The 56,181-nt window shown below is 59.9% G+C and carries 53 protein-coding genes and 2 pseudogenes (2 of these 55 running past the window's edge); 15 read left to right on the forward strand and 40 right to left on the reverse strand.

What is annotated here, in order from left to right; genetic code table 11:
* Positions 1 to 252, reverse strand: partial view of a succinate--CoA ligase subunit alpha gene (gene sucD, locus H663_RS20720; RefSeq protein WP_053173032.1) — the 5' end (the start) only. The gene continues 645 nt to the left of window position 1, outside the view; the window shows 252 of its 897 coding nt (coding positions 1-252); its start codon is at positions 250 to 252; its stop codon lies off the left edge, out of view.
* 78 nt (positions 253 to 330) lie between these two features.
* A complete protein-coding gene (gene sucC, locus H663_RS20725) occupies positions 331 to 1,491 on the reverse strand; it encodes an ADP-forming succinate--CoA ligase subunit beta (RefSeq protein ID WP_053173034.1) in 1,161 nt (386 codons plus the stop codon).
* Positions 1,492 to 1,676: 185 nt separating this feature from the next.
* Here sucC and argC point away from each other — a divergent pair, with 185 nt between their 5' ends.
* Both argC and H663_RS20735 read left to right on the forward strand, forming a co-directional pair.
* Positions 1,677 to 2,600 (forward strand): N-acetyl-gamma-glutamyl-phosphate reductase, encoded by a 924-nt coding sequence (gene argC, locus H663_RS20730; RefSeq protein WP_053173036.1) that lies wholly within the window; start codon positions 1,677 to 1,679, stop codon positions 2,598 to 2,600.
* Positions 2,601 to 2,624: 24 nt separating this feature from the next.
* The gene (locus tag H663_RS20735) at positions 2,625 to 3,518 is read left to right on the forward strand and encodes a LysR substrate-binding domain-containing protein (protein ID WP_053173038.1); all 894 of its coding nucleotides are present in this window, start codon (positions 2,625 to 2,627) and stop codon (positions 3,516 to 3,518) included.
* Positions 3,519 to 3,720: 202 nt separating this feature from the next.
* On the opposite strand, the gene H663_RS20740 is transcribed toward H663_RS20735, so the two are convergent.
* The 14 genes from H663_RS20740 to fae form a co-directional block, all read right to left on the reverse strand.
* A complete protein-coding gene (locus H663_RS20740) occupies positions 3,721 to 5,232 on the reverse strand; it encodes an aldehyde dehydrogenase family protein (protein WP_053173040.1) in 1,512 nt (503 codons plus the stop codon).
* A gap of 6 nt (positions 5,233 to 5,238) precedes the next feature.
* A complete protein-coding gene (locus H663_RS20745) occupies positions 5,239 to 6,171 on the reverse strand; it encodes an NAD(P)-dependent oxidoreductase (protein WP_053173042.1) in 933 nt (310 codons plus the stop codon).
* Positions 6,172 to 6,224: 53 nt separating this feature from the next.
* Positions 6,225 to 7,040 (reverse strand): enoyl-CoA hydratase/isomerase family protein, encoded by an 816-nt coding sequence (locus H663_RS20750; protein WP_053173044.1) that lies wholly within the window; start codon positions 7,038 to 7,040, stop codon positions 6,225 to 6,227.
* A complete protein-coding gene (locus H663_RS20755) occupies positions 7,037 to 9,136 on the reverse strand; it encodes an acetate--CoA ligase family protein (RefSeq protein ID WP_165803832.1) in 2,100 nt (699 codons plus the stop codon). The genes H663_RS20750 and H663_RS20755 overlap by 4 nt, the downstream gene beginning before the upstream one ends.
* A gap of 16 nt (positions 9,137 to 9,152) precedes the next feature.
* Positions 9,153 to 10,142, reverse strand: a complete 990-nt coding sequence (locus H663_RS20760; protein ID WP_053173048.1) for an MDR family oxidoreductase — start codon at positions 10,140 to 10,142, stop codon at positions 9,153 to 9,155.
* Between the two features lie 162 nt (positions 10,143 to 10,304).
* On the reverse strand, positions 10,305 to 11,933 hold the full coding sequence (locus H663_RS20765; protein ID WP_053173050.1) for a GMC family oxidoreductase: 1,629 nt from the start codon (positions 11,931 to 11,933) through the stop codon (positions 10,305 to 10,307).
* A gap of 2 nt (positions 11,934 to 11,935) precedes the next feature.
* Entirely contained in the window at positions 11,936 to 13,180 is a 1,245-nt protein-coding gene (locus H663_RS20770; protein WP_053173052.1) for a mandelate racemase/muconate lactonizing enzyme family protein, read from the reverse strand.
* Between the two features lie 23 nt (positions 13,181 to 13,203).
* Entirely contained in the window at positions 13,204 to 14,628 is a 1,425-nt protein-coding gene (locus H663_RS20775) for an aldehyde dehydrogenase family protein (RefSeq protein WP_240620286.1), read from the reverse strand.
* 76 nt (positions 14,629 to 14,704) lie between these two features.
* Complete coding sequence (locus H663_RS20780; RefSeq protein WP_053173056.1) at positions 14,705 to 15,712, reverse strand: porin; 1,008 nt, start codon at positions 15,710 to 15,712, stop codon at positions 14,705 to 14,707.
* Between the two features lie 118 nt (positions 15,713 to 15,830).
* On the reverse strand, positions 15,831 to 16,673 hold the full coding sequence (locus tag H663_RS20785) for a quaternary amine ABC transporter ATP-binding protein (protein WP_053173057.1): 843 nt from the start codon (positions 16,671 to 16,673) through the stop codon (positions 15,831 to 15,833).
* Entirely contained in the window at positions 16,670 to 17,554 is an 885-nt protein-coding gene (locus tag H663_RS20790; RefSeq protein WP_053173059.1) for an ABC transporter permease, read from the reverse strand. The genes H663_RS20785 and H663_RS20790 overlap by 4 nt, the downstream gene beginning before the upstream one ends.
* Positions 17,555 to 17,658: 104 nt before the next feature.
* On the reverse strand, positions 17,659 to 18,690 hold the full coding sequence (locus tag H663_RS20795; protein WP_053173061.1) for an ABC transporter substrate-binding protein: 1,032 nt from the start codon (positions 18,688 to 18,690) through the stop codon (positions 17,659 to 17,661).
* Between the two features lie 62 nt (positions 18,691 to 18,752).
* Complete coding sequence (locus H663_RS20800) at positions 18,753 to 19,742, reverse strand: aldo/keto reductase (RefSeq protein ID WP_053173062.1); 990 nt, start codon at positions 19,740 to 19,742, stop codon at positions 18,753 to 18,755.
* A gap of 10 nt (positions 19,743 to 19,752) precedes the next feature.
* A complete protein-coding gene (gene fae / locus H663_RS20805) occupies positions 19,753 to 20,250 on the reverse strand; it encodes a formaldehyde-activating enzyme (protein ID WP_053173064.1) in 498 nt (165 codons plus the stop codon).
* Between the two features lie 283 nt (positions 20,251 to 20,533).
* On the opposite strand from fae, the gene H663_RS20810 reads away from it, so the two are divergent.
* Positions 20,534 to 21,997 (forward strand): NAD-dependent succinate-semialdehyde dehydrogenase, encoded by a 1,464-nt coding sequence (locus H663_RS20810; protein ID WP_053173066.1) that lies wholly within the window; start codon positions 20,534 to 20,536, stop codon positions 21,995 to 21,997.
* Between the two features lie 6 nt (positions 21,998 to 22,003).
* The gene (locus H663_RS20815) at positions 22,004 to 22,306 is read left to right on the forward strand and encodes a hypothetical protein (RefSeq protein WP_053173068.1); all 303 of its coding nucleotides are present in this window, start codon (positions 22,004 to 22,006) and stop codon (positions 22,304 to 22,306) included.
* Here H663_RS20815 and recX read toward each other — a convergent pair.
* Together recX and recA are read right to left on the reverse strand one after the other, a co-directional pair.
* The gene (gene recX, locus H663_RS20820; protein ID WP_053173070.1) at positions 22,298 to 22,807 is read right to left on the reverse strand and encodes a recombination regulator RecX; all 510 of its coding nucleotides are present in this window, start codon (positions 22,805 to 22,807) and stop codon (positions 22,298 to 22,300) included. The two genes, H663_RS20815 and recX, sit on opposite strands and share 9 nt — an antisense overlap.
* 38 nt (positions 22,808 to 22,845) lie before the next feature.
* A complete protein-coding gene (gene recA / locus H663_RS20825) occupies positions 22,846 to 23,964 on the reverse strand; it encodes a recombinase RecA (RefSeq protein WP_053173072.1) in 1,119 nt (372 codons plus the stop codon).
* A gap of 141 nt (positions 23,965 to 24,105) precedes the next feature.
* On the opposite strand from recA, the gene H663_RS20830 reads away from it, so the two are divergent.
* From H663_RS20830 to H663_RS20840, 3 genes are all read left to right on the forward strand, one after another.
* Entirely contained in the window at positions 24,106 to 24,609 is a 504-nt protein-coding gene (locus H663_RS20830; RefSeq protein ID WP_053173074.1) for a MarR family winged helix-turn-helix transcriptional regulator, read from the forward strand.
* Positions 24,610 to 26,224: 1,615 nt separating this feature from the next.
* Complete coding sequence (locus H663_RS20835; RefSeq protein ID WP_053173076.1) at positions 26,225 to 26,899, forward strand: response regulator; 675 nt, start codon at positions 26,225 to 26,227, stop codon at positions 26,897 to 26,899.
* 70 nt (positions 26,900 to 26,969) lie between these two features.
* On the forward strand, positions 26,970 to 28,412 hold the full coding sequence (locus tag H663_RS20840) for a sensor histidine kinase (protein ID WP_053173078.1): 1,443 nt from the start codon (positions 26,970 to 26,972) through the stop codon (positions 28,410 to 28,412).
* Positions 28,413 to 29,588: 1,176 nt separating this feature from the next.
* On the opposite strand, the gene H663_RS20845 is transcribed toward H663_RS20840, so the two are convergent.
* The 11 genes and pseudogenes from H663_RS20845 to H663_RS20895 all read right to left on the reverse strand — a co-directional run bounded on the left by H663_RS20845 (position 29,589) and on the right by H663_RS20895 (position 38,983).
* On the reverse strand, positions 29,589 to 29,933 hold the full coding sequence (locus H663_RS20845; RefSeq protein WP_053173080.1) for a RidA family protein: 345 nt from the start codon (positions 29,931 to 29,933) through the stop codon (positions 29,589 to 29,591).
* Between the two features lie 134 nt (positions 29,934 to 30,067).
* Positions 30,068 to 30,886 carry an enoyl-CoA hydratase/isomerase family protein gene (locus H663_RS20850; RefSeq protein ID WP_053173082.1) on the reverse strand — a complete coding sequence of 273 codons (819 nt, stop codon included), beginning with the start codon at positions 30,884 to 30,886 and terminating at the stop codon, positions 30,068 to 30,070.
* A 205-nt stretch (positions 30,887 to 31,091) separates the two neighbouring features.
* Positions 31,092 to 31,877, reverse strand: a complete 786-nt coding sequence (locus tag H663_RS20855; protein ID WP_053173084.1) for an SDR family oxidoreductase — start codon at positions 31,875 to 31,877, stop codon at positions 31,092 to 31,094.
* A gap of 238 nt (positions 31,878 to 32,115) precedes the next feature.
* A complete protein-coding gene (locus H663_RS20860) occupies positions 32,116 to 33,819 on the reverse strand; it encodes a long-chain-fatty-acid--CoA ligase (protein ID WP_053173086.1) in 1,704 nt (567 codons plus the stop codon).
* Between the two features lie 45 nt (positions 33,820 to 33,864).
* Positions 33,865 to 35,016, reverse strand: coding sequence for an acyl-CoA dehydrogenase family protein (locus tag H663_RS20865; RefSeq protein WP_053173088.1), 1,152 nt, complete (start codon positions 35,014 to 35,016; stop codon positions 33,865 to 33,867).
* Between the two features lie 7 nt (positions 35,017 to 35,023).
* The gene (locus H663_RS20870; RefSeq protein ID WP_053173090.1) at positions 35,024 to 35,851 is read right to left on the reverse strand and encodes an SDR family NAD(P)-dependent oxidoreductase; all 828 of its coding nucleotides are present in this window, start codon (positions 35,849 to 35,851) and stop codon (positions 35,024 to 35,026) included.
* 174 nt (positions 35,852 to 36,025) lie between these two features.
* Positions 36,026 to 36,211, reverse strand: a pseudogene (locus H663_RS20875) (SDR family NAD(P)-dependent oxidoreductase); the annotation flags it as partial.
* A 174-nt stretch (positions 36,212 to 36,385) separates the two neighbouring features.
* Positions 36,386 to 36,571, reverse strand: a pseudogene (locus H663_RS42125) (SDR family NAD(P)-dependent oxidoreductase); the annotation flags it as partial.
* Positions 36,572 to 36,851: 280 nt separating this feature from the next.
* Positions 36,852 to 37,277, reverse strand: coding sequence for a MaoC family dehydratase (locus H663_RS20885; protein WP_053173095.1), 426 nt, complete (start codon positions 37,275 to 37,277; stop codon positions 36,852 to 36,854).
* A gap of 10 nt (positions 37,278 to 37,287) precedes the next feature.
* Complete coding sequence (locus H663_RS20890) at positions 37,288 to 37,731, reverse strand: MaoC family dehydratase N-terminal domain-containing protein (RefSeq protein WP_053173097.1); 444 nt, start codon at positions 37,729 to 37,731, stop codon at positions 37,288 to 37,290.
* A 58-nt stretch (positions 37,732 to 37,789) separates the two neighbouring features.
* Positions 37,790 to 38,983, reverse strand: coding sequence for a lipid-transfer protein (locus H663_RS20895; RefSeq protein WP_053173099.1), 1,194 nt, complete (start codon positions 38,981 to 38,983; stop codon positions 37,790 to 37,792).
* Positions 38,984 to 39,346: 363 nt separating this feature from the next.
* Between H663_RS20895 and H663_RS20900 the strand changes: the two genes are divergently transcribed.
* Entirely contained in the window at positions 39,347 to 39,661 is a 315-nt protein-coding gene (locus H663_RS20900) for a hypothetical protein (RefSeq protein ID WP_053173100.1), read from the forward strand.
* 3 nt (positions 39,662 to 39,664) lie between these two features.
* Positions 39,665 to 39,967, forward strand: a complete 303-nt coding sequence (locus tag H663_RS20905; protein WP_053173103.1) for a hypothetical protein — start codon at positions 39,665 to 39,667, stop codon at positions 39,965 to 39,967.
* 64 nt (positions 39,968 to 40,031) lie between these two features.
* Here the strand turns inward: H663_RS20905 and H663_RS20910 are convergent, their stop codons facing one another.
* Positions 40,032 to 40,364 carry a type II toxin-antitoxin system RelE/ParE family toxin gene (locus H663_RS20910; RefSeq protein ID WP_053173105.1) on the reverse strand — a complete coding sequence of 111 codons (333 nt, stop codon included), beginning with the start codon at positions 40,362 to 40,364 and terminating at the stop codon, positions 40,032 to 40,034.
* Entirely contained in the window at positions 40,361 to 40,627 is a 267-nt protein-coding gene (locus H663_RS20915; protein ID WP_053173107.1) for a type II toxin-antitoxin system Phd/YefM family antitoxin, read from the reverse strand. Before H663_RS20915 ends, H663_RS20910 begins: the two co-directional genes overlap by 4 nt.
* Before the next feature lie 72 nt (positions 40,628 to 40,699).
* On the opposite strand from H663_RS20915, the gene H663_RS41485 reads away from it, so the two are divergent.
* Positions 40,700 to 40,858, forward strand: coding sequence for a hypothetical protein (locus H663_RS41485; RefSeq protein WP_165803833.1), 159 nt, complete (start codon positions 40,700 to 40,702; stop codon positions 40,856 to 40,858).
* A 23-nt stretch (positions 40,859 to 40,881) separates the two neighbouring features.
* Here the strand turns inward: H663_RS41485 and H663_RS20920 are convergent, their stop codons facing one another.
* The 4 genes from H663_RS20920 to H663_RS20935 all read right to left on the reverse strand — a co-directional run bounded on the left by H663_RS20920 (position 40,882) and on the right by H663_RS20935 (position 45,371).
* Entirely contained in the window at positions 40,882 to 41,271 is a 390-nt protein-coding gene (locus tag H663_RS20920) for a hypothetical protein (RefSeq protein WP_053173109.1), read from the reverse strand.
* A 68-nt stretch (positions 41,272 to 41,339) separates the two neighbouring features.
* Positions 41,340 to 42,404 (reverse strand): AraC family transcriptional regulator, encoded by a 1,065-nt coding sequence (locus tag H663_RS20925; RefSeq protein ID WP_053173111.1) that lies wholly within the window; start codon positions 42,402 to 42,404, stop codon positions 41,340 to 41,342.
* 241 nt (positions 42,405 to 42,645) lie between these two features.
* Positions 42,646 to 43,830 carry a CaiB/BaiF CoA transferase family protein gene (locus H663_RS20930; protein ID WP_053173114.1) on the reverse strand — a complete coding sequence of 395 codons (1,185 nt, stop codon included), beginning with the start codon at positions 43,828 to 43,830 and terminating at the stop codon, positions 42,646 to 42,648.
* The gene (locus tag H663_RS20935) at positions 43,827 to 45,371 is read right to left on the reverse strand and encodes a long-chain-fatty-acid--CoA ligase (protein ID WP_053173116.1); all 1,545 of its coding nucleotides are present in this window, start codon (positions 45,369 to 45,371) and stop codon (positions 43,827 to 43,829) included. Before H663_RS20935 ends, H663_RS20930 begins: the two co-directional genes overlap by 4 nt.
* Positions 45,372 to 45,533: 162 nt before the next feature.
* Between H663_RS20935 and H663_RS20940 the strand changes: the two genes are divergently transcribed.
* The 3 genes from H663_RS20940 to dapD all read left to right on the forward strand — a co-directional run bounded on the left by H663_RS20940 (position 45,534) and on the right by dapD (position 47,193).
* Entirely contained in the window at positions 45,534 to 45,857 is a 324-nt protein-coding gene (locus H663_RS20940) for a BrnT family toxin (protein ID WP_338067164.1), read from the forward strand.
* Positions 45,858 to 45,873: 16 nt separating this feature from the next.
* Positions 45,874 to 46,137 (forward strand): BrnA antitoxin family protein, encoded by a 264-nt coding sequence (locus H663_RS20945; protein WP_240620280.1) that lies wholly within the window; start codon positions 45,874 to 45,876, stop codon positions 46,135 to 46,137.
* A gap of 78 nt (positions 46,138 to 46,215) precedes the next feature.
* The gene (dapD, locus tag H663_RS20950; RefSeq protein ID WP_053173121.1) at positions 46,216 to 47,193 is read left to right on the forward strand and encodes a 2,3,4,5-tetrahydropyridine-2,6-dicarboxylate N-succinyltransferase; all 978 of its coding nucleotides are present in this window, start codon (positions 46,216 to 46,218) and stop codon (positions 47,191 to 47,193) included.
* Between the two features lie 138 nt (positions 47,194 to 47,331).
* Here the strand turns inward: dapD and yjjJ are convergent, their stop codons facing one another.
* The 4 genes from yjjJ to H663_RS20970 all read right to left on the reverse strand — a co-directional run bounded on the left by yjjJ (position 47,332) and on the right by H663_RS20970 (position 51,865).
* On the reverse strand, positions 47,332 to 48,663 hold the full coding sequence (gene yjjJ / locus H663_RS20955; RefSeq protein ID WP_053173122.1) for a type II toxin-antitoxin system HipA family toxin YjjJ: 1,332 nt from the start codon (positions 48,661 to 48,663) through the stop codon (positions 47,332 to 47,334).
* A 135-nt stretch (positions 48,664 to 48,798) separates the two neighbouring features.
* Positions 48,799 to 50,895 (reverse strand): acetoacetate--CoA ligase, encoded by a 2,097-nt coding sequence (locus H663_RS20960; protein ID WP_205872657.1) that lies wholly within the window; start codon positions 50,893 to 50,895, stop codon positions 48,799 to 48,801.
* Between the two features lie 74 nt (positions 50,896 to 50,969).
* Positions 50,970 to 51,299 (reverse strand): hypothetical protein, encoded by a 330-nt coding sequence (locus H663_RS20965; RefSeq protein WP_053173125.1) that lies wholly within the window; start codon positions 51,297 to 51,299, stop codon positions 50,970 to 50,972.
* Positions 51,296 to 51,865, reverse strand: coding sequence for a cob(I)yrinic acid a,c-diamide adenosyltransferase (locus H663_RS20970; RefSeq protein ID WP_053173620.1), 570 nt, complete (start codon positions 51,863 to 51,865; stop codon positions 51,296 to 51,298). The genes H663_RS20965 and H663_RS20970 overlap by 4 nt, the downstream gene beginning before the upstream one ends.
* Before the next feature lie 150 nt (positions 51,866 to 52,015).
* Between H663_RS20970 and H663_RS20975 the strand changes: the two genes are divergently transcribed.
* Both H663_RS20975 and iaaH read left to right on the forward strand, forming a co-directional pair.
* Positions 52,016 to 53,443 (forward strand): FAD-binding oxidoreductase, encoded by a 1,428-nt coding sequence (locus H663_RS20975; protein ID WP_053173127.1) that lies wholly within the window; start codon positions 52,016 to 52,018, stop codon positions 53,441 to 53,443.
* Positions 53,444 to 54,115: 672 nt separating this feature from the next.
* Entirely contained in the window at positions 54,116 to 55,525 is a 1,410-nt protein-coding gene (gene iaaH / locus H663_RS20980; protein ID WP_053173129.1) for an indoleacetamide hydrolase, read from the forward strand.
* Here iaaH and H663_RS20985 read toward each other — a convergent pair.
* Positions 55,516 to 56,181, reverse strand: partial view of a helix-turn-helix transcriptional regulator gene (locus H663_RS20985; RefSeq protein ID WP_053173131.1) — the 3' portion only. Its footprint extends 114 nt past the window's final position; 666 of the gene's 780 nt are visible here — the last part of the coding sequence; its start codon lies beyond the right edge, outside the window — the gene reads right to left on this strand; it ends in the stop codon at positions 55,516 to 55,518. The two genes, iaaH and H663_RS20985, sit on opposite strands and share 10 nt — an antisense overlap.

A 56,181-nucleotide genomic window follows, 5' to 3' on the forward strand; every position in this document is an offset into this window, starting at 1 on the left:
GGCAGCGGCTGCGCCTGCTGGGGGCACGTAGATCACGGACACGGTCGCGCCAGTTTGTGTGGCGGCTTCTTTGACCGATGCGTAGATCGGGATGTTGAAGATGGACTCGCCCGCCTTCTTGGGGTTCACACCCGCGACGAAGCAGTTCTTGCCGTTCGCGTATTCCTGACACTTTTCAGTGTGGAACTGGCCGGTCTTGCCGGTGATGCCTTGGGTGATGACTTTGGTGTCTTTGTTGATGTAGATGGACATGTAGGTTCCTTGGTTGAGCGTTGGGCGTTCTGCGTTGGGCGTGAAATCACGCTCTGCGCTGAACGCTCAACCTTGAATTCACTTGACGGCTGCGACGATGGCGGTCGCGGCTTCGGCCATGGTGTCGGCGGAGATGATCGGCAGACCGGATTCGGCCAGCATCTTCTTGCCCAGCTCGTCGTTGGTGCCCTTCATGCGCACGACCAGTGGCACGGACAGGTTCACGGCCTTGCAAGCGGTGATCACGCCGGTGGCGATGGTGTCGCACTTCATGATGCCGCCGAAGATGTTGACCAAAATGCCTTTGACATTCTTGTTGGCCAGCATGATCTTGAAGGCTTCAGTGACCTTCTCGGCTGTCGCGCCGCCGCCCACGTCCAGGAAGTTGGCAGGCTCGCCGCCGAACAACTTGATGGTGTCCATGGTGGCCATGGCCAGGCCAGCGCCGTTGACCAGGCAGCCGATGTTGCCGTCCAGGCTGATGTAGGCCAGGTCGAACTTGGAAGCTTCCACTTCAGCAGGATCTTCTTCGTCCAGATCGCGGTAAGCCACGATTTCGGGGTGACGGAACAAGGCGTTGGCGTCGAAGTTGAACTTCGCGTCCAGTGCCATGACGTTGCCTTTGCTGTCGCGGTTCAGGGGGTTGATTTCCACCAACGAAGCGTCAGTTTCCATGTAGCACTGGTACAGCTTCTTGAAGATGTCCACGGCTTGCGCGGTGGAGTCTGCTGGCATGCCGATGGCGTCAGCGATCTTCTTGGCTTGTTCGTCGCCCAAACCGGTCAAAGGATCGATGAACTCGGTGATGATTTTCTCGGGGGTGGAATGGGCCACTTCCTCGATGTCCATGCCGCCTTCGCTGGACGCGATGAAAGCGATCTTTTGGGTGGCGCGGTCGGTGACCACAGACACGTAGTACTCTTTGTTGATGTCAGCGCCGTCTTCGATGTACAGGCGTCGGACCTTTTGGCCTTCAGGGCCGGTCTGGTGGGTCTTGAGCTGCATGCCCAGGATTTCTTCCGCCAAACGCTTGACGTCATCAATGGTCTTGGCCACTTTGACGCCGCCGCCTTTGCCGCGTCCACCTGCGTGGATTTGGGCCTTGACCACCCAAACCGGGCCACCCAGTTTTTGAGCGGCTTCAACGGCCTCTTGAACGGTGAAAGCTGGGATGCCACGGGGAACGGGCACACCGAATTGACGCAAGATTTCCTTGCCTTGGTACTCGTGAATCTTCATGAGGTCTTCTCTCAGAGGGGTGGAAATTCGACCAGTCCGACGGGGTCCCTGAATGGGGTAAGCCAGCCAGCTCGGTCTGCACACTGCAGCCTTCGACTGTATCATGCTGCAATGCACCATTGCTGATTTTCGCGTTTGACATCGACATGACGCTGGGAGTCATCTTTCACAAGGAAGTAATTCTTATGGCCAAAATATTCATCGACGGCGAAGCTGGAACGACCGGTTTGCAGATCCGTGAGCGACTGGCTTTGATGCCCGCCATCCAGGTCTTGAGCATCGATCCGGCACGCCGCAAGGACCCGCAAGCGAAACTGGCATTGATGGCTGAGGCTGACCTGGTGGTGCTGTGCCTGCACGACGATGCCGCCATCGAGTCGGTGGCCATGATCGACACCCTGACAGGGCGCAAACCCCGCATCGTGGACGCATCCACCGCCCACCGCTGCCACCCTGAATGGGTCTATGGTTTTCCTGAATTGGCCGTCGATCAACGCGCCGCCGTGCAGTCTGCCCAGCGCGTGGCCAACCCCGGCTGCTATGCCACAGGCGCGATTGCGCTGTTGCGGCCCTTGGTGGATGCAGGGCTGGTGCCTGCTGATTTTCCGGTGTGCCTGCCTTCGGTGTCGGGTTATTCCGGCGGTGGCCGCAGCATGATCGAAGACTACGAAGCGGGCAAAGCGCCCTTGTATGAAGCCTACGCACTGGGCCTCAAGCACAAACACATTCCCGAAATCATGCAGTTCAGCGGCCTGCGCCGCCGTCCCTTGTTTGTGCCTGCTGTGGGCAACTTCCGCCAGGGCATGCTGGTGCAGCTGCCCCTTCACCTGGATGAGCTGCCCGGCCAGCCCAAAGCCGCCGACCTGCACGATGCCCTGCGCGCCCACTATGGTGCCAGCCAGGCAGCAGGCGGCTGGGTCAGCGTGGAGAGCGCCACCGACAACGGCAAGCTCGACGCCCTGGCGCTCAACGACAGCAACAAGCTCGAAATCCGCGTGTTCGCCAATGAAGACGCCCGCCAGGCGGTGGTGATCGCCCGCTTGGACAACCTGGGCAAAGGGGCCAGCGGCGCGGCGGTGCAAAATATCCAGCTGATGTTGGGTCTCTAAGAATCGCCACTGCAAGCCACACTTATGAAAAGACTGCCCCCCCTGAATGCCCTACGCGCTTTCCATGTGGTCGCTCAGCTGGGCAGTCTGACAAAAGCGGGCGCAGCCTTGCACGTCACGCAAGGGGCCGTGAGCCGCCAGGTCAAGCTGCTCGAAGAGTCTTTGGGTCGGCCTTTGTTTTTTCGCGTGCACCAAGGCATCCAACTGACCGAAACGGGTCGTCTGCTGTCACAAGGGTTACAAAACACCTTTGGGGGACTGGAGCAGCTGATCGAACACATCACCCAAGATCAACGTCGCCAGCACATCTCGATCAACGTTCCGCCGACTTTTGCCACACGTTGGCTGGCCCCACGCCTTTCCAAGTTTTGCCACAGCTACCCCTATGTGGATCTGCACATCACCACCGATTGGGTTCAGTCTTTGCGCGAAGGCCAAGGCTATGACTGCTTGGTGGTGTTCGACACCACGGCTTGGCCGAAAGTGGATTGCGAACACCTGATGAACGAAAAACATGTGATGGTCAGCCATCCCAGTTTGTGGGGGCATGATGTCCCCCCCACTTTGAGTCAGCAAACCTTGCTGCACATCCTCAATGGCACCGAACGTTTACCCGTGTGGGAGCGGTGGATCGGACTGCATAAATTGGCGCACATTGACCCCAAACCCGGTTTGAATTTCAGCACCTTGGACCAGGTGATCAACGCCACCCTGAGCGGCACAGGCGTGGCCATTGTGGATGAGCACATGATCAGACCTGAATTGGGCTCAGGCGCTTTGCGCCAGTTCAATGACTTGCACATGGACGGTCCCCATGGCTATTGGTTTGTGGATGTCGCCAAAGACGATGAGCACAAAGCCGTGGTCAGGTTGATTCGCGATTGGTTGAGGCAGGAAATGGCATCCGACAGCCACTGATGTCGTGCCAAGGCTTTGGCCCCGCGATTGCTTTCAAACTCCAATCACCCATCGCTTACAGGGCGCGGCTCCTGCAGGGCCTTGCAGGAGCAGCACCCCGAGCGCGGTTTCACGCCAACCACCCATACCCATTGCGCTAGGGCTGCGGCGTCAACACCCAAGTTGACGCCGCAGTGCATGCCCCAAGTGCCACGCCAACCCATCAACGCTGCAAATTGAACCAGCTGGATTTGATTTGCATATATGAAGTCAGGCTCGATGCGTGTTTGTCGCGCGAGTTGCCGCTGAGCTTGTAGCCGCCAAAAGGCTGCGACATGTCACCATCGCCAAAGCAGTTCACCCAGGTCACCCCAGCCTCCAATGCCGACACCATGCGGTGCGCGGTGTTCAAATCTGATGTCCACACCGAAGCCGCCAAGCCAAACTGACAGTCATTGGCCAACATCAGCGCCTCTTGCTCGGTGTCAAATGCCTGCACCGTGGCCACAGGCCCAAACACTTCTTCTTGAACAATCGCCATGCGGTTGTGCGCGCCCACAAACAAGGCAGGCGCGCAAAAAGCGCCCGGTCCTGTGAATGCGGGTGTAGGCAAGACCTGCGTGGCACCATCGGCCAGTGCTTGATCCATGCGCCGCTGCACATTGCCCAGATGGGCATGGCTGGCCAAAGGCCCCAGGGTGGTGGCCGGGTCCAGGGGATCTCCCGGTTGGTACAACTCGCGGGTGCGGGTCACGAAGCGGTCGACAAATTGGTCGTGCAAAGACCGGTGCACCAGCAAACGCGAGCCCGCGTTGCACACCTGGCCCGCATTGTCAAAAATGCCCCCCACAGCGCGGTCCACGGCGGCGTCCAAATCATACAAATCGGGCATGAAAATTTGCGGGCTCTTTCCGCCCGTCTCCAAGGCCACCCGTTTCATGTTGGACTGGCCTGAATACCCCATCAACAGCTTGCCCACTGCGGTGGAGCCGGTGAAGGTGATTTTGGCCACATCATGGTGCAAGGCCAGCGCACGCCCTGCTTCCTGACCGGTCCCGTTGACCACATTGAACACCCCGGCAGGTCCGCCCGCCTGCACAAACAATTGCGCCAAGCGGGTGCACGACAAAGGCGCTTGTTCAGCGGGTTTGAGCACCACGCAATTGCCGGCCGCCAAAATTGGCGCGAGCTTCCAGACCGCCATCAGCAAAGGGTAGTTCCACGGCGTGATGGCACCCACCACACCCAAAGGCTCATGCACGATGGTGTGCAGGGCGTTTGCGGCGGTGTGGGTCACAGCCCCTTCCAATTTGTCGATGCATTCCGCGAAAAAGCGGATGGTGCGCAGCACATCTGGCAGGTCGATGTTGAGCACGTCCGTGATCGGCTTGCCCATGTCCAGGCATTCCAACAAGGCCAACTCATCACCATGCTGTTCAACCAAGTTGGCCCAGTTGAACATCACGTCCATGCGTTGGCGCGGTGCCAGCTTGTGCCAGCGCCCATCGCGCCAGGCCACTTGTGCGTTGGCCACGGCCGCATCCACGTCGCAGGCTTCACCCAGCGCCATCATGGCCAGGGTCTGGCCCGTGGCAGGGTTCACGCTGGCAAAACTGCCTTGACGTTTGGCCGATTGGTAGTGGCCATCGATGAAAAGACCCGTTTGAATGTTCAGGCCTGCGGCCATGGCCTGCCAATCACTCAGGCTGCGGTTTGTATTAGCCAGCGTGCTCATACGTCCTCACTCAGCGACGAGTTCAGTGGGGTAGCCGTCGGCGCGCAGTTCCAGGCCGCAGGCCTTTTCCAACATGCGCACGACTTCGGGTGACTGGGCTTGGCCACCGTAGAGGCCCTGAGCACGTCGGAAGATTTGCTGTGTCATGCTGCCCAACTCCAAAGGCACGCCCAACTTTTCTGCAATCGAATTGACCAGCCCCAGGTCTTTGCAAGCCAGGTCCATGGTGAATTTCACGTTGTAGCTGCCGCTCAAAATGAGCATGGACTCGGTCTCGTGCACAAAACTGTTGCCCGAGCTGGCGCGAATGGCGCGGTAGGTTGCATCCGGGTCCACGCCATATTTGGCGGGCAACATCATGGCTTCACCCGCTGCCACCAGGTGGATGAAGGCGAGCATGTTGGTGACCACCTTGACCACCGAGGCGCATCCCATCTTGCCCATGTAGATGATTTCACCGCCCATCGTTTGCAGCACGGATTCGACGCGCTGAAACACCTCTTGCTCGCCACCCACCAACACGGTGATTTCACCTGAATTGGCCAGATGCACACCGCCTGTGACGGGGCACTCCAGCACCGAAATACCGCGCTCGGCGGCTTTGGCCGACAGGCGCTTGAGGTCTTCCAAATCGGTGGTGCTCATTTCGATCCACACACCGCCATGGCGCAAGTGGGCCAACACGCCGTCAACACCCTCCACCACTTTGCGAGAAATGGCGGGCGATGGCAGCACCGTGATCACCACATCCGCGTTGGCACACACGCCTTTGACATCGTCTGACCACACCGCGCCTGCGGCGATCAAGCGGTCGGCGTTGGCGCGTTTGAGGTCGGTCACGGCCACGGGGAAACCGGCCTTGACCAAGCTGTTGCACAGGCCTTCGCCCAAGCTGCCAAGGCCAATGAATCCGATAGAGAGTTTGTTGTTGAGGGTCATGATGAAAGAATCAAAAAATGGAGGGTTAAATCGTTGAGATCAAGGAACTGCGCTCAATGCGCGCCATCGCGCCAAGCCAGCGCAGCCTTCATGCCTTGGGTGGTGCGAATGCGTTCAAACTCCGCGTTTTCAGGGCGGGCATTGGCCTCGATCAAGGTGGCGGTGTCCACCGCTGCCAACAGGGCTTCACGCATGCCTGCGATGTCCAGGCTGCGGTTGATGGCACGTTTGGTCATTTGCACCGACACCGGGGAATAAGAGGCCATGGCTTGTGCCAACTCAATGGCGCGTGCCACATGGCTGCCGCCTTGTGTCACTTCATTGACCAGGCCCAATTCGTAAGCACGTTGCGCAGTGATTTGATCGCTGGCTGTCAGCAACAATTCTTTGGCTTGCTTGGGGCCAATCAGCCAGGGCAAGACCAGCGCGGCAATGCTGGAGCCGAATTTCATTTCGGGCTCGCCCATGCGGGTGTCCACGTCGGCCACGGTCAGATCGCAAGACACCGCCAGCTCCATGCCGCCGCCAATGCAAGGCCCATGAATGGCCGCCACGGTGGGTTTGGGGCAATCCCAAAACTGGATCACGAAGTCAAAGTCCTCACGCAGCACCTGTGCCCAGCCTTGAGCAGTGGTGATGCCTTGTTCAGCCAATTCCTTGAGGTCAAAACCGGCACTGAAGGCGCGGCCTTCGCCTGCCAAAACGATGGCACCAATGGAGTCATCGGCGACGAATGCTTTGAGCGCTTGTGTCACTTCGGTCATGAGTTGACCGTTGATGGCGTTGAGCTTTTTGGGGCGATTGAGGCGAATCACGCCCACGCGACCCACGGTCTCCAGTTGAATGCATTCGGGGTTCAAAGTCGTCATGGTGTTTCTTTCTTGGGAATGACCAGCAGATCGACCGCGACCATGCGCGCGCCATCCACCAGCAAAGGGTTGATTTCCATTTCTTGCACATGCGTGCTCAAAGCCATGCCCATGGCCATGAATCTTTGGACAACTTGAACCAGTTGGCTCAAGTCGGTCGCTGCGCGGCCGCGCGCGCCATTGAGCAGGGGATAAGTTTTGAGCTTTTGCAATTGAGCGCCAATGCGTTCGGCGCTGTCGCTGGGCAGCAAGGTGACAAAGTCTTTGAAAATTTCTACAAAAATGCCGCCAAAACCCACCGTGAACACCGGGCCGAACTGGGCATCTTGCTGCATCCCCAAAATCAGCTCTGTGCCACGCACTTGTTGCTGCAACAGCACAGGGCCAGGTGCGACGGCTTGCAGGCGTGCATAAGCGAGTTGGAGCCCATCGTCGTTTTGGATGTTCAAAATCACACCGCCCACGTCCGACTTGTGCGCAATGTCGGGCGACTCGATTTTGGCCACCAAGGGGTAACCAATATCGTGTGCAAATTGGATGGCGCTGTCGCTGTCATGAACAATGCGGCTGGTGGCCACAGGCAGGCCAAAATCGGTCAGCATGCCCATGCTTTGCAAGGACTGGCCTTGCCGGGCCGATTGCACCAATTGCTGCTGCCAGTGACCCACGCGCTCGGGGTCAAAGCGGTTCAAGGACTCACTTGCCTGCTCTGCCTGAAGTGATGGCGTTTGGTACTGCGCATAGTGCTTGAGTGCGCGCAGCGCCGTCTCCGTGCCCATCAGCACGGGGATGCCCCAAGACCGGTAGCGCTGGCACTCGGCAGGCGACATGGTGTTGGCCACGTTGCCCATGAGCACCACGGGCTTGGTGGTGGATTCCCAAACCGTTTGCAAGGCGCGTGTGCACACATTCGTGAAATCTTGCCCATCCGGGATGTTGGTGGCCATGACCAAGGTGCCCACCTGGGGCTCTTCGGCCAATGCCAGCAAAGCGGGTGCGATCACGTCCTTGCCATCGCCCCAATAGTCCAAAGGGTTGGTGGCTTCAATGCCTTCGTCCAGCAAGGCTTCCAAGCGGGTCACGGTTTCGGTTGACAAGGGGGCAAAGGGCAGTTGCAGCGGTTCCGACAAATCTGCAATCAGCTGGCGCTCGCCGCCTGAATCGCAGCCCAGACCGATCCATCCGTTGTGCGGACGCCTTTCTGCTGCAAACAGCTCAGCCGTGTCCATCAGTTCGTCGAGCGACCTGACGTTGATGACACCGTTGCGCTCAAAGATGGCGTCGTACACATCGGCACTGCCCGACATGGCACCGCTGTGCGACTGGGCAAAAATTTGCCCTTGCACACTGCGGCCGAGTTTGAGCGCAATGACCACAATGCCGCGCGCTGTGGCGCGCTGCAGTGCCGCCAAAAACGCCTCGGGCTGGCGCACGGTTTCCAGCACCAAACAAATCACGCGGGTAGAAGGCTGCGCGACCAGAAAGTCGATGTACTCGGCCACGCCCGTGGCCAGCTCTTGTCCGGCAGAAATGGCGTAGTTAAAGCGCAGTTGGCGCAAGTTGCCCACGATGCCCGACCAGGTCGAGCCGCTGTGCGAGATCAGGGCCACCTTGCCCGGCTCTTTGAGCGTCGAGAACGGAAAACCCGTCATCTGCAGCTTGTCTTCCAAATTGACAAAGCCCATGCAGTTGGCACCGCACAGCTGCATGTCGCCTTCGCGCGCAATGCGTGCCAAGGCGTTCATCAAGGTTTCACCGCTGTCGGTGTGCCCATGGGCGCGGCCAAAAAGCACGGCAGAGCCTGCCTTGGCTTGCGCAGCCAAAGCCAGTTGCTGGGGCAGCGAGGCATCAGCCACCGCCATGGCCACACAGTCCACCGGCTGCGGCAAAGCGGCCAAATGGGGATAGGCGGGGCGGCCGTTGATCTCGGTGTACTTGGGGTTGATGAGGAAAATCTCGCCCTCATAACCCAGGGACTCGATGGAGGTCAGCAACTGCTGCCCAAAGCCATCAGCGCGTGCACTCGCGCCCACAATGGCGATCGAGCGTGGGCGCAGCAGGGCGTTCAGCTTGTGGTTCATTCGCTGTGAATTCATGTTCAACGCTCCCATTTCAACGGTTGACATCGACCACCACACGGCCATGGGCTTTGCCGGCCATCATCTCGGCGGCCAAGGTGGGCACTTCGCTCAAAGCGATGACACGTTGCATTTCTGCTTGAGAACTGTTGGCGGTGTGCTGCGCCAGTTGCGCCCAAGCTTGGGTGCGACGCTGCGCCGGGCACATGACCGAGTCCACCCCGAGCAAACGCACGCCACGCAAAATAAAGGGCATCACGGTGGTGTGCAGTGCCACGTCACTGGCCAATCCACACGCGGCCACGGCACCGCCGTAATGGGTTTCGCTCAACATGCGGGCCAAGGCGTTGCCCCCCAGCACATCGACAGCACCATGCCATTGTTGTTTGGCCAAAGGAGCAGGCGGCTCATTCCACTGCGGGCCACCGACCACGTCTGCGGCGCCCAGCTTGCGCAGATAGTCACCCGATGTTTCGGGGCGTTGTGTCAAGGCGGTCACGCGGTAACCCGCCTGCGCCAACAACTGTATGGCCACGCTGCCCACGCCGCCGCTGGCACCTGAGACCAGCACATCACCCGACGTCACGCCCGCGTCTTGCAAGGCCATGACACACAGCATGGCCGTGAGACCTGCGGTGCCCAAAGTCATGGCGGTCAAGCTGTCCATGCCTTCGGGCATGGGCGTCAACCACTCGGCTTTGACCCGTTGGCGCTGGCTGTAGCCGCCCCAAAAACGCTCACCCACGCTCCAACCCGTCAAGATCACACGGTCACCGGCCTGGTACTCAGGGCTGGTCGACTCCAGCACCGTACCGGCCAAATCAATGCCGGGCACCATGGGAAATTGGCGCACGATTTTGCCCGTGCCGGTGACGGCCATCGCGTCTTTGTAATTGAGGCTGGAGTAATCCACCTGCACCAGCACATCGCCTGCAGGCAAGTCTTGGTTGCCAAGGTGCTGCACCGAAGCCCTTGTTTGACCCTCTTGCTGCTCCAGAAGCAATGCCTGAAAAGTTGTTGTCATTGAAGTCGCCTTTCATAAAAATTTCAATGTTTGATGCGGCACGCCTTGTGCCATGCCACGGTCTGAATGGGCCCCTCTGGAAACCCGATGCCCGTTTTTTTAAAGCCATGGTCCTCAGCAGGCCCATGACCACTCACTCGTTTCAATATGTCCATGTTGCGTTCATGCTGCTGATGTGCTCAAGACCAAATCTGCCCCTTTTTCGGCCACCATCATGGTGGGTGCATTGATGTTGCCGGACGTGATGTTGGGAAACACCGAGGCATCGATCACGCGCAAGCCTTGAACACCATGCACACGCAGCTGCGCATCCACGACGCTGGTTTGCGCATCGCTGCCCATGGCACAAGTGCCGCACAGGTGGTAGATGGAGCCGCAGTTGTCTTTGTAGTACTGCAGCATTTGCGCGTCACTTTGGATGTCGACACCCGGTGTGACCTCAGCCTCCATCAAGGCACGCAAAGGAGCCGTGTCCGTGAGTCGGCGAATCAAGCGCACCGCTTGCAAGACCTCTTCTTGGTCACGCGCCGTGCTCAAATAATTGGGGTCAATGGCGGGGGCTTGACGGGCATCCGACGCATCAATGCGCACTTCGCCCGTGCTGGTAGGTCGGCATGCATTGAAGGCCATCAAGAAACCCGAATACGGTTCGGGCTTGAGGCTTGCCTTGGGGTTTGGGGGAATCGTGTATGACAAGGGGTTGAAATACAGCTGCAGATTGGCTTGCGCTTCTTGTGCACTGCCTTTGAAAAAGCCACCCGCTTGGTTGACCGACAGGGACAGCGGCCCCTGACGGGTGAGCAGGTACTGAAGCCCTGCTCGCATCTGTCCCCACAAGGAATTGAACTCGTCATTCAAGGTGGGTCGTGTGGCACGGTAATAAAAAGAAGCGCACAAATGGTCTTGCAAATTCTTGCCCACCTGAGGCAAGTGGTGTTTGACCTGAATGCCCAAACGACGCAATGCTTGTTCTTCACCGATGCCAGAGCATTGCAAGAGCTGAGGTGAACCGACCGCACCAGCGGCCACAATCACTTCTTTGCGCGCATGCACATTGAATTCGTGGTCCTTGTGGCAGACCCGCACACCCGTGACCTGAGGGGACGCACCGTCGGCAAACAACAAGCGCAGGGCTTGCGTGTGCGTCATCACCGTGAGCTTGTCACGCTTTCGGGCGGGTGTTAAATACTCCGCTCCACTGGACGATCGTTGGCCGCGTCGGATGTTGGTTTCATAAATCCCTGCACCCTCAAATTGCGCGCCATTGAAATCTGGGGTGTGCGGCAAACCCAGGGCTTCGCAGGCGGCCAGATAGTCATCGCAAATCGGATGTGCCAAGCCCTTCATGGGCGTGATGCCAATCAGGCCTTGATCGCCGCGCCAGGCGTCTGCGCCGTTGGGGTGTGTCTCCAGCTTGCGAAAGTAGGGCAGCACCTCGTCAAAGCCCCAGCCTGGGTTGCCTGCGTCACGCCAATCGTCGAAGTCTTGGCGCTGACCGCGCACATAAATCATGGCATTGATGGCCCCAGAGCCGCCCAACACTTTGCCGCGCGGCGCGTACAAACGGCGTCCACCCAAATGTGTTTGCGGCGTGCTGGAGAACATCCAGTTGGTTTTGGGATTGAAGTACGACTTGATGTAGCCAACGGGCAATTTGAACCAAAAACTGTTGGCCTCTCCCCCCGCCTCGATCAACAGCACGCGGTGCTCACCGCTTTGAGTCAGTCGATGGGCCAAGATGGCACCGGCTGAGCCAGCGCCCACAATGATGTAGTCGTACAGCGTGTCCATGCTCACAGCGCCTTGTCATGGTTCCAGCGCTTGCGCCAGGTCTGGTCATCGCCGCGCACGTCATAGGGCTTGGGGTCCATGAGCAAATGCATGCGCTCACCGGTGTAGGGCGAGTGGGCTTTGACGACCTCCATGTTCAGTTCAACCCCCAAGCCTGGCTCGGTGGGGGGCACGATGAAACCGTCTTCCCAACGGATGGGTTTTTTGAGGATGTCTGCGTAAAAACCCGACCAGTCGAGCATGCTTTCTTGAATCAGAAAGTTGGGCGATGCCGTGGCCAGTTGAATGCTGGCAGCAGCGCCAATCGGCCCGTTGTAGAGGTGCGGCGCGATTTGCACGTAAAACGCTTCGGCCATCGATGCGATTTTTTTGGCTTCGAGCAATCCGCCCACGCGTCCCAAGTTCATTTGCAAAATGCTGGCCGATTTCTTTTGCAGGATCTCCAAGAACTCATACTTGGTGGTCAGGCGTTCGCCCGTGGCCACGGGTATGGAGGTCTTGGCGGCCACCTCCGCCATGGCATCGGCCTGCCCTGGCGGCACGGGCTCTTCGAACCACAAGGGGTCGTACTTTTCCAAACGTTTGGCCAAGCGAATGGCCGAGGCAGGCGTCATCTGGCCGTGCGTGCCAAACAGCAAATCGCAACGGTTGCCAACGGCTTCGCGGATCTTGCGGCAAAAGGTTTCACAGATTTCCATCTGCTCCAGAGAGATGTGGTGTCCGGAATAGATGGAATACGGCCCGGCTGGATCGAACTTCAAGGCGGTGAAGCCTTTGTCTGCGTATTGGGCAGCGCATTCGGCGGCCAAGTCGGGGTTGTCGTAATCGTATTGGCCTTGGGCATTGACCGGGTAGAGGTAGGTGTAGCTGCGCAAACGCTCATGCACCTTGCCACCCAACAGTTGGTAGACCGGCTGGCCTGCGGCTTTGCCAATGATGTCCCAGCAGGCCATCTCCAGGCCACTGACCACGCCCATCATGGTCAAGTCAGGGCGCTGAGTGAAACCGCTGGAGTAAGCGCTGCGAAACAAACGCTCGACCTGATGCGGGTCGTGGTCTTCCAGGCAACGCTGAAACACGTCTTCGATCGCCAGCGTCATCACGCGGGGATGAAAACTGGCGGCATACACCTCGCCCACGCCTTCGATACCGCAGGCGGTGCGCAGCTTGACAAAGATCCAATACATACCGCCCACATGAGGCGGGGGAACGGCCACGACGTGCGTTTCGAGCGCTGTGATTTTCATGGGTGTCGGGTTTCAGCTGTTGCTCAATATGGCATCACCACCAAGCGGGTTTGCGTGAATTCCAGCATGCCGTGCTTGCCGTCGTCGCCGCCCAAACCCGAACGTTTCCAGCCTGCGTGGAAGCCCTGGTAAGGGTCTGCTGGCGTTCGGTTCACGTACAACTCGCCCGCTTCAATTTCATTGGCAAACAATCGAACCGTGGGGTGGTGGTGGGTGAACAGCACCGAGGCCAAGCCGTATTGGTGGTCGTTCGCACATGCCAATGCATGGGCCATGTCATCGCAGGCCATGACGGCCAGCACGGGGCCGAAAACTTCTTCTTGAATGATCTCCATGTCTTGCTGGCAGCCGCTCAGCAAGGTGGGGGGGTAATAAAAACCAGGGCCGTCGGGCATGAAGCCGCCCAACTCCAAAGTTGCCCCCTGTGCCACGGCTTTTTGCACCATGGCGTGCACGTTTTGCCGTGCTTTCTCGCTGGCCTGCGGGCCCATGTGGGCAGCATCGTCGCGGCGATTGCCCCAGCTGCGCTTGGCCATCAAGTCCTTGATGCGGTGCAAAAGGGCGTCGTGCACAGAGCGCTCCACCAGCACACGTTCTACGGCTGTGCACAGCTGACCGCAATGGGTCAAGCGAGAGTTCACAATGGCTTGGGCTGCCAAATCCAGATCGGCATCAGCCGCCACAATGGCTGGGGTTTTGCCACCCAATTCCAGTGATGTTTTCGCAATATTGGTTTGCGCATAGGCCATGATCTGGCGACCCGCGCCGACGCTGCCTGTGAGTGTGATCATGCCCACACCAGGCATTTGGCACATGGCTGCGCACACCTCATGGTCCATGGCCATGATGTTGACCACGCCGTCAGGCAATTGAGCGGCTTGCACCGCGCGTGCCAAAGCCAAGGCCGAGCTGGGTGTGGTGTTACTGGGTCGCACCACCACGGTGTTGCCCGCAATCAGTGCGGGTGCAATTTTGCGCAGCAGTGTGTAAATCGGAAAATTAAAAGGGATCAGGCAGGCCACCACGCCAATTGATTCGCGGTGCAAAAACAGCTGTTCGCGTGCGTTGTCTGAGGGGATGATTTCGCCTTCAATGCGCCGCGCCCATTCCGCGTGGTAGCGCACGATCTCCGCGCCGTAACCGACTTCGGCACAGGCATCGGCCAAGCTCTTGCCAGACTCGAGCGCCAAGGCCGCACCGATGGTGTCGCACTGCGCCAATAAGGCATCGGCCAAACGCTGCAATCCCTGTGCACGTTCAATGCCGGGCAGTCTGCGCCATGCGGTATGTGCCTGTTGTGCTGCTTTGACGGCGGTGGTCACCAACGCCAGACTGGCCAATGGCACATTGGCCACAGGTTCACCGGTGGAAGGGTCAATGACCGCGTGCAAGCTTGAAACGTCTTCGTCAACGAAAAGATTGCTGACAAAGTTTTGGTAGGTGTTCACGCTGATAGTCCAGCTCATTCAAACATTAAAAATGGGGGCCGACATGCGGCCCCCAAACCTTGGAGAACGATCCTGATTAGAAGGAGTAGTTCACGCCCACGCCGATGGCGTCGGCGCTTGGCTGTGGAACACCATTTTTATCCACGACAAATCCCTTGGCTTTCTTGCCATAGCTCACATAAATGTTTGTGTTGGGCTTGTAGGCATACGTGGCACCCAGGCCGAAGAAATTGGCCTTCTGATTGTCCATTTGACGCCCAAAACCAGCCAAGTAAGTCATCTTGCCATCAGCCAATTGCGCAGAAACGGCGGTGGAGCGGTTCTTCTTGCCGTCTGCATGCGTGTTGTCGTCATAAGCGCCCATCACCGTCAACGCACCAAACTTGTATTTGGTACCAATGAAGTTGGTGGTCGCGCCCATTGGATTCTTTTCAGATGCCAGCATGGCATTCAAAGGACCCTGCTCGTATTTCAAAGCCACAGAGGTGCTGTTGTTCTTGTCGCCCGTTTGCTTTTTCAATCCGACAGAAGCGTCTACAGAAAAACCACCTGCGAACTTGGGTGAAGCATAGAACAAGCCATTGTTCAAACGAGCCCAGCTGGCACCCGCTTGAGACGCATTTGGGTCTGCTGCATTGCCGGCGTGCCACATTTGCCATGCTGGGGAAGCAATTTGGTCGTAGTTGTACCAAGCGTCATAGGCCCAGTCGTTTTGCCACAATGCGGTCAGTGCACGGCCCACGCGCACATGACCAAAGTCACCTTTCAAGCCCGCGGTGGCTTCGCCTGCGAACATGTACTTGGTGTCTTCGTTGACCAGATGGTCACCAGTTTTGGGGTCGCGCAAGAAGAAACGTGTGTTGAGTTTGACGGTACCGGCCATGCCGTTGCCCAAATTTTTCAGGCCATCAAACGCCACGTTGCTGCGGCTGATGCTGCCTGTTTTGTTTTTGTCGTCATAGTCGCGGTAGTAGCCCATGTCGAGCGTGCCCGAGAACTTGTAGCTGTCTTCAGCGGCATGGGCCACACCTGTCACGGCCAAAGCCATGCCCAGAGCGGCATTCAAACGGGTGAGTTTTTTCATGTCAGTCTCCTGATAAAAAGGTCAAATGAAATGCGTCCATCCTTAGACGCGGGGTTTTTTGGCAAAAGTTTCACCTGGCAGTCCGAAGACTGGCCATGGTTTTTCTTTACCAAGGGGATCAGTGCGGTGGGGTGTTGGCGCCCTGGCTGCGTTTTTCTACAAATCGCCGAACGTAATCGTCAGCGGGTTGGTTCAAAATTTGCTCAGGCGTTCCTGTCTGGACCAATTCACCATCTCGCAAGATGGCGATGTGCGCGCCGATTCTCAGCGCCTCATCCAAATCATGCGTGATGAACACAATCGTCTTTTGCAAAGTGGTCTGCAGTTCCAGCAGCAAGGTTTGCATGTCATGGCGAATCAGCGGGTCGAGCGCACTGAAGGCCTCATCCATCAACAATATCTGCGGGTCCATGACCAAGGCTCGGGCCAATCCCACCCGTTGGCGCATGCCCCCTGAGAGCTCATCGGGATAGCTGTGCTCGTAACCTTTGAGGCCCACACGGTCAATCCAGTGCTGGATGCGTTCGGCCACTTCAGCCTTTTTTTCACCCCGCAAGGACAAGCCATAGCCCACGTTGTCGCTCACGGTTTTGTGTGGCAACAAGCCAAAGCTTTGGAACACCATGCTCATGGTTTTGCGACGCAATTCGCGCAGGCCACTGGGTGCGAGCTTGAGCACATTTTGGCCATTGACCAAGATCTCGCCCGCGCTGGGTTCAATCAATCGATTGAAATGCCGCACCAGGGTGGACTTGCCAGAGCCTGACAAGCCCATGATGACGAAGATTTTTCCAGCTGGAATGTTCAAGGACACATTGTTCAGGCCCACATTGCAGCCCACTTTGGCCAGCACTTCTTGTTTGCTGGCGCCTGCCTTGAGCATGCTCAAGGCGGTGTCTGAACCGTTGCCAAAAATTTTGTAGATCTGCTTGATCTCGATGCTGCCTTGCGTATCGTTCATGCCTGACCTCCTTTTCTTTTCTGGCGCAATGCTTGCCGCTCGCGTCGCCCTTTGCCATACGCTTGTGTGATCCGATCGATCACCACCGCCAAAATCACAATCGAAAATCCACCTTGCAAACCGCGTCCCATGTCCATGTTGTTGATGCCTGAAAGCACGTCTTCACCCAAACCACGCGAACCAATCATGGAGGCAATCACCACCATGGCCAGTGCCATCATCACCGCCTGGTTCAGGCCAGCCATGATGCTCGGGCGCGCCAAGGGTAAATTGACATTGATCAGCAACTGCCAGGGGGTCGAACCAAATGAACGCGATGCTTCCACCACTTCTTTATCCACTTGACGGATGCCCAAATCTGTCAAACGGACAAGGGGGGGCAATGCATAAATCACAGTGGCCAATACGGCTGGGACCTTGCCCAAACCAAACAGCATGAGCACGGGAACCAGATACACGAAGGTGGGCAGTGTTTGCATCACATCCAGCACTGGCTCCAAGACCTTGCGTAATCGCGGGCTGGCCGACATCCAAATGCCCATCGGCAATCCGATGGCAATGGTCAGTGTGGTGGACACCAGCATCAAAGCCAGCGTCTGCATGAGCTTGTCCCACAAGCCAAAGCAACCTATCAGGTACAGGCCCGCCACCAGGGCCACCACGGTGGTCCAACGGCGCAAGGCATGCCAGGCTAAAACACCGATGCCCAGCAGCACGACGACTGGCGATAGACCTATCAGAAATTTTTCTAAAGGCACCAAAAAGTGGATCAGCAAAATTCGCGTGATGTCATGAAAAAAATCTCCGTGCTGTGCGACCAAGCGAATCACAGCGGAGTTGATCTGATCTACAAAACTCAGATCGAAAAATATGGAATTCATTGATGATGCCTTTGCATTCACACCCACCGCACACGCAGATTGTTGTTCTGCATGTGCTTGATGGGGATGTGCCCTGAACCTCAGGGCCCATCCCCCTACTGGGCTTACTTCAGAGCCGCGTTGATTTTGTTGGCAGCGTCAGCGCTGACCCATTTTTGCCAGACTGCGGGGTTGGCTTTCATGAACTCACGCGCCACCACATCGCTGCTGGCCTTGCGGTCAGTCATTTGCACCACAGCACCGTTGATTTGGTCAGCATTGAGTTGCAGTTTTTCCATCACGGCCACAGCACCTGGATTGCTGGTTGCAAACGGTGTAGAGACACCCACGGTCAATTTGTTTTTAGGCGATGCCGATGGGCAAACGTCTTTGACCTTGATGTCTTTCAGCGTGTCCCAGCACTTCTCGTTGTAGGTGGGTTCTTGCAACTGAACCAGTTTGTACTTGCCCATCAGGCTAGCAGGCGACCAGTAGTAAAACAAGATTGGCTTGCCGCGCTCGATGGCAGAAGTGATCGCTGCATCCAGAGCCGCACCAGTGCCAGCACGGAAGTTGGTGTAATCGCCTTCCAGTTTGTAGGCTTTGAGTTTTTGCGTGTTGATTTTTTCGCAATCCCAGCCCACTGGGCATGACAGCAAACGGCCTTTACCGGGTTCTTCGTCGTCCTTGAACAAGGCTTTGTACTTGGGCAGATCGCTCACGCTTTTCAGATCAGGCGCAGAGGCTTTGATGCCACGCTTGGCGTCGCCCTTGACCACGTAGTCAGGCACAAAAAAGCCTTCAATGGCACCACCGCCCGACAGCAGGTCACCGACCAGTCGGATCTTGCCCATTTCCTGACCTTTTTTGACGATATCGGTGCGGTTCCACTGTTCCACCCACACTTGCAAGTCGTTGCCCACCAGTGCTGTCTCAGTGGCTGCAGAGCTGCCTGTGACCACTTCCGTTTTGCAGCCGTAGCCCATTTCCAACAGGTTGCGAATCAGACTGGTGTACAGCTGACCGGATTCCCAGGTGATGCCTGCAAACTTGATGGTTTGATCGGGGCTGCACACATTGCTTTGCGCAAAGGCTGCCGGGGTTGCCAAACTGGCCCCCAGGGCCAGTGCGCATGTTAATTTTTTCATCAGTTTCATTTTTAGTCTCCAGTTAAAAAATTGCCACCTTTAAAGGTTTGAGGCGGCAGGTTAGAAAAACTTCATCGCGGTACACGTGCAATTCGTGCAGTGTTGTAGTCGTTGATCACATCGCAAGGGGTGTACCAACGATCAATTTCGTGCAACTCTTGTGGGCTGAGCTGTATGTCCAAGGTGGCAATGTTTTCATCCAGTTGGGCCACTGTTTCAACACCGATCAAGGTGGAGGTGACACCGGCACGGCTGTTGACCCAGGCCAGTGCGACTTGCGAGGACTTCAGGCCGCGCTCTTGCGCCACACGCGCCACAGCCAGAGCGATATTTCGGCTGGTTTCATCGCCGTATTGATCTGTTGTGAAGTTGTCTGTTTTATTGCGCAGCGATTCCACTTGACCTGTCAGCAATCCACGCGCCAATGGCGAAAATGGTGTCACTGCGATGCCTTCACTGATGCAGTAAGGAATCATCTCTCGCTCTTCTTCACGGTATGCGGCGTTGAGTTGGCACTGCATCGACACGAAGGGGCTCAAACCCGCTTGCTTGGCCACTTCGTTCATTTTCACGAACTGCCAGGCATACATGGTTGACGCGCCGATGTATCGGATTTTTCCAACTTTGATCAGATCATTGAGCGCTCTCATGGTTTCTTCCATGGGTGTCATGGGATCAAAAGCATGGATGACAAACAAGTCCAGATAGTCGGTGCCCAGTCGCTTGAGTGATGCATCCACCGAATCCATGATGTGCTTGCGTGACAGACCTTGGTCGTTCACGTCATCACTCATGGCGTAAAAGCATTTGCTGGCCAGCACGAGCTTGTGGCGCGGCGTGCCTTGGATGGCACGGCCGACCACTTCTTCAGACACGCCCATTGAATAGAAGTTTGCCAAATCAATGAAGTTGATGCCGCGCTCAATGGCCGCCTGAATCACAGGCGTAGAAGCCGCTTCATCCAACACCCATGGACGCCATTTTGGCGTGCCGTAAGTCATCGTTCCCAAACACAGGCGCGACACCTTCATGCCGGTTCGACCCAAATTGACGTATTGCATCTCGCGTCTTTCAGTTCTTGGGGGTGTAAAAAGGATTGCTGACAGCGGCTGCAGCGGCTGTCACGGTGGCCAAGGAGGGCTCTTGCTTCAGAGCGGCCGTCACAGCACCTTTGGCTGCGGCGTAGTTGTTGGCAAACACTTCGTCGGCATCATTGGCTGACCAATTGACCCACACGGCTGCAATCACGCACCAGTCGTTTTCTGCTTCGGCAGGCAGCACGCCTTCGAGCAAACATTCCTGCACGCCTTTGGCCACACCGGCTTGTGCGGGGCCCCAAGTCATGGTTTCGTGTTGATCGCCACGCAAGTCAGCTTTGTTGATGAATGCCGTCATGGGTTTAACGGGCACGCCGGGTTGCAACACCACCATATAGGGCAAATGTCCTTTGGTCGGCGAGGACAGTGCACCTGCCCATGCATTGCCTACCGGCCCAGTTTTGGGGCCAACCATGACGTTGATGTGTGCAGCATTCGGGCCGCTTCCGATGAATGATTCGCCAATGAACATGTCTAATTTCCAGAAAACTATTTAGCAACTTGAGAATTTGTAATCCTCATGAGCCTGTGTCTTTCACCTTGTCGATGCGCGGGTGAACTCACAGTGCCGGTCAGTAATGTCGTTTCATTCAATCTGATTTACAAACGATAGTTGTTTAGTTCTTTTATGAGTTTTTGTAATTTCCTGCTGGTTTACCATAGTATTAGTTTTTCTCATGTAAGATGATTGCAAAAATCGTTTGATTTTGTAAATTCCTTACCTAAAGTAGCTTTCACTTTTTACAGGTTCACTCATGCTCGAAAAACTGTCCCACCCCCATTTGTTGCAGACCGGCGCGCTCATTCAAGGCCAATGGTTGTCCGCCCCCGATCTTTACCCTGTCCACAATCCTGCAAGCGGCGAAACCTTGGCCCAGGTCGCCAAGGCAGGTGCCGATTTGGCCGAGCAAGCAGTCGCTGCAGCCAGTCAAGCGTTTGTGTCGTGGCGTGCGACCACCGCCAAACACCGCGCTGGCATTCTTCGTCGCTGGGCAGATTTGATGATGCAGCACCAAGAAGACCTGGCACAGTTGTTGACGGCTGAGCAAGGCAAGCCCTTGAGTGAAGCGCGTGGTGAAGTGGCGTATGCGGCCAGTTTTCTGGAGTGGTTTGCCGAAGAGGGCAAGCGTGCCTATGGCGATGTCATTCCCACGCACAAACCCGATTCACGCATCTTGGTGCTCAAAGAGCCTGTGGGCGTTGTGGCGGCCATCACGCCTTGGAACTTTCCCTTGGCCATGGTCACGCGCAAATTGGGCCCGGCTTTGGCCGCAGGCTGCACCGTCGTGCTCAAGCCTTCTGAAGAAACGCCTTTGTCGGCGCATGCATTGGCTGTGTTGGGCCATGAAGCCGGTTTGCCCCCTGGCACGATCAACGTGGTGTCCGGTGATGCCGCGGCCATTGGCGGTGCATGGATGGCCAGTGATGCCGTGCGCAAAGTGTCTTTCACAGGCTCGACCCGCGTGGGCAAGTTGTTGATGCGTCAGGCTTCGGACACGCTGAAAAAAGTCTCTCTGGAATTAGGCGGCAACGCGCCGTTCATTGTGTTTGATGACGCAGACATCGATGCTGCCGTGGTCGGCGCTATGGCCTCCAAATTCCGCAACACAGGACAAACCTGTGTCTGCGTGAACCGGTTTTTTGTGCAGGATGGCGTGTATGAAGCCTTCACCACCAAACTGGCCGAAGCTGTGCGTGCATTGAAAGTGGGCAATGGCCGTGAACCTGGCATGACCCAAGGGCCCTTGATCAACCAGGCGGCCTTGAGCAAAGTGCAGCGCCATGTCGAGGATGCCCTGAGCAAGGGCGCTCAGGCGCTTTGTGGTGCTCAGCCCGATGCTTTGGGTGGCACTTTCTACCAGCCCACGGTGTTGATCAACGCCAACGATCAGATGGAGATGGCGCACGAAGAAACTTTCGGCCCCGTCGCGGCCTGCTACCGTTTCAGCAGCGAGGAAGAAGTGATCCGCTTGGCCAATGCCACAGCGTTTGGCTTATCGGCCTACTTTTACAGCCGTGACTTGGCGCGCGTTTGGAGCGTTGCCGAGAAACTGGAGGTGGGGATTGTCGGCATCAACGAAGGCATTATTTCTACGGAAAACGCGCCCTTTGGTGGTGTCAAAGAGTCAGGCATGGGCCGTGAAGGCTCCCATTACGGCCTGGCCGATTACATGGAAATCAAATACTTGCTGATGGGTGGCTTGCGAAAGCCTGGTTGAGTTTCGATGAGCCTTCTGACGCAAAGTGTCGAGTATTTGTATGCCATCTCCGGCCCCTTGGCTTTTTTGGCTTACTTTCCGCAAATACTGACCTTGCTCCACAACAAGGATGGTGCCCACAGCACCTCCTTGTTGACGTGGCTCATGTGGGTCGTCTCCCTGGGCATCAACACCGCTTATGCGGGTTTGATCAATGGCGATCTTTATTTTTTGATCTCGTCAGCCAGCGGGTTCGCGGGCTCTGTCCTGGTGTTCGTGATCGCCTGTTACAAGCGCTCGCGCTTTGCCCAAGCGCAGTCGTCAATCTGAATGCTCAGTGGGTTGGCTGATGATGCGACGCACCGTATCGGACGCAAAACCGCGACTGAGCAAATAGCGCATTTGCTGGGCCCGCTCTTTCGCATCTTGGGGGGGCTGGCCAAACTTTTTGCGCCAAACATCCCGCGCACGTTCGGTTTCAGTCGCGCGCAAGCCATTCAGGGTTTCGGCCATTACATGGTCATCCAGCCCCTTTGAGCGCAGCTCTTGTTGGATGCGCGCCGCGCCCATTTTGCTGGCGCGTCGGTTGACCACCGATTCGACCACCCGCTGATCGTTGATGAAGTCCTTGGCCTGCAAGAAATCCAGCGCTTGTGCAAGCTCACCCGGAATTTCCTCATAGGGCTTCAATTTTTGTTCCAGCTCCTGGCGCGAATGTTCGCGCTGGCTCAAAAGCCGCAGGGCGCGGCCTTTGAGCGAGGGCTGAAATCCCAAGGCCTTGCTGGCCTTGGGCTTGTCTTGGGCCTGCTCATCGACATCTTCAACAGACATGTCGTGTGCGCTCACAAGGCTGGCTGGTGTGAAGGGCCTCAAGCCACCACGCCGCTGACGTCAGCGCCTTTGGCTTCTTTAGGCTCTTTGGCGGCTTTGGCCGCTTTGGGAGCTTTTTCTTCTTTCACGGCGGGGGCATTGGCGTCTGCCGCGAGCAGGGGAATGCCCAAGGATTCACGCACTTTGTTTTCGATCTCAAAGGCCAGGCTGGGGTTTTCGCGCAGGAATTCGCGGGCGTTGTCGCGGCCTTGGCCGATTTTTTCGCCCTGATAGGCGTACCAGGCACCGGCTTTTTCGATGATTTTGGCGGTCACCCCCATGTCGATGATTTCGCCGTGGCGGCTGATGCCCTCGCCAAACAAAATGTCAAATTCTGCTGTCTTGAAGGGCGGCGCGACTTTGTTCTTGACCACTTTGACCTTGGTCTCGTTGCCGATCGCGTCGTCACCCTTCTTGATGGTGCCGGTGCGGCGGATATCGAGACGCACCGAGGCGTAGAACTTGAGCGCGTTACCACCCGTGGTGGTTTCAGGGCTGCCGAACATGACGCCGATCTTCATGCGGATTTGGTTGATGAAGATGACCGTGCAGTTGGTCTTTTTGATGGTGGCGGTCAGCTTGCGCAGGGCCTGGCTCATCAAGCGCGCTTGCAGGCCGGGCAGGCTGTCGCCCATATCGCCTTCGATTTCGGCCTTGGGCGTGAGGGCAGCGACCGAGTCCACCACCACCAGGTCCACCGCGCCAGAGCGCACCAGGCTGTCAACGATTTCCAGGGCTTGCTCGCCGGTGTCGGGCTGGCTGATCAGCAGGTCTTGCAGGTTGACACCGAGGTTTTGGGCGTATTGCACGTCCAGGGCGTGTTCGGCGTCCACAAAAGCGCAGGTGCCGCCCAGGCGCTGCATTTCAGAGATGACTTGCAGGGTCAGCGTGGTTTTGCCAGACGATTCAGGGCCGTAGATTTCGATCACGCGGCCACGGGGCAGGCCACCCACGCCCAGCGCGATGTCCAGACCCAAGGAGCCGGTGGAGACGACCTGGATGTCCTGGATCACCTCGCCTTCGCCCAGACGCATGATGGTGCCTTTGCCAAATTGTTTTTCAATCTGGGCCAGGGCGGCTTGCAGGGCTTTGGCTTTTTCGGTGTTGGCTTCGCTCATGGAAATCTCCTTGAATATCAATGGGTTGGGGCATTCAGCTGCGCCTGAATTGGCTGTTTACTGGATGCGTGAACAGTACTGTAAACGAGCTGTATAAAGCTGTAAACACTATTTTTGGTCAGTTTGCCTTACTATATAAGCATGTCCATCACACACCGCGCCCACCCCAGTGATCCAACAAATCTGGCCGATGAGCGCTGGCGCGAAACCCATCTGGGCCGTTTGCTGGGGCATGCCATGCGTCGCTTTGACGAGCGCGTGCTGAACCTGATGGCGGGCAACGAGGGCGTGCCGCTGGCGCTGGCCAATTTGGCCTCACGCGACCAAATCAGCGCAGCGCATGTGCACATCACCCGGCATCTGGCGCTGGAGGGCTCGCGTTTGACGGATTTGTGCAAAGCCGCAGGCATGAGCAAACAGGCCATGGGCGATCTGGTGGACCAATGCGCCGCCTGGGGCTTGGTGGAACGCTTGCCCGACGCGCTGGATGCACGCGCCAAGCGCGTGGCCTTCACCCCCGTGGGCCTGGCTTGGCTGCAGGCGTTTAAAGATGCGGTGTCGCAAGCCGAAACCGAATTCAAAGAAGCCGTGGGGGAAGACGTGGCCACGGTAGTGGCCCTGGGGCTGGAAGCGTATGCGCATTGAGGCAGGATGCAGGTCGCAAATCGGCTGCTTCAGCCACGATAGGGGTCCGCGCCAAACCCCATGATGTCGGACTCTGCGAGTGCCGACCTACAAGACCACCCATGCCTTCGTAGGTCGGTGGTCGAAGACCCCGACGTTTGGCCTGATCGACCAACTTCACCTGAAGCCAGCGCTTTGCGTCAATGGTGCAACGTCGGACTCTGCGAGTACCGACCTACAAGGGCCATGTATTCGTAGGTCGGTGGTCGAAGACCCCGACGTTTGGCCTGATCGACCACCTCCGCCTGAAGCCAGCGCTTTGAGTCAATCGTGCAACGTCGGACTCTGCGAGTACCGACCTACAAGGGCCAATGCCTTCGCAGGTCGGTGGTCGAAGACGCCGACGTTTGGCCTGATGGACCACCTTCGCCTGAAGCCAGCGCATTGTCGCAAGCGTGCAGCGTCGGAATCTGCGAGTACCGACCTACAAGGGCCAATGCCTTCGTAGGTCGGTGGTCGAAGACCCCGACGTCAGGCCTGATGGACCACCTTCGCCTGAAGCCAGCGCTTTGAGTCAATCGTGCAGCGTCGGACTCTGCGAGTACCGACCTACAAGGGCCAATGCCTTCGTAGGTCGGTGGTCGAAGACCCCGACGTTTGGCCTGATCGACCACCTCCGCCTGAAGCCAGCGCTTTGTGTCAAGCGTGCAGCGTCGGACTCTGCGAGTACCGACCTACAAGGGCCAATGCCTTCGTAGGTCGGTGGTCGAAGACCCCGACGTTTGGCCTGATCGACCACCTCCGCCTGAAGCCAGCGCTTTGTCTCAAGCGTGCAGCGTCGGACTCTGCGAGTACCGACCTACAAGGGCCAATGCCTTCGTTGGTCGGTGGTCGAAGACCCCGACGTTTGGCCTGATCGACCACCTCCGCCTGAAGCCAGCGCTTTGAGTCAATCGTGCAGCGTCGGACTCTTCGAGTACCGACCTACAAGGGCCATGTATTCGTAGGTCGGTGGTCGAAGACCCCGACGTTTGGCCTGATCGACCACCTCCGCCTGAAGCCAGCGCATTGCGTCAAGCGTGCAGCGTCGGACTCTGCGAGTACCGACCTACAAGGGCCAATGCCTTCGTAGGTCGGTGGTCGAAGACCCCGACGTTTGGCCTGATCGACCAACTTCACCTGAAGCCAGCGCTTTGAGTCAATCGTGCAGCGACGGACTCTTCGAGTACCGACCTACAAGACCGCCAATGCCTTCGTAGGTCGGTGGTCGAAGACCCCGACGTCAGGCCTGATGGACCAGCTTCGCCTAAAGCCAGCGCTTTGAGTCAATCGTACAGCGTCGGACTCTGCGAGTACCGACCTACAAGACCGCCAATGCCTTCGTAGGTCGGTGGTCGAAGACCCCGACGTCAGGCCTGATGGACCACCTCCGCCTGAAGCCAGCGCATTGCGTCAATCGTGCAGCGTCGGACTCTGCGAGTACCGACCTACGGGAAGCCCTTGTCGTTATCGATCAATGCGCGGCTGACTGCATCTGCATACCAGCCCATCAACAGCTTCTCCAGACACTGAGAATCACACTCAGCCTGACACCCCCCATTTGGGTAGCACCACTGAACAACAACAGGAGACAACCATGCGAATTCTCATTGCTGAAGATGACCAGGTGCTGGCCGACGGCCTGTTGCGCACTTTGCGCAACGCCGGGGCGGCGGTTGACCATGTGGCCAGCGGCAGCGAAGCCGATGCGGCGCTGATGACCAACAACGAGTTCGACCTGCTGATTCTGGATCTGGGCTTGCCTCGCATGCATGGCCTGGAAGTGCTCAAGCGCCTGCGCTCACGCGGCTCCACATTGCCTGTGCTGATCTTGACGGCTGCCGACAGCGTGGAAGAACGCGTCAAGGGCCTGGACTTGGGTGCCGACGATTACATGGCCAAACCTTTCAGCCTGCAGGAACTCGAAGCCCGCGTGCGCGCCCTGACGCGCCGGGGCATGGGCGGGGCCACCTCGCAAATCAAACACGGTCCATTGCTGTACGACCAATCGGGCCGCGTGGCCACGATTGACGGCAAGATGGTCGAGCTGTCAGCGCGCGAGCTGGGCCTGCTGGAAGTGCTGCTGCAACGCGCCGGTCGCCTGGTCAGCAAGGACCAGCTGGTCGAGCGCCTGTGCGAATGGGGTGAAGAGGTCAGCAACAACGCCATCGAGGTCTACATCCACCGCCTGCGCAAGAAGATCGAAAAAGGCCCCATCCGCATCGCCACCGTGCGCGGTCTGGGCTACTGCCTCGAAAAAATTCCAGGCTGAGGCAGCCGTGCCTTGCCTCTCGCATGCAGCCGCCTGAGCGCCCCACAGGCATGACGTCACGGACCGGAATGTGAGGCTTTTCAAACGCGAACAACGCTCACTGTTCGGGGAAATCCTGGACTGGATGCTCACGCCGCTGCTGCTGCTGTGGCCCATCAGCCTGGCCTTGACGTGGCTGGTGGCCCAGGGCCTGGCCAACAAACCTTTTGACCGGGCCTTGATCTACAACGTGCAAGCGCTGGCCCAGCAAGTGAAGTTGGGGACCGACCAACGCGTGCAATTCAGCCTGCCACAACCGGCCAGCGAGCTGCTGCGGGCCGACGAAACCGATCTGGTCTATTACCAGGTGCGCGGCACGCTCAACGAACACCTGAGCGGCGAACGCGATTTGCCCCTGCCCCCTGCTGAAGAAGACAAAGGAAGCAGCTACGAAGTGCACATCCGCGACGATGAAATGCGCGGGCTGGAGGTGCGGGTGGCCTACACCTGGATTCGTCTGAACCCCGATGGCAAACACCCCGCCCTGGTGCAGGTGGCCGAAACCCGGGAAAAGCGCTCGGTGCTGGCCGCTGAAATCATCAAGGGCGTGATGCTGCCCCAATTTGCCCTCTTGCCGCTGGCGGTGCTGCTGGTGTGGCTGGCTCTGGTGCGCGGCATCAAGCCGCTGTCCGAGCTGGAAGAGCGCATCCGCGCCCGCCAACCCGATGACCTGAGCCCGCTGGACGACAAGGCCGTGCCCATGGAAGTGGCCCCGCTGGTGGTGTCTGTGAACGATTTGCTGGAACGCCTGAAGGATTCCATCGTCACCCAAAAACGCTTTTTGGCCGATGCGGCGCACCAGCTCAAGACCCCGCTGGCCGGGCTGCGCATGCAGGCCGACCTGGCGCAACGCTCAGACTCGAGCGAAGAAGACCTGAAAAAGTCCTTGCAACAAATTGGCCGCGCCAGCGTGCAAGCCACGCGCACGGTGAACCAGCTGCTGTCTTTGGCCCGTGCCGAAGGAGGCGGCACCAACCTCACGCGGCAAGCCTGCGACATGGTGCGCCTGACCAGCGAGGTGCTGCATGACTGCCTGCCCAGCGCCATGGACAAGGGCATGGACCTGGGCTATGAAGGTGTCGAAGCAGACACGCCAGGCGTCAGCGTCTTGGGCAACCCCATCTTGCTCAAGGAAATGGTGCGCAATTTGGTGGAAAACGCCATGCACTACACCCACAGCAGCCCTGAACGCACAGGCGTGATCACCGTGCGCGTGCTGGTCGATCCTTACAGCAAAGCCCTGGTCATTCAAGTGGAGGACAACGGGCCGGGCATTCCTGAGTCTGAACGTGAGTTGGTGTTCCAACCCTTTTACCGCGTGCTCGGCACGAATGTGGATGGCTCCGGGCTGGGCCTGCCCATCGTGCGCGAGATTGCCCAACAACATGACGCCACCATCACCATCGACGCCGCAAACCCCACCCAAAACCCACCGGGCACCTGCTTCACCTTGCGCTTTCAGGCGCCTGCTTGAAGTTGTCAATGCACCAAGAAGTGGTTGATTGGCAGTCGAGAACTCCGACAGGGGCCGAATGAAGCCCGCCAAAGTTGAATCAAGTTCAGCGCCGAAGCTGGCAAACGTCGGACTCTTCGAGTGCCGACCTACGGGAGCCATGTATTTGTTGGTCGGTGGTCGAAGACCCCAACAGGGGCTGCTGTCGCCCGCCAAAGTTGAATCAGGATCAGTGCCCAAGCTCACAAACGTCGGACTCTTCGAGTGCCGACCTACAGGAGCCGTGACTTCGTAGGTCGGCGGTCGAAGACTCCGACATGGGGCCTGCTGGAGCCCGCCAAAGGTGATTCAGGATCAGCGCCCAAGCTCCCAAACGTCGGACTCTGCGAGTGCCGACCTACAGGAGCCATGAATTGGTAGGTCGGTGGTCGAAGACCCCGACATGGGGCTGCTGAAGCCCGCCAAAGTTGAATCGGGTTCAGCGCCTAAGCGGGCAAACGTCGGACTCTTCGAGTGCCGACCTACGGGGGCCATGTATTTGTTGGTCGGTGGTTGAAGACCTCGACATGGAGCTTGCTGAAGCCCGCCAAAGTTGAATCAGGTTCAGCGCCCAAGCGGGCAAACGTCGGACTCTGCGAGTGCCGACCTACGGGAGCCATGTCTTCGTAGGTCGGTGGTCGAAGACCCCGACAGGGGGCTGCTGACGCCCGCCAAAGTTGAATCAGGATCAGCGCCCAAGCTCACAGACGTCGGACTCTGCGAGTGCCGACCTACGGGAGCGATGACTTTGTAGGTCGGTGGTCGAAGACCCCGACAGGGGGCTGCTGACGCCCGCCAAAGGTGATTCAGGATCAGCGCCGAAGCACACAGACGTCGGACTCTGCGAGTGCCGACCTACGGGAGCCTTGACTTCGTAGGTCGGCGGTCGAAGACCCCGACAGGGGCCTCCTGAAGCCCGCAAAGTTGAATCAGGTTCAGCGCCCAAGCGCGCAGACGTCGGACTCTGCGAGTGCCGACCTACGGGAGCCATGTATTTGTTGGTCGTTGGTCGAAGACCTCGACATGGAGCTTGCTGAAGCCCGCCAAAGTTGAATCAGGTTCAGCGCCCAAGCGCGCAGACGTCGGACTCTGCGATTGCCGACCTACGGGAGTCATGACGCACACATTGGGGCTGAATGCGTGCCAGCCATGTCATGCTTAAACCGCCGCCGTGACCACGATTTCGAGCTTCCATTCGGGCTTGGCCAAGTGGGCCTGAACGGTGGCGCGTGGCGGGGTGTGGCCGGGCACGACCCAGGCGTCCCACACGCTGTTCATGCCGGGAAAGTCGTTCAGGTCCGTCAAAAAAATCTGCGCCATCAGGATTTTGGATTTGTCCGATCCGGCCCTGGCCAGCAAGGTGTCTATTGCAGCCAACACCTGACGGGTTTGCCCGGCAATGTCTTGGCTGGCGTCATCGGGAATCTGACCGGCCAGATAAACCGTGCCGTTGTGGATGGCCGCTTCGGACAGGCGGGCGCCGACATCAATGCGTTGGATCATGGGAATGTGCTCAGAAGTTGAAAAGGCACCATCGTACCGTTCGCGTCCTGGGCAATGTGCACACCAATGCATGTTTCGCGGCCATCGCGACCCAGGACCAGTCCTGCAACTGCGGCCTGATCACCCATGGCGTGTCAGACCTTGCCCTGCTCGGGCCAGGCAAACAAGGGCGGCTGCTTGTTCAGAAACAGGCCCACGGCTTCGCGGTGCTCGGCGGTGCCTGCGGCCAAGGCCTGGGCTTGCGCTTCGGTGCTCAGCATGTCTTGCAGGCCGCCGCCCAAGGCGCTGTTCAGGCTGCGCTTGATGAGCGCCACAGCGGCGGGGGAAGCGCCCACAAAGCTGCGGGCCAGGGTTTGCGCACGGGGCAGCAGCTGGTCCGGCGCGTGCAACTCCATCACCAGCCCCAAGCGCAGGGCCTCTTGCGCGTCGATGTCGCGGGCAGAGAGCATGATTTCTTTGGCGCGCTGCACGCCCACCACGCGGGGCAAGGTGTAGAGCGCGCCCACATCAGGCACCAGCCCCACCTTGAGGAAGGACATGTTGAACCAGGTGCGTGGCGTGGCCAGCACGAAGTCGGCCGACAGCGCCAGGCTGAAGCCCGCACCAGCGGCCGCGCCATCGACGGCGGCGATCACCGGGCGGTCGAGCGTCAGCAGCACTTGCACCCACTCGTGCAGGGTCTGCATGCGCCCAAGCCAGCCGCCGTTGTCCAGATTAGCGGCCGCGATGTTTTTCAGGTCACCGCCCGAACAGAAGTGCCCGCCCGCCCCCGTGAGTATCACGGCGCGGATGGACTTGTCGTGCTGGATGTGTTGCAAAGCCAGCGACAGCTCGTCGCGCATGGCGGGCTCGAGCGCATTGCGTTTGCTGGGGCTGTCAAAGGTGATGGTGGCGACCTGGTCGGTCACGTCGAATTGCAGCAAAGAAGGCGAACTTTTTGAAGGGATGATCATGAGAGGCTCCTCAGCCTAAGGACAGGGGTTGGCTGCTTGTTGATCGCAGCAATTGTTGTAGGTCGGTGGTCGAAGACCCCGACATGGGAGCTTGTGCGGCGCGGCTTGTCTTGAAGCAAACGGTGCAAACGGCAGATGTCGGACTCTGCGAGTGGCGACCTACGAGATCACTTGGCGCACCCATTTCAAACTTCGAAATGCCGGATCAATAGGCCGAGTAATCGCGGCCACCGGCCAGGGAACTGCCACCGTCCACCGCCATGATGGCACCGGTGACGAATGCGGCGTGTGGCGACGCCAAAAACAGCGCCATGTCTGCGATCTCTTCCACCCGGCCCATGCGCTGCAGGGGTACGGACTGCGTCATTCGTTGCAGGGCTTCGGGCGTGGGCGCCAGGCGGCGAATGCCTTCGGTGTCGGCAATTGGGCCGGGCACGATGGAGTTCACGCGCACGCCCTCTGGCCCCCACTCCATGGCCAGCACCCGCGTGAGCATGTCCACGCCCGCCTTGGCCGCGCACACATGGGCTTGCAGCTTGGTGGGGTTGAAGGCCTGCGGTGCCGAGATGTTGATGACACAGGCACCCGGGCGGCGCAAGTGTTCGAAGCCTGCACGCATCACATGGAAGGTGCCGTTCAGGTCAATGTCCACCACGGTCTTGAAGCCGTTGGCCGACATGCCCAAAGCGGGTGCCAAAAAGTTGCCCGCCGCGCCAGAGACCAACACATCAAACGGGCCGATGGCGTCACGCGCCTGTTGCAGCACAGCGGCAATGCCGGGGGCGTCGCGCACGTCGGCGCTGTAACCTTCAATCTGCGTGCCGTGTTGGCGCAGCTGCTCAACGGCTTGGGCCACGCGCTCGGCGTTGCGGCTGGCAATGGCCACGTTCGCCCCGGCCTGCGCAAACGCGGTGGCGATGCCCAAGTTGATGCCGCTGCTGCCACCGGCCACAAACACCGACTGGCCTTTGAAACTCAAGGGGATGCGCATGGGGTCTCCTGTTGGAAAAAGTGAGATTTGCAAATGGATGCTTTGGCGTGGGCTCCTGCAGGTAAGCCGTCTGGCCCTCGTAGGTCGGTGGCTTTAGCCCCGACATGCAGCCTGAGCCGAAGCCCGCCATGTCGGACCTGAAGGTACCGACCTACAACTGCAAGCGATAGCTTGCGGGCCACGGGCACCCCATCGCCAGCAGGGTCGGCTCCTACACAACAAGCGGGGTGCGGGTGGGTCATGGGGTCGCCTGTGAAGGGGCTGCAGCCAGGCGCGCGCGTTCTTGCTCTTGCAGCTGTCGCCAGAGGATCTTGCCGGTGCCCGACTTGGGCAGGGTGTCCACAAATCGCACGATGCGCGGGGTTTTGTAGGCGGCCATGTGCTCGCGGCTCCAGTCGATGAGGTCTTGCTCGGTGACTTGACCTTGGAAGGCAGGCTTGAGCACCAAGAGCGCCATCACGTTTTCGCCGCGCTTGTCGTCGGGCACCGCGATCACGCAGGCTTCGTGCACCGCCGGGTGTTCGTACAAGGTGTTTTCCACCTCGGCGGGCCAGACCTTGAAGCCTGAGACGTTGACCATGCGCTTGAGGCGGTCGCGCATGAAGAAGTAACCCTCTTCGTCCACACTGGCCAAGTCGCCTGTGCGAAAAAACGTTTGGCCGTCCAGCTCAAAAAATGAGGTCTGGTTGGCCTGCTCGTTTTGCCAATAGCCGAGCATCAGTTGCGCGCCACGCGTGACCAGCTCACCCACCTCGCCCACGGGCAACTCGCGCAGAGTTTCTGGGTCCACGATGCGCGCGTCCACGCCGGGCGTGATGACGCCCAAACACTGGCGCTTGCCGCGTGCCGGTGGGTTGCCCAACAAAAATGAGGCGGTCTCGGTCATGCCGTAGGCCTCGTTGTAGGCGATGCCAAAACGCGTTTGCAGCAAGTTCGCCACCGTCTCCGGCATGGCCGCGCCGCCTCCCGCCAAAGCCGACAAGCTGCTCAGGTCGCGCTGCGCGGCGGCCGGGTTGGCAAAGAAGTCGATCAGCATGGCGGGGGGTGCAGACCAGGTCGTGACGCGGTGCTTCTCGATCAATCGCGCCGCTGACGCCGCATGCCAGCGCGGCAGCATGACCACGGTGGCCCCCAGCGTGATCGGAACATTGAGGCCGCCCTGCATGCCCAGCATGTGGAACAAAGGCGCGACAGCCAAAAACACCGAGTCCATGTGCATCCCGCGCCAAACCTGCGCAGCCATGTTGGACGCCAGCACCGTGGCGTGGGTGTGCATGCAGCCCTTGGGGTGGCCGGTGGTGCCCGAGGTGTAGGGCAGCACACACAGGTCGTCGCTGTGTGGGTGCTCTGCAGGCGCGGGCAAGGCCTGTGCGATGGCGTCTTCGAGCCCATGCAGGCCCGGGGCATCGGGCCACTGGCGCGGGGCCAATACAACTTCAGGCACTTCGTCGCTGACGGGCTGCGCAGGCAGGCCTTCTGAATACGCATGCACCAGCACGGCTTGCAATGCATTCGCATCGGCGGGCTGCAGCAGCGGCATGACCTGCGGCAACAACTCTTGCGCCACCATGGCCACCCGTGCGCCGCTGTCTTGCAGGTAGTAGCGGATTTCGCTGGGCGTGCACATGGCGTTGACCGGCACCACCACCGCCCCGGCGCGCATGATGCCGTAGTAGGCCGCCACGTATTGCGGGCAGTTTTGGCTCATCAGCAAAACCCGGTCGCCGCGCTGCACACCCAGGCGCTGGGTGAGGTAACCGGCCAGCGCCTCCACACGCGCATGCAGCGCCGCATAGCTCAGCGTGCTGCCGCAAAAAATCACGGCGGGCTTGTTCGGAAAGCGCTCGGCCGCGACCTGAACGTAATGCGTGAGCGGTACCTGCGGCAGGTTCAGCGTGCGCGGAACGCCTTTGGGCCAATAAGGCAGGGACGATGTGGACATGAGCGGCTCTTTAGGCGGGTGCGGTGTGGGTGGCACAAACGGTGATCACAAACTGCGCGAAATCAGCTCTTTCATGACCTCGCTGGTGCCGCCATAGATGCGGGTCACGCGTGAGTCCACAAAGGCGCGGGTGATGGGGTATTCCATCATGTAGCCGTAGCCGCCATACAGCTGCAGCAATTCGTCGAGCGCTTTGCCCAGCTCTTCGGTGGCAAACAGCTTGGCCATGGCACCTTCTTGCACGGTGAGCTTGCGGCGCAGGTGTTCGCCTAAATACTGGTCCACCATCATGCGCACGGCGGTGGTGCGCACCTTGATTTCGGCCAGCTTGAAACGGGTGTTCTGAAAATCAAACAGCGGCTTGCCAAACACCACGCGCTCCTTGGTGTAGCGCACGGTCTCGTCAAACATCGCCTCCATCTTGGCGGCTGCGCCCAAGGCGATCACAAAGCGCTCTTGCGCCAGCTCTTGCATCAGGTAGGCAAAGCCCTTGTTTTCTTCGCCCAGGATGTTGGTCACAGGCACGCGCACGTCTTCAAAAAACAGCTCGGCGGTGTCGGCCGCTTCTTGGCCCATTTTGTCGAGCTTGCGGCCTTTGCGAAAACCAGCGCGGTCGGCCTCGACCAGGATCAGCGACACGCCCTTGGCACCCAGCTCGGGCTCGGTCTTGGCCACCACCACGACCAGGTCGCAGTTCAGGCCATTGGAGATGAAGGTCTTGGCGCCGTTGATGACGTACTCGTCGCCCTCGCGGCGCGCCGTGGTGCGGATGGCTTTGAGGTCGCTGCCCGCGCCGGGCTCGCTCATGGCAATGGCCAGAATCACCTCGCCCGTGGCGCATTGGAGGAGCCACTGGGCTTTTTGTGCGGGCGTGCCCAGTCGCTCGATGTAGGGGGCCACCACATCCGAGTGCAGCCCAAAGCCCAAGCCGCTCACGCCCGAGCGGCCGATCTCTTCGACGATCACGGCCGCGTGGCCGAAGTCGCCACCGCCGCCGCCCCATTCAGGGTCCATGGTGGCGCACAGCAGGCCTTCGCGCCCGGCCTTGAGCCAGGTTTCGCGGTCGACCTTGCCGTCTTTGTCCCATTGGGCTTGGCGGGGTTTGCATTCGCGCTCCAAAAAGCGGCGCACGGTGGTGCGCAGCATTTCGTGGTCTTCACGGAACACGCTGCGGGGGAAAGTCAGGATGCTGTCCATATGCGCCTTAAGGACGGCCGCCGCCGCAAACCAACACCTGGCCGCTGACGTAGTTGGACTCGGGGATGCAGAACATGTAGACCGCGCCTGCGGCTTCTTCGGGCGTGCCGCCCCGACCCAGCGGGATGGTGGATTCTGCGGCCTTCAGGCGATCGGGCTGCACGCCGACGGCGATGGTGCGGCCCTGAATCTCCACGCTGGCATCACCTGCCGTAAGCGGTTGCGTCAGGCGCGTCATGATCAGACCAAAGGCCACGCTGTTGACGTTGACCTTGTAACGGCCCCACTCTTTGGCCATGGCTTTGGTCAGGCCGTTGATGCCCGCCTTGGCCGCCGCGTAGTTGGCCTGGCCTGCGTTGCCGTAGACGCCCGAGGTGGACGAGATGTTGACCACCTTGCGGTGCTTGGATATGCCCGCTTCGGCCTCTTTTTTGGCCGCGTCGCGGATGAAGCCCGAGGCAGCGCGCAAGATGCGAAACGGCGCGGTCAGGTGCACGGCCAGCATGGCATCCCACTGCTCGTCGCTCATCTTTTGCAGCACGTTGTCCCAGGTGTATCCGGCGTTGTTGACGATGATGTCGATGCCGCCAAAGGCGTCGAGCGCTGTCTTGACAAAGCGGTCGCCAAAGTCGGTGTCGGTCACGCTGCCAATGCAGGCCACGGCCTGGCCGCCGCTGGCTTTGATGTCGGCCACCGTCTGCTCGGCCGGGGCCTGGTCAAGGTCGTTGATGACGAGGCGTGCGCCTTCACTGGCGAGCTTGAGCGCGATTTCACGGCCGATGCCTCGGCCAGAACCTGACACCAGGGCCACCTGGCCTTCGAGTTTGCGGGTCATGAGGAGTCCTTTTCTATGGCATGTTGAAGTCTGAAACGTGTGCGCAATTCTTCTCGTAGGTCGGTGGCTTTAGCCCCGACATTGCTGACTTTGGCGGAGGCTGCATGTCGGGGCTAAAGCCGCCGACCTACAACATCTTTGCGCATTGAAAACTTCAAAGGGCCGGATCAACAAAATGCAGGCCACGGCTTGGCCACCGTTGGCGACGATATCGGCCACCGTCTGCTCAGCCGGGGCTTGGTCGAGGTCGTTGATGACGACGCGGGCACCTTCGCTGGCCAGCTTGAGCGCGATTTCACGGCCGATGCCTCGGCCAGAACCTGACACCTGGGCCACCTGGCCTTCGAGTTTGCGGTTCATGGGGAATCCTTTTCTATGGCATGTTGAAGTCTGAAACGTGTGCGCAATTCTTCTCGTAGGTCGGTGGCTTTAGCCCCGACATGACTCGCTTCGGCGGAGGCTGCATGTCGGGGCTGAAGCCACCGACCTACAACATCTTTGAGCATTGAATACTTCAAGGGGCCGGATCAACAAAATGCAGGCCACGGCTTGGCCACCGCTGGCGATGATGTCGGCCACCGTCTGCTCGGCCGGGGCCTGGTCGAGGTCGTTGATGACGACGCGGGCACCTTCGCTGGCGAGCTTGAGCGCGATTTCACGGCCGATGCCTCGGCCAGAGCCTGAGACCAGGGCCACCTGGCCTTCGAGTTTTCGGGTCATAGGGAATCCTTTTCTTGGGCATGTTGAAGTTTGAAACGTGTGCGCAATTCTTCTCGTAGGTCGGTGGCTTTAGCCCCGACATGACTGGCTTCGGCGCAGGCTGCTTGTCGGGGCTGAAGCCACCGACCTACAACATCTTTGCGCATCGATCTCGTAGGTCGGTACTCGCAGAGTCCGACATGATGGGTTTCGGCACAGGCCCATGTCGGGGTCTTCGACCACCGACCTACAACATCTTTGAGCATTGAAAACTTCACAGAGCCGTATCAACAAAGAGGTTTCAGGCCAGCGCGACGACGGCATCGCCCGCCAACTTGACCTGGCCTTCGGTGTTGGTGGTGGTCAGCGACAGGCGCACACGGCGCTCGCCACCCACTTCAAACTTTTCGGTCACTTGGCCGGTGCAGGTGATTTTTTCGTGCACCAGGGTCATGGCGGCAAAGCGCACGCTGTAGTCGCGTATCGCCGTTTGCGGCACCCAGTTGGTGAGCAGGCGCGCCAGCCAGCCCATAGACAACATGCCGTGCGCGATCACGTCGGGCATGCCCGCGCTGTGGGCCAAGTCGGTGTCGACGTGGATCGGGTTGTGGTCGCCCGATGCGCCGCAGTACAGCGCCAGCGTCAGGCGCGAGAGGGGGGGCAATTCCAGCGCGGGGATCATGTCGCCCACCTGAAGGTCGTCGAATCGTTGCATGGTTGTGCTCATGGTGAATGCCTCAGGCGTTGCGCTGGACGGTGATGCTGCGCAAGTCGGCCACATGCTCCCCGCGCTGGTTGCTCACGCGGGTCTTGCGCACCACGAACTCCAGTGCGCCGCCCTTTTTGTCATAGATGTCCTCGATGCGCTGCTCGTAAGTCAACACATCGCCGGCATAGGCCATGCGGTGAAACGTGAAGCCCTGCTCGCCGTGCAGCACACGGCGGTAGTCCATGCCCAGCAGGTTGCGGATCGCGGCCGGATCGGGCGACTCCATCTCCAGGCAAAAGAAGAACGTGGGCGGCACGGGCAAGGCCGGGTGCCCGGCGGCGCGGGCTGCGGCTTCGTCGGTGTAGACCGGGTCGGTCTGGCCGGTGGCCTTTGCAAAAAAGCGCAAGCGGCCTTTCTCCACCAGGACCTCGAACGCGGGCATGGTGTGGCCGATGAATTGACGGTCGATCATTTTTCACCCCCTTGGTGGGCATCGGCTACACGAAGTGAGGAGCGTGGGGGCTTCATGTTCACACCTTTTGGTACAGCGTGACCACACAAGCACCGCCTAAACCCAGGTTGTGCTGCAGCCCCAAGCGTGCACCTTCAACCTGGCGCTGATCGGCCTGGCCGCGCAACTGCGAGACCAGCTCGTAGCACTGCGCCAGCCCGGTGGCGCCCAGTGGGTGGCCCTTGGACAGCAGGCCGCCCGAGGGGTTGGTGACGATGCGCCCGCCGTAGGTGTTGTCGCCATCCAGAATGAACTTTTCGGCGGTGCCTTCGGGCGTCAGGCCCAGGCCCTCGTAGGTGAGGAGTTCGTTGGCGGTGAAGCAGTCGTGCAGCTCGACCACGTCGAGGTCTTCGGGGCCAATGCCTGCGGCTTCGTAGACCTGCTTGGCCGCGTTGGCCGTCATGTCGTAGCCGACCACTCGGCGCATGTCATCGCTGTCAAAGGTGCTGGGCGTGTCGGTGGTCATGGCCTGTGCGGCAATCACCACGCTGGCGTCGAGCTTGTGCTTTTTGGCAAAGTCGGCCGAGCAGACGATGGACGCTGCCGCACCGCAGGTGGGCGGGCAGCACTGGTAGCGCGTGAGCGGGCCGAACACGGTGGGCGAGGCCATCACCTCTTCGAGCGTGAGCGTCTGGCGGAACACGGCCAGCGGGTTGCGCGCCGCATGCTGGCGCGCCTTGACCGAGATGCGACCAAAGGTGTCGGCGCGGATGCCGTATTCCTTCATGTAGTCCATGCCCGCACCGCCAAAGAACTGCGCGGCACGGGGCGCAGACTCATCAAACCCCTGGTGCGCGGTCATGGTCTCGGCAAAACGGGCCATGGGCGATGGGCGGTCTTCGTACGCGCCTTTGAGCGCGCCGGGCACCATCTGCTCAAAGCCCAGGGCAATGGCGCATTCGACCATGCCACTCTCGACCGCCTGACGCGCCAGGAACAGCGCGCTCGACCCGGTAGAGCAGTTGTTGTTGAGATTGAAGACCGGGATGCCCGTCAGGCCCACGCCGTAGATGGCGGCCTGCCCGGCGGTGGAATCACCATAAACGTAGCCCACATAGGCTTGCTGCACCGCGTCGTACGGCACGCCCGCGTCGTCGAGAGCCAGCTTGGCTGCACGCGCACCCATGAGGTTGTAGGACTCGCTGGCCCCGGGTTTGGTGAAAGGAATCATGCCCACGCCAACGACGTGAACTGCGCGCTTGCTAACGGCCATGCCTGCTCCTTGAAAGGGTTCGATACGGACAAAGTATCGAGCGGGAGCAGGGCTTCACCAATCGCCAATCAGGTCAAGATGATTGGCAGGAAGTGACATTTATTGGATCGCGTTAGGAGAGCAGCTCAACTGCTATTGAAGGTTGCAAGCTCATTAACGGTTGAATGCATCGGAGTGCTGCTGATTGGCGAAACTTTCAGTGGAATGATGGTTTGGCACACGCTACTTTTTGTCACGACTCTCAATTCCGGCCAACTTGTCAGCAGGAAGTCCGTTATTGATAAAGAGTCATTCCAACGCTTCGTCCTCACCCGGTTCGTTGTCTAGGCAGTCACTTCTGACTACCCTTGAATGGAGCTTGTCATGCCCGCTGTTCCTGCCAACGTCCCCACCCGTCTGAAACTGCCTGGCGCGTTCAAGCTGCAGCTTGAAGAGGATGCCAAGCAAATGGGCATGAGCCCGCACGCTTTCTTGGTGAGCACACTGGCCGATGCGACGCCGCGCAAGCGCTTGCGGCAAACATTTGCACAAGTTTCGGCAGATGCGCTGGCGGTCATGAAGTCCACCAGCACAGGTCATGCGCTGGAAGATGTTCGCCTCTATTTTTCTCAACTGAAAGCGCATCGTCAGGGGCAGGGCGAGCCGCCTGCACCTTTGCAAGTGCAAAAAATTGGCTGAGGTGTGAGCACCTTATTTCTCAGCCCAGCGGTATTTGAGGATTTGGTCCGACTGGAAACTTTTTTGTTCGAGTCCGAAGATCCCTTGGCCGGGGAACTGCCCGATTTCATCCTGGGTGCCTTGCAAGTGATGACGCATCAACCTGGCATGGGTCGGCCGGAGGAAGCTGGTTTGCATGAACTGATCAGCTTCCGCAGGCGCAGCGTCTGTCTGGCGCGCTGCGCATGGGACGATGTGTTGGACCGGGTCATGGTGGGCCGTATTCGGTACCAGCGCGAAGCGGGTGATCAAGATGATGATGTTTGAGCGTTGAGGCCTCAAAACCCGATTCAAGACGGGACGGGGTAACGCTGAGTGTGCGCCTTGGCGATCAAGCAGCGAGCAAGCGATCCATCAAATGTCGCCTGAAATCGCGCATGCTCGGTATGAACATGTAAACGGTCAAAAGAGCATCCGTGCTCAGGTAAACCACATAGGCATTTTTGTGCTGATATCTTTTGAATCCAGTCCAGCCTGTGCCATCGAGTTCAGAGATGTTGCTGCCCAGTTCCGGATTCACTGCCAATTTATTGAGTTTGACTTTCCATTCTTGATTGATTTCAAGCCAAGTTTCAGCCCCAAATTTCTGCGTCACGTCGTTTTTGATTCTTCGATAGTCTGATTTTGCCGACTGAAGAATCACAACTTTTCTGGGGCCCGTCATTCTTCACGCGCCATTTCACTGAAGAAGTCATCAGCCTCTTGAAACTGGCCTTGAGCCAACTCTTTGTTACCCATGGCAATCAACTTTAAGAGTGCCATGGTTTCTTGTTGTTGCTCGTAGGCTTGGATATCAAGCACCACCATCTTGGCTTCACCGTTTTGCGTGATGATCAGCGGGTCAGGGTTGGTGGCGAAGTTTTTGATGATGTCGGCAGCGTGTGACTTGAGATATGAAATAGGCTTGATTTGTTGAGCGAGTGACATGGCAGCCTCAGAAGTAAATTCAAACCAAATATAGACCAAATTTGGTCCGCGTCAAGTCCATACCCAGCCTGCATGGGTCACCCGGTAGAAGGTGGTTTGCATGAACTGATCATCTCGCGCAGGCGCAGCGGCTATCTGGCGCGCTACGCATGGAACGAAGCTTTGGACCGGGTCATGGTGGCCCGGATTCGTCACCCGCGCGAAGCGGGTGATCATGATGATGAAGTGTGAGCATTGCGGCCACAAAAACCGACTCAAAGCTCGTCGGGGTAACGCTGAGCGTGCGCCTTGGCGATCATTTGCCAAGGCGGCATCCCGAAGTCGTTTTCATCGGCCAATCTGACATCGTGCAGGTCATAATTTTGCGCAGCCAATGCGATGGCTTGGCGTGTATCCGCGCCATGTGCCAAAAGAAGAGCGGTGATTTCGGTGAATGCCAAAAAATCAGGTTCTTTCAGCATGCAGTCGGACCATCGGAACAGCACCATGCTCAGCACCGTGATGGGCTGAACAGCACCATAGTCTTCGTCCAGGGTGCGGACATAAAGAATGTCAGCACCGTCTTTCAGGCATTGTTGAACGGCGGCAAGGTCATGGTCGGCCACCGCATCCAGCAAGGCTTCGTTGAGTTCAAGATTTGTCATGGGTTGGCAATACTATCCGCGCTGAACCACACCGTTTGCACTTTTGTCGTATCCGTTTGTAAATTGAATCAATGCACCGGGTGACCGTCAGCCGGTTCGTGGTGCGCCTGGCGGTAGGCCCCGGGCGTCAGGCCCGTCCAGCTTTTGAAGGCACGGTGGAAGGTGCTGGCTTCTGAAAACCCCACGCGGGCGGCCACTTCGAGCAGGGGCAGGTCGGACTGGGTGAGGAACTCGACGGCCACGTCGCGGCGCAGGGCGTCTTTGATCATTTGGTAGCCCTGGCCTTCGCGTTGCAGGTGGCGGCGCAGAGTTTGGGGGGTGGTGGCCAGCATGTCGCTGATGGCTTCGAGCGAGGGCATTTCTTCGGCCAGGTAGCGGCGCAGCATGCGGCGAATGCGCTCGGTCAGGCTGGCCTGGTCGCGGTATTTGACCAGCAGGCAGGCCGGGGCCAGGTGCAAAAACGCTTCCACGCTTTCGGTGTTCTGCACCACGGGCAGTTCGAGCCATTTGGCGTCAAAGCGGTAGCCCCATTCACCGTCCATCAGGCGTATTGGCGCTTGGAACAGTTTGGAAGCATCGCTGCGGCGGGCCACGTCGCGGTCTTGGTAGACGACTTCATCCACCGGGATGCGCCGCGCCGCCAGCCAGCACATGACGCCGTAGCTGAGGAACATGAAGACCCGCACGGCGTAGGCCTGGCGGTCATTCAGGGTGTGGCGCGGGCTCATGCGCAGATAAGCCACGCCGTCGCTGACCACCAGGCGCGGCACAAAGTCGGGCAGCAGCGCGTGGTAGTAACGCAGCCCGGCACGCACGGCCTCACCCAGTTTGCGGTGGCCCACCAGCATGCGGCAGCCCATGGCAAAAGAGCCCAGAGGCAAGGGGGTGGAGCTCAGGCCCCAAAACTCGTCGCGGTGGTGGCGCACCAGCGCCACCATGAGGCGAGCAAACTGGGTTTGCGTGACGCGCGCCAGCTTGGATTCGAGCAACGCGGGCAGGATGCCCGCACGCCGCAGCACGGCCGCCCGGGCGTTGTCGTCCTCGATGGCCATGAGCATCTGCACCACCTGGTAGGCCGCAATGGTGTGCTGAATGTTGTGTTGGATGGGCGTGGCGTTGGGGGGGCGGCTCATGGCGCAGGGTGATGGGTCGGACTGAGTGAAAAATGGTCAACGGTGTTGCAGGTTTTGCCTTCAACTTCGAGATGGTTGGCTTTGGCACAGGCTTCATGTCGGGGCTAAAGCCACCGACCTACAAAAACCACAGGCCTTGACTTGTAGGTCGGCAGCTTCAGCTCCGACGTTTATCCGCTTCGGCGAAGGCTGCATGTCGGGGCTGAAGCCACCGACCTACGACAAAGCTCAGGCCTTGCCTCTATCCTACGACTTTGCGTTGGCACAAAACATCAATGGCGGTGTCATCGAGTCCCGCAGCGGTCAGCAGCTCGCGGGTGTGCTGGCCCTGCAGGGGCGCGGGGCGCTGCACTTCAAAGCGGTAGCCGCTCATCTGCACTGGCATGGCCAGTTGTGTCATGGTCTGGCCCTGCGCGGTCTGCACCTGCACCCACATGCCCCGGTCCTGAAAGTGCGGCAGCTGTTGCGCCTCGTCGAGCTTGAGCACGGGGGTCACGCAGCAGTCGGCACCTGCCAGCACTTGCGCCCAGTGGGCCAGGGGGTGGGCTTGTACCGCATGGGCCACTTCGCGCCGCACCCAGTCGTTCAAGGCCTGCGTTTTGGGAATGTGGTGCTCGGCCAAGTCGGGGCGGCCCAGCAGCGTGCAAAATCTGTCCCAGAACTTGTGCTCAAAAGCACCCACGGCCAGGTAGCGGCCGTCTTGTGTGGGGTACAGGCCATAGCAGGGCAGCGCCCCGGTCAGCTTGTCGCCACCGGGCTCAGGCACGAGCCCCCGGCTGTGCAGGCCAGCGAGCGGGATGACCGCATGGGCCAGCACGCCGTCGGCAATGGCCACGTCAACATGCCGCCCTTGGCCCGTGCGCTGCGCGTCAAACAGCGCCGCCAGGATGCCCATGACGGCGGGCATGGTGCCGCCCAGCAAGTCGCCCATGGGCAGGTTGGACAGGGCCAGCTCGCCAGCGGGCGTGCCCACTTGGTCGGCCACCCCGGCATAGCCGCAGTAATTCAGGTCGTGCCCGGCCTTTTGACTGAGCGGCCCGGTCTGGCCGTAGCCGCTGATGCTGCAGTAGACCAAGCGCGGGTTGCGGGCACTCACTACGTCGTAGCCCGCGCCCAGCCGGGCCATCACACCGGGGCGAAAGCCTTCGACCAGCACGTCGGCGGTCTCGCACAGCTTGAGCAACAGCTGCACGCCTTCGGGGTGTTTGAGGTCCAGGCGCATGCCGCGTTTGTTGCGGTTGAGCATTTCGCGCACCGGGGGCGAGGCGTAGTCGCCCGCGCCCAGGTCTTCGATCTTGATGACATCGGCGCCCAGGTCGGCCAGGTGCAGGGTGCACATGGGGCCGGGCAAAAGGCGTGTGAGGTCGAGCACACGCACGCCTTGCAGGGGCGGGCGGTTTTGCGGGTTGGTGACTGCGGTGGTCATGCGGCGCTGCCTTTCGCCACGGATTTGCGCAGTTCGGTTTTTTGGACTTTGCCTGCTGCGGTCAGGGGCAGCTTGTCGCGGAATTCGTAGGTTTTGGGGCACTTGAAGGCGCTGATCTGGCCGCGGCAGTGTTGATCAAGCTCGGCTGCGGCAAGAGCCGCCCCCGGTCGCAGCACCACAAAGGCGTGCACGGCCTCGCCCCATTTTTCATGCGGCACACCAATGACGGCGCATGCGGCCACGGCGGGGTGGCTGCTCAGGGCGTTTTCGACTTCGGCGGGGTAGACGTTTTCGCCCCCGGTGATGACCATGTCTTTGATGCGGTCGATGACATACAAAAAGCCGCCTTCGTCCATGGTGCCGCCGTCTCCGGTGTGCAGCCAGCCGCCTTGCAAGGCTTGGGCAGTCTCTTCGGGGCGGCCCCAATAGCCTTGCATGACCATGGGGCCACGGATCAGGATTTCGCCCGAGGTGCCCGGCGGCAGTTCTTGGCCTTCGGCGTCAGCGATGCGGATCTCGGACGACAAGCCCGCCTGGCCTGCCGAGCGCATGCGCGGGCCGGCGAGAAAGTCCCGATCACGCGAGATTTGCAGCACCGACACCGACGCGGCGGTTTCGGTCATGCCATAGGCGTGCACAAACTGGACTTGGGGGAAAGCGGCCAGGCCGCGCTCGAGCAGGGGCAAGGTGATGGGCGCAGCGCCCCACAAAATGCGTTCGAGCTGGGGCAGGTGCTGCGGGTTGAAGCCTTCGGTGTCGAGCAGCATTTGCAGCATGCTGGGCACGATGGCCAGGTCCGACACCCGCTCGCGGGCCATGGTGTCCACCACCTGCCTGGGCTGGAAAACGGGCACGGTCACGCAGGTGCCGCCCACAATGGTCTGCCCCAGCATGCGGCCCAGCCCCGCCACATGGAACATGGGCGAGATGAGCAGGGTGATGTAATGCGGCGGGGTGGGCACTTCGGCCATGCGCCCCACCAGCGACGCCCAGAGGTTGCCGTGCGAGAGCATCACGCCTTTGGGAAAACCGGTGGTGCCGCCGGTGTAGACGATGGCCGCCAGCGTGTCTGGGGCGCTGCGCACATCTTCCATGGGCGATGCGGCGGCAGCTTTTTCTTCCAAACACAGGTAACCATCAGGGGCCTGAGCTTCCCCGATGTAAATCCGATGACGCAGGGCCGGGAGGGCGTCGGTCATGGCCTGCGCAGTGGCCATCAGGCCATCATCCACCGCCAGCGCACTGGCGCCGCAGTCGCCCAAGGCGTAGGCCACTTCGGCCGCTGTCCAGCGGGTGTTGATCGGGTTGATCACCAGCCCCGCCCAGGCCCCAGCCAGCAGCAACTCGATCATGCGGTCACTGTTCAGCGCCAGCACCGACAAGCGCTCGCCCGGTTGCAAGCCCAGCGCACGCAGGGCCGACGCGGTACGGGACACCCGGTCCACCAGTTGCCGAAAAGTCTGGCGGCGGCTGCCTGTGACGGTGGCGATTTTGTCGGGGTGCCTTTGCATTGAGCGGTGCAAACCAGCGGTGAGGTGCATGCTTGTGTCTCCATGAGCGCGGCCTGGTCGCAGGCCGTCGTTTTGAGGTGATTGCACCGCGCAGAAGGGACGGCCGCAATCGCTGCAAGACTCAAAGGCATTGGCAGAAAGTGACAGGGCTTCAAGCTCAAACGTCGTTTGAGGGCTAACAAGCTCTATCCCATGAGCTTTACTCACAGCATTGACACATTCATTTTCAGTAGCTACATTAATGCTATGCGTATCGAGTTCGATCCGATCAAAGACGCCTCGAATCAGATCAAACATGGTCTGTCTTTGGGCATGGCCGAAGAACTCGACTGGGAATCCGCGCTGGTATGGGTTGACGATCGGTTTGAGTACAACGAGATGCGCATGATCGCTCTCGCACCCAAGACCGAAACCCTTTACTACGTGGCATTTGTTGACCGGGTACCAGCGCGAAGAATCATCAGCCTTCGCCGTGCCAATCGACGGGAGGTAAAGCACTATGTCGAAAATTTCTAAGCTCCCGACTGTACGCATGCCCAGCGTGCAAGAGGACAAGGCCATCACCGCCGCCGCCCGCAGCGATCCGGATGCTCAGCCGCTCACGCCCACACAATTGAATGCCATGGTCCCACTCAAGAGTTTGCGCGGTCGCCCCAAGTCCGAGAACAAAAAACAGCTGGTTTCGGTGCGCTACAGCCCCGAAGTACTGGCCTATTTCAAGTCCACGGGCGAAGGCTGGCAGTCGCGCATGGACAGCGTGCTGCGCCAATATGTGGCCAGCCATTCGAGACCCTAAGTCGCCATCCCCGATAATCACGCCTTCAGATTTCCCCCCGGCCCGCACGCACTGCGGGCCATTTTTTCGGAGCAACACATGAGCACTTTCCAAACCACTGGCGCACGCGCCACGGGCCTGGCCACCATCGCCGCTGACGGCACCGTGCTGGACACCTGGTTCCCGGCCCCCGAACTGGCGGCCGATGTGGCCGCCAGCGGCAGCACCCGCCTGACCGAGGCCGAAGCTGTGGCGGCCCTGGGCGCTGACGTGGCCAAGGCCCTGACTGCCTGCGCCGTGCGCGGCACCACCGTGGTGGGTGTGCGCACCGAAATCAAGTCGCTGGCCGACGCGCCTGCCGACACGCACGACGCCTACCTGCGCCTGCACCTGCTGAGCCACCGCTTGGTTCAGCCACACGGTGCCAACGTGACCGGCATTTTTGGCCTGCTGGCCAACGTGGCCTGGACCAACTTTGGCCCTTGCGCTGTGGCCGATGTGCCCGCCGCCCGCCTGAAGGCCCGCGCCAGCGGCCGCGTGCTCGAAGTCAAAGGCGTGGACAAGTTCCCGCAGATGACCGACTACGTGATTCCGTCGGGTGTGCGCATCGCCAACGCCGACCGCGTGCGCCTGGGCGCGCACCTGGCCAGCGGCACCACCGTCATGCACGAAGGTTTTTGCAACTTCAACGCAGGCACGCTGGGTGCCAGCATGGTTGAAGGCCGCATCAGCGCAGGCGTGGTGGTGGATGACGCCAGCGACATCGGCGGCGGCGCGTCCATCATGGGCACGCTGTCCGGTGGCGGAAAAGAAGTCATCAAAGTGGGCAAGCGCTGCCTGCTGGGCGCCAACGCAGGCATCGGCATCTCGTTGGGCGACGACTGCGTGGTCGAAGCCGGTTGCTACATCACCGGTGGCAGCCGCGTGCAGCTGCCCGATGGCAGCCTGATGAAAGCCAAAGAGCTGTCCGGCAAAAACGGCATCCTTTTCCGCCGCGATTCACAGTCGGGCGCTTTGCACGCCATTCCGCGCAACAAGAGCTGGGGCGAGTTGAACGCTGAGTTGCACAAGAACTGATTCGGTTCTGCACAAAATGAACGGCGGGCCTGCGCAAGTGGGCACGCCGTTTTGTTTTCCGCTCGCACAGAGGCGGGATAGAAACTTTGCGTCGAACGCACTCAGAGACTCCCCGAGGACAACTTGCTCCGACGTCGCTCAAAGCCCATGCACCAACCCAGCATTGACCCGCGCCACTTCTCGGAATTCGTCACTGATGCGCGCATCCCCAGCAGCGCTTTGCCAAAACTGCAAGGCCAGCGCCCGCGCGTGTGGCCAGACGCTCAGGGTGTGGGCATTGGGGCGTGGCAGCTGACTGGCCCAGTCGCGCTCGACCACTTCACCCGCGACTGGGGCATAAAACATGGGCAACATGTCGTAGGCAGGAGCCAGTTGCCAGCGGTGCTGGTGCAGCAGCAGCGACACATTGCCATGATGGCGGTCGGTGTTGGCGATCAGGGCGCCAAAGGCGTCGAGCAGGCACAGGGTCTGGATGTCGGCGGCGCTCAAGCTTTCGGCGCCTGCGCGGCCGGTCTGCATGGCGGTGGCCGCCCATTGCGAACCGATGCCGATGTAGTGGGCGTCGTACATCTCCAAAGACACCATGCCGATGCGACCTTGCGTCGTGCGGTCAAAGCGCCGGCTTTGCAAAAAGACGCGGCCTGCGGCCTGCACGATGTCGGTCTGCGCGGCGGCAATGCCTGCGGCTTGAAGCGTTTGCAGGGCCAGTGCTTCGCACACCAGCAGGTCGCGCCAGCGCTGGTCGGCTGGGGCGTCGCCTGTGGGCGAGAACTTAACGAGCACGGGCACACCATCCGTCACTGCGCAAAATTTGGGTTGCTCACCTCCCGCGCTGGACCCCGGAGCCGCGCTGACCAGGGCTTGCAGGGCCAGACGCGGGTAGTCTTGCTCGGGGTCGTTTACCACCGGTGTTGCGCTTTGGCCAAGCGGCATGTCCAGATAACGGTCCAGCGAAGCCGTGCCAACCAACAAATTGCCCGGCAGGTCTTCGCCTGCGCGCACCAGCGCCAACAAGATGTGTTCATCACGCCAGTGCGCCAAATGGGAAGGCAAGGCCAAGTCAGGATGCGCTTGGACAAAGGCGCGGCCCAAAAAGCCTTGGGGACGGGTGTCCATCAAAAACCAAGGCAAGCTGGGGTGAAACGCACTTTGGCCGTGGGATTTGTCGGCCTCCTCCATCCAGAAGCCGCCGCCGACCAGCGGATAAAGCGTGCCAAAAACTTGCAGCTCGCCGCCTGGCTGCACTTGGTGAATGAGCACCTGCCGGCCCACACCGGGCACATCACGCGGCAACAGGTAACGCTGCGCCCTGGCAGCGCCCACTTTGACCACTTGGCCCGTTGCCAACAAAGGGGCCAGCAGGCGTGAAACCGTGGGCTGGCTCACGCCCAACTGCGCCTGCAGCTCGGGGCTGCTGGCGTGGCCGTTTTGGCGTCGAAGGGCTGAGATCAGGTTTTCGGCGTCGGTCATTGAATGGATAACTGAATAAATACGCCGATGATACGGGCGTTCTAAACTGTTGTCATTCAATGATTTTTAGACATTTTCTCTTGTTAAATGCTTTTATCATGAATGGTTACAGGCTATGTGTGCCCCTTGGCCAATTCACAACTTGGCCAAATGCCGCTTGGCCAGATCCACATACCAATCCAGGCACCCCGGGTTGGCCATGGCGTCTTTGTTGACCACCTTTTCCAGCGGCTGGCCGAGCATGAGCTTTTTGATCGGCAGTTCCTGCTTCTTGCCGGACAGGGTGCGCGGGATCTCTGCCACCTGGAAGATTTCATTGGGGATGAAGCGCGGGCTGAGCGCCACCTTGATGGCGTTGTTGAGCTTGGCTTTGAGCGTGTCGTCCAGCGCCGTGCCAGGGCGCAGCACCACAAAAAGGGGCATGTAGCTTTCCTTGCCCAAATATTCCAGGTCCACCACCATCGAGTCCATGACTTCGGGCAGGGCCTCAACGGCGCTGTAGAGCTCGCTGGTACCCATGCGCAGGCCGTGGCGGTTGATGGTGGCGTCGCTGCGGCCAAAGATCACGCAGCCTTCGCCCTCGCCTTGCGCGTTGCCGATGCGCAACCAGTCGCCGTGCCGCCACACACCGCCCATGCTGGCCGGGCCATCGCCACCACCGGGCTTGCGGCCGTGGCCTGCGGGGTACATCTCAAAATAACTGGCGAGATAGCGGGCGTTGTCCTTGTCGTTCCAGAAATACAGCGGCATGGACGGGATGGGCTGGGTGCAGACCAGCTCACCCACTTCGCCCAGAACGGGCTCGCCCGCTTCGTTCCATGACTCGACCGCGCAGCCCAGTTCGCGGCACTGCATGACGCCGGGCTCTTGCGGCAGCTCGCGGTGGCCGCCCACAAAAGCACCGGCAAAGTCGGTGCCGCCCGAGATGTTGCACCACCAAATATCGGTGCCGATTTTCCTGAATTCTTCGGTGCCCCAGCTTTGTGTTTCGGGTGACAAAGGCGATCCGGTGGTGCCCAAGGCACGGATCAGCGACAGGTCGCCGCAGCGCGACAGGTCGACTCCGGCTTTTTGGCAGTTGGCAAAAAAGGCCGCGCCTGCGCCAAAGAAGGTGACTTTTTCTTCGGACGCCATGCGCCACAAAATGCTCCAGTCGGGGTTGTCTTTGCTGCCGCCGGGGTTGCCGTCATAAATCACGCAGGTCACGCCGTTGAGCAAGCCCGCCACCTGGGCGTTCCACATGACCCAGCCAGTGGAGCTGTACCAGTGGAAGCGCTCGCCAAAGCTGTTGGGGTGGTAGCTGCAGCCAATGTCGTTGTGCAAGATTTTGTTGGCCAGCGCCACGATCACAGTGCCGCCATGGCCGTGGACGATGGGCTTGGGCAGGCCGGTGGTGCCACTCGAATAAACAATCCACAGCGGGTGGTCAAAAGGCAGCCACATCGGCTCGAAGGCCTGCACCTCGGCGTCGTCCCGCGCGGTGATGGCGGACATCTGCACACTGGCCCCCACATCGCAGTTGGTCAGATCGAGGGTACCCAGGTTGTCGTGCACGATGACGTGTTGCACGCTGGGCAGCGCGTCACGCAGCTCCTGCACCACGCCCATGCGGTCAAAGTCACGCCCGCCGTAGCTCACCCCGTCGACTGCGATCAGCACCTTGGGCTCGATTTGTTTGAAGCGGTCGAGCACCGCGTGGGTGCCCATGTCGGGCGCGCAAATGCTCCACACACCACCCACGCTGACGGTGGCCAAAAACGCCACCATGGCCTCAGGGATGTTGGGCAGGTAAGCGGCCACGCGGTCACCCGGCTCCACGCCCTGGGCTTGCAGGTGCAGCGCCATGGCGGCCACCTGGCGGCGCAATTCTGGCCAGCTCATCTCTCGGCGCAGGCCTTTTTCGTTGATGCTGATGACCGCCGGAAACCCGGCCGCATGTGCGGGCTGCACATGGCGCAGCGCCTGGTGCGCGTAGTTGGTCTGGGCACCGGGGAACCACTTGGCACCGGGCATGACGTTGCCCGCCAGCACCGCCGTGTGCGGCGTGGGCGACTGCAGTTCAAAGTAATCCCAGATGCTTTGCCAGAACGCATCGAGTTCGGAGACGGACCAGCGCCACAGTTCGTTGTAGGTGTCAAAACTCAGGCCACGGTGATCACGCAACCAGTTTTGATACAGCCGAATCTGAGGCACATAAGGTGCAGGATCGTGGGGCAATGAGGCTTTATTCATAGGCTGAGCGTAGCAGCGGCCATGCCCGGCTGTCACGACCGACAACCCTCAAAACACGCGCATAGGTGACAGGCTCAGCGGCTCACGGTCTCGCATCGGCCCTGGCCCGAAGCCAGCCCACGAAAGTCACTGGACCATTGGGCCTGGCGCAGATCAATCTGAATGCGCTCGTTGTCGATGGCGGTGGACACGCCATGGGGGTGGATGGAGAAGCCGTAAGGCGTCAGCCCGTCGATGCGCACGCTGCGGATGATTTTGCGGTCCCAGTCGATTTGCACCTCGCGCACCCAAGTGCTGCGGGTGGGCATGTAGGCGACCGCACACGACAAGGTCACGGTCTGTGGCGCGGCCTGCGCCTGGAATGCACAGGCCAAGGTCAATGCGCCGAACTGCTGGGGCTTCATGCGGCATCGGAGCTCTGGCTCATCCTTGCGCTTTTCCAATACACATCGTCACCGCCATTCAGGCGGTTGAGCACACGGGCCAGCACAAACATCAGATCAGACAGGCGGTTGAGGTAGTGACGAGGTGTGTCGTTCAGGGCTTCTTCGTTGCCCAAGGCCACGCAAGCGCGCTCGGCCCGGCGGGCCACGGTGCGGCACACATGGGCTTGCGACGCGCCACGGGTGCCTGCGGGCAAGATGAACTCTTCGAGCTTGGGCAGTTTGGCGTTGTATGTTTCGAGGGCCGTGTCAAGCGTTGCCACAGCTTCTACTTTCAGCAATTCAAAACCGGGAATGGACAGCTCGCCCCCCAGGTTGAACAACTGGTGCTGCACCTCGACCAAGACCTCGCGCACATCGGCGGGCATGTCTTCACACAGCAACACGCCGATGTGCGAGTTCAGTTCGTCCACCTCGCCCATGGCATGCACACGCAAGCTGTTTTTGGACACGCGCTGGTTGTTACCCAAGCCCGTGGTGCCGTTGTCGCCGGTGCGGGTGGCGATTTGTGTGAGTCGGTTGCCCATGGTGTTGCTCTCTGCAAATGATTGATTTTCTTGGGCGATTGTCTGCCATGTGGCCGCATCCTGTCTGACAAAGGACAAGCTGGCTTGTCCTGTAGGCGTAAACTGTTCTGTGAACTAACGAACAGCGGCAGTTGCACGAGGAGACACCCCATGAACGCCCCGACCCCCACCGCCCACCTGGCCCCCGAAGTCGCGCAGCGCGCTGTGCCCGACGCCTTTTTGGCCGCGCTCAGGGCCCGCTTTGGCAACAACTGTTCCACCGCTTTGGTGGTGCGCGAGCAGCATGGCCGCGACGAGTCGGCCTTCACCCATGTGCCGCCACCGGCTGCGGTGGTGTTTGCCGAATGCACGCAAGACGTGGCTGACGCGGTCAAGCTGTGCGCTGAATACAAAGTGCCGGTGATCCCCTTTGGCGTGGGCTCTTCGCTCGAAGGCCACTTGCTGGCGGTGCAAGGCGGCATCAGCATTGACCTCACGCGCATGAACAAGGTACTGGCCATCAACGCCGAAGACCTGACGGTGACGGTGCAGCCGGGCGTGACGCGCAAGCAACTCAACGAAGAGATCAAGTCGACCGGGCTGTTCTTCCCGATCGACCCCGGCGCGGACGCGACCATTGGCGGCATGAGCGCCACCCGTGCCAGCGGCACCAACGCCGTGCGCTACGGCACCATGCGCGAAAACGTGCTGGCACTCGAAGTGGTCACCTCGTCCGGCGAAGTCATCCGCACCGGCACCCGCGCCAAGAAATCCAGCGCCGGTTACGACCTGACCCGCTTGATGGTGGGCAGCGAAGGCACGCTGGGCGTGATGACCGAAATCACCGTGCGCCTGTACCCACTGCCCGAAGCCATCTCGGCGGCCATTTGCTCGTTCCCGAGCATTGAGGCGGCGGTGCGCACCGTGATTCAGACGATCCAGTTGGGCGTGCCCATTGCCCGCGTGGAGCTGATCGACCACAACACCGTGCGCATGGTGAACGCTTACGCCAAGCTGGGCCTGCGCGAAGAGGCGCTGCTGCTGATGGAGTTCCACGGCTCGCCTGCAGGCGTCAAAGAGCAAGCCGAGACGGTGCAGGAAATCGCCAGCGAATTCGGTGGCAACGCCTTTGAATGGGCCACCACCCCCGAAGAGCGCACCCGCCTGTGGACAGCCCGCCACAACGCCTACTTTGCCGCCGTGCAAAGCCGCCCCGGCTGCCGCGCCATCAGCACCGACACCTGCGTGCCCATCAGCCGCCTGGCAGACTGCCTGCTGGACTCGGTGACCGAGACCGACGCCAGCGGCATTCCGTACTTCCTAGTGGGCCATGTGGGCGACGGCAATTTCCACTTCGGCTATTTGATCGACCCGAACAACCCGCAAGAATGCGAAACCGCCGAAGCGCTGAACCAGCAGCTGGTCAATAGGGCGCTGCGCTTGGGCGGCACCTGCACCGGTGAGCACGGCATTGGCCTGCACAAGATGGACTTTTTGCGCACCGAAACCGGCGAAGGTGCCGTCGACATGATGCGCACCATCAAGCGCGCGCTGGACCCGCACAACATCATGAACCCGGGGAAGATTTTTTCGATGTGAAGACGCGACTGCACGGCTTGGTGGTTGGAGCTGTAGACAGCAACCACCTTCCGATGTCAGTCGGCGGCAACAGAGCCTACATGGGTTAGCGCCAGAGGGGGCAAACGTCGGACTCTTCGAGTGCCGACCTACAGGAGACCTGTATTCGTAGGTCGGCGGTCGAAGACCCCGACAAGGGTCTGCTGAAGCCCGCAAAAGTTGAATCAGGACGGCGCCCAAGTGAGCAAACGTCGGACTCTGCGAGTGCCGACCTACGGGAGCCATGTATTTGTAGATCGGCGGTCGAAGACCCGACAAGGGTCTGCTGAAGCCCACAAAAGTTGAATCAGGACAGCGCCCAAGCGCGCAAACGTCGGACTCTGCGAGTGCCGACCTACAGGAGCCGTGACTTCGTAGGTCGGTGGTCGAAGACCCCGACAGGGGCTGGTGAAGCCTGCAAAAGTTGAACGAGGACAGTGCCCAAGGGGGCAAACGTCGGACTCTGCGAGTGCCGACCTACAGGAGAGAGGTATTCGTCGGTCAGCGGCAACAGAGCCGACATCAAACATGCCCAAGTACAGCTCACCTCATCGTCCAAAAATGGAGAACTCCACTGGTCAACACCGTCATTGATAAGGGTGTTCAAGCGCACAGGGTGAATCTAGAGTTGAGCGTTTTTGAGGTCGACGCTCTATGGACCCCCTTGAACTCACGCTGACGGAAGCGGCCACAGCGCTGCATGCACGTCAAATCGGACACCTAGAGTATGTGCAGGCCTCGCTGGCGCATACCGAGCGAATGGCCCATTTGAATGCCTGGATCAGCCGCGATCCTGAGCGATTGATGCAGCAAGCGAAGGCTCTTGACCAGAACTCAGCTGCGCCAGGTGGTCACACTCCATTGGCAGGGGTACCCCTGGCGATCAAGGACAACATCGACACCGCCGATCTGCCCACCAGTGGTGGCACTCGGGCATTGCTTGCTTCCAGACCTCGGCGCAATGCGGCCGTGGTCGAGCGCTTGCTGCAATCCGGCGGCTTGATCGCTGGCAAAACCAATCTTCACGAACTGGCCTTGGGGGGCACCACCCACAACGCGGTCACGGGTGCTTGCCGCAACCCCTGGAACCCGCTGCGCATCCCGGGTGGCAGCTCAGGTGGATCGGCCGTGGCCGTGGCCGCGCGCATGGTGCCCGCCGCCTTGGGCACTGACACGGGTGCCTCGGTTCGCCTGCCTGCCGCTTTGTGTGGGGTGGTCGGGTTCAGACCCAGCACAGGCCGCTATGCATCACAAGGCCTCTTGCACCTGTCACCCACCAAAGACACCGCAGGGCCCATGGCCCGCAGCGTTGCCGACGTGGCCTGGCTGGACGCGCTCTTGGCCCAAGACCCATCGGACTTGCCTGATGTGTCGCTCAAGGGCCTGCGCTTGGGCATTCCGCGCGGGGACTTTTTTGAAGGCGCCGACCCGCAAGTTTTGGCGGTCATTGAGCAAGCGCTGGATACGCTGGTCTCTGAAGGCGTTATCTGCGTGTCGCTGGATGTGCCCGACCTGAAACTGCACAACGACGCCACGGGATCGACCTTGGTGATGTTCGAAATGATGCAAAGCCTGCCCGCTTATGCCAAGGCGCAGGGCTTGTCGATGGACGCCCTGCTGGCGGGCGTGGGCAGCCCGGACGTGGTCCGGATTTTTTCTGGGCAACTCGGCGATGCACGCGTCACGGCCACGGCCTATGCTGGGGCCCTGAGCAGGCGGCAAAAGCTGCAGGCCGCTTACGCCCGGCACTTTGCAGACCACCGCCTGGATGCCCTGGCATTTCCCACCTGCCGCATGACGGCTCCCCCCGTGGGGCACGACGACAAGGTGCAACTGGGCGGGCAAGCCGTGCCCACATTCAAAACCTTGATCCGCAACACCGATCCCGGTAGCAATGCCGGACTGCCCGGCATCAGCCTTCCGGCGGGTTTGACGGCCGAGGGCTTGCCCGTGGGGCTGGAGTTGGACGGCGCTTTGGGCTCGGATCGCCACCTTTTGGCTGTGGCGGCGGCCATTGAGCGGGTTTTGCCACGCCTGCCGCGGCCACCGATGGTTCAGGCCTGATGCAAAAGCTGCCCAATGTGGGCAGCCAGTTTGTTGCGCCCCTGAACGCCGAGTTTTTCAAACGCGTGGCCCAAGTGATAACGCACGGTGGTAAAGCCAATGTGGAGCTGCCGTGCAATGTCCTTGTCTGAGCAACCGTTCAGGCACAGCAGCACCACATCGGCCTCGCGCTGGCTGAGCTGACAAGGCCCGCTCAACAAGCGGCGCAGCTCGGCTTCGTCATGGCCCATCCACGCGGGTTTGCGAGCCTCCACGGTCTCCAGTCGGCTCAAGGCCGCTGTGAACACCGGCGCCAAGATGTTCAGGCAGGCCATGTCTTGACGGCTGAAGTCGTCTCGTCCCCTCGCCCGGTAAATGACCAAATCGCCCAAACAGTCATCACCACGGTAGGCGTACAGGTTCACGCCCCAGTGAATACCGTCCTGACGCAGATGGTCGTTGTAAAACTCGGAGCGCTCCAGCTCTTGCACTGAACACACATCACTGACCCGCACCGGTGTGCGCATGGCCTGCAAGCGCGGCGTGATGGGGTCACAAAACTGAAAGTGCTCTTCATAAGCCCGGATTCTGGACGGCTTGACGTTGTACGAAGCGCAGATGGCGTAGCGATGGGTGGTGGCATTCCATTGGCGCGAGACCAGATGATCGGCCTGCAT

The sequence above is a fragment of the Limnohabitans planktonicus II-D5 genome, from assembly GCF_001270065.2.
GTDB lineage: Bacteria > Pseudomonadota > Gammaproteobacteria > Burkholderiales > Burkholderiaceae_C > Limnohabitans_A > Limnohabitans_A planktonicus.

What these genes read in the sequence shown, in the direction of transcription:
- sucC (WP_053173034.1), bottom strand. Translation starts at nt 1,491, where the DNA reads ATGAAGATTCACGAGTACCAAGGCAAGGAAATCTTGCGTCAATTCGGT.
- argC (WP_053173036.1), top strand. Translation starts at nt 1,677, where the DNA reads ATGGCCAAAATATTCATCGACGGCGAAGCTGGAACGACCGGTTTGCAG.
- H663_RS20735 (WP_053173038.1), top strand. Translation starts at nt 2,625, where the DNA reads ATGAAAAGACTGCCCCCCCTGAATGCCCTACGCGCTTTCCATGTGGTC.
- H663_RS20740 (WP_053173040.1), bottom strand. Translation starts at nt 5,232, where the DNA reads ATGAGCACGCTGGCTAATACAAACCGCAGCCTGAGTGATTGGCAGGCC.
- H663_RS20745 (WP_053173042.1), bottom strand. Translation starts at nt 6,171, where the DNA reads ATGACCCTCAACAACAAACTCTCTATCGGATTCATTGGCCTTGGCAGC.
- H663_RS20750 (WP_053173044.1), bottom strand. Translation starts at nt 7,040, where the DNA reads ATGACGACTTTGAACCCCGAATGCATTCAACTGGAGACCGTGGGTCGC.
- H663_RS20755 (WP_165803832.1), bottom strand. Translation starts at nt 9,136, where the DNA reads ATGAATTCACAGCGAATGAACCACAAGCTGAACGCCCTGCTGCGCCCA.
- H663_RS20760 (WP_053173048.1), bottom strand. Translation starts at nt 10,142, where the DNA reads ATGACAACAACTTTTCAGGCATTGCTTCTGGAGCAGCAAGAGGGTCAA.
- H663_RS20765 (WP_053173050.1), bottom strand. Translation starts at nt 11,933, where the DNA reads ATGGACACGCTGTACGACTACATCATTGTGGGCGCTGGCTCAGCCGGT.
- H663_RS20770 (WP_053173052.1), bottom strand. Translation starts at nt 13,180, where the DNA reads ATGAAAATCACAGCGCTCGAAACGCACGTCGTGGCCGTTCCCCCGCCT.
- H663_RS20780 (WP_053173056.1), bottom strand. Translation starts at nt 15,712, where the DNA reads ATGAAAAAACTCACCCGTTTGAATGCCGCTCTGGGCATGGCTTTGGCC.
- H663_RS20785 (WP_053173057.1), bottom strand. Translation starts at nt 16,673, where the DNA reads ATGAACGATACGCAAGGCAGCATCGAGATCAAGCAGATCTACAAAATT.
- H663_RS20790 (WP_053173059.1), bottom strand. Translation starts at nt 17,554, where the DNA reads ATGAATTCCATATTTTTCGATCTGAGTTTTGTAGATCAGATCAACTCC.
- H663_RS20795 (WP_053173061.1), bottom strand. Translation starts at nt 18,690, where the DNA reads ATGAAACTGATGAAAAAATTAACATGCGCACTGGCCCTGGGGGCCAGT.
- H663_RS20800 (WP_053173062.1), bottom strand. Translation starts at nt 19,742, where the DNA reads ATGCAATACGTCAATTTGGGTCGAACCGGCATGAAGGTGTCGCGCCTG.
- fae (WP_053173064.1), bottom strand. Translation starts at nt 20,250, where the DNA reads ATGTTCATTGGCGAATCATTCATCGGAAGCGGCCCGAATGCTGCACAC.
- H663_RS20810 (WP_053173066.1), top strand. Translation starts at nt 20,534, where the DNA reads ATGCTCGAAAAACTGTCCCACCCCCATTTGTTGCAGACCGGCGCGCTC.
- H663_RS20815 (WP_053173068.1), top strand. Translation starts at nt 22,004, where the DNA reads ATGAGCCTTCTGACGCAAAGTGTCGAGTATTTGTATGCCATCTCCGGC.
- recX (WP_053173070.1), bottom strand. Translation starts at nt 22,807, where the DNA reads ATGTCTGTTGAAGATGTCGATGAGCAGGCCCAAGACAAGCCCAAGGCC.
- recA (WP_053173072.1), bottom strand. Translation starts at nt 23,964, where the DNA reads ATGAGCGAAGCCAACACCGAAAAAGCCAAAGCCCTGCAAGCCGCCCTG.
- H663_RS20830 (WP_053173074.1), top strand. Translation starts at nt 24,106, where the DNA reads ATGTCCATCACACACCGCGCCCACCCCAGTGATCCAACAAATCTGGCC.
- H663_RS20835 (WP_053173076.1), top strand. Translation starts at nt 26,225, where the DNA reads ATGCGAATTCTCATTGCTGAAGATGACCAGGTGCTGGCCGACGGCCTG.
- H663_RS20845 (WP_053173080.1), bottom strand. Translation starts at nt 29,933, where the DNA reads ATGATCCAACGCATTGATGTCGGCGCCCGCCTGTCCGAAGCGGCCATC.
- H663_RS20850 (WP_053173082.1), bottom strand. Translation starts at nt 30,886, where the DNA reads ATGATCATCCCTTCAAAAAGTTCGCCTTCTTTGCTGCAATTCGACGTG.
- H663_RS20855 (WP_053173084.1), bottom strand. Translation starts at nt 31,877, where the DNA reads ATGCGCATCCCCTTGAGTTTCAAAGGCCAGTCGGTGTTTGTGGCCGGT.
- H663_RS20860 (WP_053173086.1), bottom strand. Translation starts at nt 33,819, where the DNA reads ATGTCCACATCGTCCCTGCCTTATTGGCCCAAAGGCGTTCCGCGCACG.
- H663_RS20865 (WP_053173088.1), bottom strand. Translation starts at nt 35,016, where the DNA reads ATGGACAGCATCCTGACTTTCCCCCGCAGCGTGTTCCGTGAAGACCAC.
- H663_RS20870 (WP_053173090.1), bottom strand. Translation starts at nt 35,851, where the DNA reads ATGACCCGCAAACTCGAAGGCCAGGTGGCCCTGGTGTCAGGTTCTGGC.
- H663_RS20885 (WP_053173095.1), bottom strand. Translation starts at nt 37,277, where the DNA reads ATGAGCACAACCATGCAACGATTCGACGACCTTCAGGTGGGCGACATG.
- H663_RS20890 (WP_053173097.1), bottom strand. Translation starts at nt 37,731, where the DNA reads ATGATCGACCGTCAATTCATCGGCCACACCATGCCCGCGTTCGAGGTC.
- H663_RS20895 (WP_053173099.1), bottom strand. Translation starts at nt 38,983, where the DNA reads ATGGCCGTTAGCAAGCGCGCAGTTCACGTCGTTGGCGTGGGCATGATT.
- H663_RS20900 (WP_053173100.1), top strand. Translation starts at nt 39,347, where the DNA reads ATGCCCGCTGTTCCTGCCAACGTCCCCACCCGTCTGAAACTGCCTGGC.
- H663_RS20910 (WP_053173105.1), bottom strand. Translation starts at nt 40,364, where the DNA reads ATGACGGGCCCCAGAAAAGTTGTGATTCTTCAGTCGGCAAAATCAGAC.
- H663_RS20915 (WP_053173107.1), bottom strand. Translation starts at nt 40,627, where the DNA reads ATGTCACTCGCTCAACAAATCAAGCCTATTTCATATCTCAAGTCACAC.
- H663_RS41485 (WP_165803833.1), top strand. Translation starts at nt 40,700, where the DNA reads ATGGGTCACCCGGTAGAAGGTGGTTTGCATGAACTGATCATCTCGCGC.
- H663_RS20920 (WP_053173109.1), bottom strand. Translation starts at nt 41,271, where the DNA reads ATGACAAATCTTGAACTCAACGAAGCCTTGCTGGATGCGGTGGCCGAC.
- H663_RS20925 (WP_053173111.1), bottom strand. Translation starts at nt 42,404, where the DNA reads ATGAGCCGCCCCCCCAACGCCACGCCCATCCAACACAACATTCAGCAC.
- H663_RS20930 (WP_053173114.1), bottom strand. Translation starts at nt 43,830, where the DNA reads ATGACCACCGCAGTCACCAACCCGCAAAACCGCCCGCCCCTGCAAGGC.
- H663_RS20935 (WP_053173116.1), bottom strand. Translation starts at nt 45,371, where the DNA reads ATGCACCTCACCGCTGGTTTGCACCGCTCAATGCAAAGGCACCCCGAC.
- H663_RS20940 (WP_338067164.1), top strand. Translation starts at nt 45,534, where the DNA reads ATGAGCTTTACTCACAGCATTGACACATTCATTTTCAGTAGCTACATT.
- H663_RS20945 (WP_240620280.1), top strand. Translation starts at nt 45,874, where the DNA reads ATGCCCAGCGTGCAAGAGGACAAGGCCATCACCGCCGCCGCCCGCAGC.
- dapD (WP_053173121.1), top strand. Translation starts at nt 46,216, where the DNA reads ATGAGCACTTTCCAAACCACTGGCGCACGCGCCACGGGCCTGGCCACC.
- yjjJ (WP_053173122.1), bottom strand. Translation starts at nt 48,663, where the DNA reads ATGACCGACGCCGAAAACCTGATCTCAGCCCTTCGACGCCAAAACGGC.
- H663_RS20960 (WP_205872657.1), bottom strand. Translation starts at nt 50,895, where the DNA reads ATGAATAAAGCCTCATTGCCCCACGATCCTGCACCTTATGTGCCTCAG.
- H663_RS20965 (WP_053173125.1), bottom strand. Translation starts at nt 51,299, where the DNA reads ATGAAGCCCCAGCAGTTCGGCGCATTGACCTTGGCCTGTGCATTCCAG.
- H663_RS20970 (WP_053173620.1), bottom strand. Translation starts at nt 51,865, where the DNA reads ATGGGCAACCGACTCACACAAATCGCCACCCGCACCGGCGACAACGGC.
- H663_RS20975 (WP_053173127.1), top strand. Translation starts at nt 52,016, where the DNA reads ATGAACGCCCCGACCCCCACCGCCCACCTGGCCCCCGAAGTCGCGCAG.
- iaaH (WP_053173129.1), top strand. Translation starts at nt 54,116, where the DNA reads ATGGACCCCCTTGAACTCACGCTGACGGAAGCGGCCACAGCGCTGCAT.